General features: G+C 65.7%; 54 protein-coding genes and 2 pseudogenes (2 of these 56 only partly in view). 38 read left to right on the forward strand and 18 right to left on the reverse strand.

Annotated features, from left to right (window positions below; genetic code table 11):
- Window positions 1-14: the 5' end (the start) of a branched-chain amino acid ABC transporter permease gene (locus CXY80_RS08435; RefSeq protein WP_092449551.1), read on the reverse strand. Its footprint begins 1252 nt before the window's first position; the window shows 14 of its 1266 coding nt (coding positions 1-14); its start codon is at window positions 12-14; the stop codon falls past the left edge of the window.
- Between the two features lie 298 nt (window positions 15-312).
- Between CXY80_RS08435 and guaB the strand changes: the two genes are divergently transcribed.
- The 8 genes from guaB to guaA all read left to right on the forward strand — a co-directional run bounded on the left by guaB (window position 313) and on the right by guaA (window position 9933).
- On the forward strand, window positions 313-1815 hold the full coding sequence (gene guaB / locus CXY80_RS08440; protein ID WP_092449553.1) for an IMP dehydrogenase: 1503 nt from the start codon (window positions 313-315) through the stop codon (window positions 1813-1815).
- A 117-nt stretch (window positions 1816-1932) separates the two neighbouring features.
- Window positions 1933-3051 (forward strand): GuaB3 family IMP dehydrogenase-related protein, encoded by a 1119-nt coding sequence (locus CXY80_RS08445; protein WP_104132231.1) that lies wholly within the window; start codon window positions 1933-1935, stop codon window positions 3049-3051.
- Between the two features lie 228 nt (window positions 3052-3279).
- Window positions 3280-4992 (forward strand): glycerol-3-phosphate dehydrogenase/oxidase, encoded by a 1713-nt coding sequence (locus tag CXY80_RS08450; RefSeq protein ID WP_092449555.1) that lies wholly within the window; start codon window positions 3280-3282, stop codon window positions 4990-4992.
- Window positions 4993-5116: 124 nt separating this feature from the next.
- Window positions 5117-5650 carry a cation:proton antiporter regulatory subunit gene (locus CXY80_RS08455; protein ID WP_233193339.1) on the forward strand — a complete coding sequence of 178 codons (534 nt, stop codon included), beginning with the start codon at window positions 5117-5119 and terminating at the stop codon, window positions 5648-5650.
- Between the two features lie 3 nt (window positions 5651-5653).
- Entirely contained in the window at window positions 5654-7108 is a 1455-nt protein-coding gene (locus CXY80_RS08460) for a cation:proton antiporter (protein WP_104132232.1), read from the forward strand.
- 5 nt (window positions 7109-7113) lie between these two features.
- Window positions 7114-7872, forward strand: coding sequence for an SURF1 family protein (locus tag CXY80_RS08465; RefSeq protein ID WP_233195190.1), 759 nt, complete (start codon window positions 7114-7116; stop codon window positions 7870-7872).
- Between the two features lie 10 nt (window positions 7873-7882).
- Window positions 7883-8332: a DUF3817 domain-containing protein gene (locus CXY80_RS08470; protein ID WP_104132234.1), complete on the forward strand. Its 450-nt coding sequence runs from the start codon at window positions 7883-7885 to the stop codon at window positions 8330-8332.
- Window positions 8329-9933: a glutamine-hydrolyzing GMP synthase gene (gene guaA / locus CXY80_RS08475; RefSeq protein ID WP_092449563.1), complete on the forward strand. Its 1605-nt coding sequence runs from the start codon at window positions 8329-8331 to the stop codon at window positions 9931-9933. Before CXY80_RS08470 ends, guaA begins: the two co-directional genes overlap by 4 nt.
- Before the next feature lie 177 nt (window positions 9934-10110).
- Here the strand turns inward: guaA and CXY80_RS20435 are convergent, their stop codons facing one another.
- Window positions 10111-10236, reverse strand: coding sequence for a hypothetical protein (locus CXY80_RS20435; RefSeq protein ID WP_255411839.1), 126 nt, complete (start codon window positions 10234-10236; stop codon window positions 10111-10113).
- Window positions 10237-10340: 104 nt separating this feature from the next.
- On the opposite strand from CXY80_RS20435, the gene CXY80_RS08485 reads away from it, so the two are divergent.
- The 3 genes from CXY80_RS08485 (at window position 10341) to CXY80_RS08495 (ending at window position 11618) form a co-directional block, all read left to right on the forward strand.
- The gene (locus CXY80_RS08485; protein WP_104132236.1) at window positions 10341-10598 is read left to right on the forward strand and encodes a hypothetical protein; all 258 of its coding nucleotides are present in this window, start codon (window positions 10341-10343) and stop codon (window positions 10596-10598) included.
- A gap of 134 nt (window positions 10599-10732) precedes the next feature.
- Entirely contained in the window at window positions 10733-11206 is a 474-nt protein-coding gene (locus CXY80_RS08490; protein WP_104132266.1) for a DUF1990 family protein, read from the forward strand.
- 175 nt (window positions 11207-11381) lie between these two features.
- Window positions 11382-11618, forward strand: coding sequence for an SRPBCC domain-containing protein (locus CXY80_RS08495; protein ID WP_092449565.1), 237 nt, complete (start codon window positions 11382-11384; stop codon window positions 11616-11618).
- Here CXY80_RS08495 and CXY80_RS08500 read toward each other — a convergent pair.
- Complete coding sequence (locus CXY80_RS08500; protein ID WP_092449567.1) at window positions 11615-12106, reverse strand: MarR family winged helix-turn-helix transcriptional regulator; 492 nt, start codon at window positions 12104-12106, stop codon at window positions 11615-11617. The two genes, CXY80_RS08495 and CXY80_RS08500, sit on opposite strands and share 4 nt — an antisense overlap.
- Before the next feature lie 44 nt (window positions 12107-12150).
- On the opposite strand from CXY80_RS08500, the gene CXY80_RS08505 reads away from it, so the two are divergent.
- Window positions 12151-13236 carry a DMT family transporter gene (locus tag CXY80_RS08505; protein WP_104132237.1) on the forward strand — a complete coding sequence of 362 codons (1086 nt, stop codon included), beginning with the start codon at window positions 12151-12153 and terminating at the stop codon, window positions 13234-13236.
- A gap of 24 nt (window positions 13237-13260) precedes the next feature.
- On the opposite strand, the pseudogene CXY80_RS20715 reads toward CXY80_RS08505, so the two are convergent.
- From CXY80_RS20715 to CXY80_RS08520, 5 genes and pseudogenes are all read right to left on the reverse strand, one after another.
- A pseudogene (locus CXY80_RS20715) lies at window positions 13261-13809 on the reverse strand (HipA domain-containing protein); the annotation flags it as partial.
- A complete protein-coding gene (locus CXY80_RS19705; protein WP_199182242.1) occupies window positions 13704-14090 on the reverse strand; it encodes a hypothetical protein in 387 nt (128 codons plus the stop codon). The gene CXY80_RS19705 and the pseudogene CXY80_RS20715, both read right to left, overlap by 106 nt.
- The gene (locus CXY80_RS08515) at window positions 14083-14334 is read right to left on the reverse strand and encodes a helix-turn-helix domain-containing protein (protein WP_104132239.1); all 252 of its coding nucleotides are present in this window, start codon (window positions 14332-14334) and stop codon (window positions 14083-14085) included. The genes CXY80_RS19705 and CXY80_RS08515 overlap by 8 nt, the downstream gene beginning before the upstream one ends.
- 128 nt (window positions 14335-14462) lie before the next feature.
- Complete coding sequence (locus tag CXY80_RS19445; RefSeq protein WP_158251615.1) at window positions 14463-14615, reverse strand: hypothetical protein; 153 nt, start codon at window positions 14613-14615, stop codon at window positions 14463-14465.
- A gap of 90 nt (window positions 14616-14705) precedes the next feature.
- Window positions 14706-15524 carry a Bax inhibitor-1/YccA family protein gene (locus tag CXY80_RS08520; RefSeq protein WP_104132240.1) on the reverse strand — a complete coding sequence of 273 codons (819 nt, stop codon included), beginning with the start codon at window positions 15522-15524 and terminating at the stop codon, window positions 14706-14708.
- A gap of 224 nt (window positions 15525-15748) precedes the next feature.
- Here CXY80_RS08520 and CXY80_RS08525 point away from each other — a divergent pair, with 224 nt between their 5' ends.
- The gene (locus CXY80_RS08525) at window positions 15749-16807 is read left to right on the forward strand and encodes a glycerophosphodiester phosphodiesterase family protein (RefSeq protein ID WP_104132241.1); all 1059 of its coding nucleotides are present in this window, start codon (window positions 15749-15751) and stop codon (window positions 16805-16807) included.
- A gap of 286 nt (window positions 16808-17093) precedes the next feature.
- Here the strand turns inward: CXY80_RS08525 and CXY80_RS08530 are convergent, their stop codons facing one another.
- Entirely contained in the window at window positions 17094-17396 is a 303-nt protein-coding gene (locus tag CXY80_RS08530) for a transcriptional regulator (protein ID WP_104132242.1), read from the reverse strand.
- A 5-nt stretch (window positions 17397-17401) separates the two neighbouring features.
- A complete protein-coding gene (locus CXY80_RS08535) occupies window positions 17402-18346 on the reverse strand; it encodes a sodium-dependent bicarbonate transport family permease (RefSeq protein WP_092449580.1) in 945 nt (314 codons plus the stop codon).
- A 140-nt stretch (window positions 18347-18486) separates the two neighbouring features.
- Between CXY80_RS08535 and CXY80_RS08540 the strand changes: the two genes are divergently transcribed.
- Window positions 18487-18771 (forward strand): helix-turn-helix domain-containing protein, encoded by a 285-nt coding sequence (locus tag CXY80_RS08540; protein WP_092449785.1) that lies wholly within the window; start codon window positions 18487-18489, stop codon window positions 18769-18771.
- A 182-nt stretch (window positions 18772-18953) separates the two neighbouring features.
- A complete protein-coding gene (locus tag CXY80_RS08545; RefSeq protein WP_233195156.1) occupies window positions 18954-19739 on the forward strand; it encodes a DUF6671 family protein in 786 nt (261 codons plus the stop codon).
- A gap of 78 nt (window positions 19740-19817) precedes the next feature.
- Here the strand turns inward: CXY80_RS08545 and CXY80_RS08550 are convergent, their stop codons facing one another.
- On the reverse strand, window positions 19818-20102 hold the full coding sequence (locus tag CXY80_RS08550; protein WP_104132244.1) for a hypothetical protein: 285 nt from the start codon (window positions 20100-20102) through the stop codon (window positions 19818-19820).
- Between CXY80_RS08550 and CXY80_RS08555 the strand changes: the two genes are divergently transcribed.
- The 7 genes and pseudogenes from CXY80_RS08555 (at window position 20101) to CXY80_RS08585 (ending at window position 26777) form a co-directional block, all read left to right on the forward strand.
- On the forward strand, window positions 20101-22635 hold the full coding sequence (locus CXY80_RS08555; RefSeq protein WP_104132245.1) for an ATP-dependent helicase: 2535 nt from the start codon (window positions 20101-20103) through the stop codon (window positions 22633-22635). The two genes, CXY80_RS08550 and CXY80_RS08555, sit on opposite strands and share 2 nt — an antisense overlap.
- Window positions 22636-22660: 25 nt before the next feature.
- Window positions 22661-22783 carry a hypothetical protein gene (locus CXY80_RS20440; RefSeq protein WP_255411840.1) on the forward strand — a complete coding sequence of 41 codons (123 nt, stop codon included), beginning with the start codon at window positions 22661-22663 and terminating at the stop codon, window positions 22781-22783.
- A gap of 119 nt (window positions 22784-22902) precedes the next feature.
- Window positions 22903-23348: pseudogene (locus CXY80_RS20720) on the forward strand (FUSC family protein).
- Between the two features lie 138 nt (window positions 23349-23486).
- Window positions 23487-24887: a ferric reductase-like transmembrane domain-containing protein gene (locus tag CXY80_RS08570; protein WP_233195157.1), complete on the forward strand. Its 1401-nt coding sequence runs from the start codon at window positions 23487-23489 to the stop codon at window positions 24885-24887.
- On the forward strand, window positions 24884-25513 hold the full coding sequence (locus tag CXY80_RS20120; protein ID WP_233195163.1) for an FMN-binding protein: 630 nt from the start codon (window positions 24884-24886) through the stop codon (window positions 25511-25513). Before CXY80_RS08570 ends, CXY80_RS20120 begins: the two co-directional genes overlap by 4 nt.
- Window positions 25514-25515: 2 nt before the next feature.
- A complete protein-coding gene (locus tag CXY80_RS08580) occupies window positions 25516-26493 on the forward strand; it encodes an FAD:protein FMN transferase (protein ID WP_233195164.1) in 978 nt (325 codons plus the stop codon).
- A gap of 98 nt (window positions 26494-26591) precedes the next feature.
- The gene (locus tag CXY80_RS08585) at window positions 26592-26777 is read left to right on the forward strand and encodes a hypothetical protein (RefSeq protein WP_134479509.1); all 186 of its coding nucleotides are present in this window, start codon (window positions 26592-26594) and stop codon (window positions 26775-26777) included.
- Window positions 26778-26968: 191 nt separating this feature from the next.
- On the opposite strand, the gene CXY80_RS08590 is transcribed toward CXY80_RS08585, so the two are convergent.
- The gene (locus CXY80_RS08590) at window positions 26969-27349 is read right to left on the reverse strand and encodes a DUF3054 domain-containing protein (protein WP_092449592.1); all 381 of its coding nucleotides are present in this window, start codon (window positions 27347-27349) and stop codon (window positions 26969-26971) included.
- Between the two features lie 18 nt (window positions 27350-27367).
- Window positions 27368-28078, reverse strand: a complete 711-nt coding sequence (locus CXY80_RS08595; RefSeq protein WP_092449594.1) for a VIT family protein — start codon at window positions 28076-28078, stop codon at window positions 27368-27370.
- Window positions 28079-28340: 262 nt separating this feature from the next.
- Here CXY80_RS08595 and sucC point away from each other — a divergent pair, with 262 nt between their 5' ends.
- The 6 genes from sucC to CXY80_RS08625 all read left to right on the forward strand — a co-directional run bounded on the left by sucC (window position 28341) and on the right by CXY80_RS08625 (window position 35282).
- Window positions 28341-29510: an ADP-forming succinate--CoA ligase subunit beta gene (sucC, locus tag CXY80_RS08600; protein ID WP_092449597.1), complete on the forward strand. Its 1170-nt coding sequence runs from the start codon at window positions 28341-28343 to the stop codon at window positions 29508-29510.
- Window positions 29511-29519: 9 nt separating this feature from the next.
- Entirely contained in the window at window positions 29520-30407 is an 888-nt protein-coding gene (sucD, locus tag CXY80_RS08605) for a succinate--CoA ligase subunit alpha (RefSeq protein ID WP_092449599.1), read from the forward strand.
- A gap of 97 nt (window positions 30408-30504) precedes the next feature.
- Window positions 30505-31767: a DUF6350 family protein gene (locus tag CXY80_RS08610; protein ID WP_092449601.1), complete on the forward strand. Its 1263-nt coding sequence runs from the start codon at window positions 30505-30507 to the stop codon at window positions 31765-31767.
- 9 nt (window positions 31768-31776) lie between these two features.
- Window positions 31777-32370, forward strand: coding sequence for a phosphoribosylglycinamide formyltransferase (purN, locus tag CXY80_RS08615; protein WP_092449603.1), 594 nt, complete (start codon window positions 31777-31779; stop codon window positions 32368-32370).
- On the forward strand, window positions 32367-34037 hold the full coding sequence (gene purH / locus CXY80_RS08620; RefSeq protein WP_092449606.1) for a bifunctional phosphoribosylaminoimidazolecarboxamide formyltransferase/IMP cyclohydrolase: 1671 nt from the start codon (window positions 32367-32369) through the stop codon (window positions 34035-34037). Before purN ends, purH begins: the two co-directional genes overlap by 4 nt.
- A 165-nt stretch (window positions 34038-34202) precedes the next feature.
- The gene (locus CXY80_RS08625; RefSeq protein ID WP_092449608.1) at window positions 34203-35282 is read left to right on the forward strand and encodes a Glu/Leu/Phe/Val dehydrogenase dimerization domain-containing protein; all 1080 of its coding nucleotides are present in this window, start codon (window positions 34203-34205) and stop codon (window positions 35280-35282) included.
- 159 nt (window positions 35283-35441) lie between these two features.
- Here the strand turns inward: CXY80_RS08625 and CXY80_RS08630 are convergent, their stop codons facing one another.
- Entirely contained in the window at window positions 35442-36131 is a 690-nt protein-coding gene (locus CXY80_RS08630) for a DedA family protein (protein ID WP_092449610.1), read from the reverse strand.
- 577 nt (window positions 36132-36708) lie between these two features.
- Between CXY80_RS08630 and CXY80_RS08635 the strand changes: the two genes are divergently transcribed.
- The 3 genes from CXY80_RS08635 (at window position 36709) to CXY80_RS08645 (ending at window position 41159) form a co-directional block, all read left to right on the forward strand.
- On the forward strand, window positions 36709-38571 hold the full coding sequence (locus tag CXY80_RS08635) for an ABC transporter ATP-binding protein (RefSeq protein WP_104132248.1): 1863 nt from the start codon (window positions 36709-36711) through the stop codon (window positions 38569-38571).
- Window positions 38568-40373, forward strand: a complete 1806-nt coding sequence (locus tag CXY80_RS08640; protein ID WP_104132249.1) for an ABC transporter ATP-binding protein — start codon at window positions 38568-38570, stop codon at window positions 40371-40373. The genes CXY80_RS08635 and CXY80_RS08640 overlap by 4 nt, the downstream gene beginning before the upstream one ends.
- A gap of 423 nt (window positions 40374-40796) precedes the next feature.
- Complete coding sequence (locus tag CXY80_RS08645; protein WP_104132250.1) at window positions 40797-41159, forward strand: hypothetical protein; 363 nt, start codon at window positions 40797-40799, stop codon at window positions 41157-41159.
- Window positions 41160-41395: 236 nt separating this feature from the next.
- On the opposite strand, the gene CXY80_RS08650 is transcribed toward CXY80_RS08645, so the two are convergent.
- Both CXY80_RS08650 and CXY80_RS08655 read right to left on the reverse strand, forming a co-directional pair.
- Window positions 41396-41731, reverse strand: coding sequence for an MGMT family protein (locus CXY80_RS08650; RefSeq protein ID WP_369828664.1), 336 nt, complete (start codon window positions 41729-41731; stop codon window positions 41396-41398).
- An 8-nt stretch (window positions 41732-41739) separates the two neighbouring features.
- Window positions 41740-42192, reverse strand: coding sequence for a GNAT family N-acetyltransferase (locus CXY80_RS08655; RefSeq protein ID WP_092449620.1), 453 nt, complete (start codon window positions 42190-42192; stop codon window positions 41740-41742).
- Between the two features lie 159 nt (window positions 42193-42351).
- Here CXY80_RS08655 and CXY80_RS08660 point away from each other — a divergent pair, with 159 nt between their 5' ends.
- The 5 genes from CXY80_RS08660 (at window position 42352) to CXY80_RS08680 (ending at window position 50851) form a co-directional block, all read left to right on the forward strand.
- Window positions 42352-43566, forward strand: a complete 1215-nt coding sequence (locus CXY80_RS08660; RefSeq protein ID WP_092449622.1) for an NADP-dependent isocitrate dehydrogenase — start codon at window positions 42352-42354, stop codon at window positions 43564-43566.
- 323 nt (window positions 43567-43889) lie between these two features.
- A complete protein-coding gene (locus CXY80_RS08665; protein ID WP_233195166.1) occupies window positions 43890-47582 on the forward strand; it encodes a S8 family serine peptidase in 3693 nt (1230 codons plus the stop codon).
- Window positions 47583-47700: 118 nt separating this feature from the next.
- On the forward strand, window positions 47701-48945 hold the full coding sequence (locus CXY80_RS08670; RefSeq protein WP_092449626.1) for an MFS transporter: 1245 nt from the start codon (window positions 47701-47703) through the stop codon (window positions 48943-48945).
- A gap of 218 nt (window positions 48946-49163) precedes the next feature.
- Window positions 49164-50201: a ring-cleaving dioxygenase gene (locus tag CXY80_RS08675; protein WP_104132253.1), complete on the forward strand. Its 1038-nt coding sequence runs from the start codon at window positions 49164-49166 to the stop codon at window positions 50199-50201.
- Window positions 50198-50851 carry an alpha/beta hydrolase gene (locus CXY80_RS08680; protein WP_092449630.1) on the forward strand — a complete coding sequence of 218 codons (654 nt, stop codon included), beginning with the start codon at window positions 50198-50200 and terminating at the stop codon, window positions 50849-50851. Before CXY80_RS08675 ends, CXY80_RS08680 begins: the two co-directional genes overlap by 4 nt.
- A 71-nt stretch (window positions 50852-50922) precedes the next feature.
- Here the strand turns inward: CXY80_RS08680 and CXY80_RS08685 are convergent, their stop codons facing one another.
- A complete protein-coding gene (locus CXY80_RS08685; RefSeq protein ID WP_233195169.1) occupies window positions 50923-51279 on the reverse strand; it encodes a YrdB family protein in 357 nt (118 codons plus the stop codon).
- A 157-nt stretch (window positions 51280-51436) separates the two neighbouring features.
- On the reverse strand, window positions 51437-52291 hold the full coding sequence (gene purU, locus CXY80_RS08690) for a formyltetrahydrofolate deformylase (RefSeq protein ID WP_092449632.1): 855 nt from the start codon (window positions 52289-52291) through the stop codon (window positions 51437-51439).
- A 250-nt stretch (window positions 52292-52541) separates the two neighbouring features.
- Between purU and CXY80_RS08695 the strand changes: the two genes are divergently transcribed.
- Both CXY80_RS08695 and CXY80_RS08700 read left to right on the forward strand, forming a co-directional pair.
- Window positions 52542-53789, forward strand: a complete 1248-nt coding sequence (locus CXY80_RS08695; RefSeq protein WP_104132254.1) for an MFS transporter — start codon at window positions 52542-52544, stop codon at window positions 53787-53789.
- Window positions 53790-53931: 142 nt separating this feature from the next.
- Window positions 53932-56871: the 5' portion of a Na+/H+ antiporter subunit A gene (locus CXY80_RS08700; protein ID WP_104132255.1), read on the forward strand. It continues 63 nt past the right edge of the window; the window shows 2940 of its 3003 coding nt (coding positions 1-2940); its start codon is at window positions 53932-53934; its stop codon lies off the right edge, out of view.

The raw sequence follows: 56871 nt of genomic DNA on the forward strand, positions 1-56871 counted from the left end.
AGGATCACGAGCATCCTGGGAACGTATCTCTGAGCCGTATGTGTGGGCTGCACGGGACCTCCATGTTGGTGCCGACCGATGGGTAACCGGGCGGGCGCCGGGTGACTAATGCCAACTTCTCTGTTGAGAGTATTTGCCGATTATGTCCTATATGTTTCGAAACTCCGCACCGGCTGGCCAATGGTGTGCGGAATGTGATGAGCCCAAACACGCTTAACATTGAAGGACCGGTCTATTCCCTTCACGTCCCGTGGGGTGGTATCGCGATTTTCCGGACAATTTTCAGTTTTTCAGCTACAGGTAAGGGGTTTCATGGATCAGCCAGATCCGTTCGGATTCACCGGACTCACCTACGACGACGTGCTGCTCCTGCCGGGGCACACCGACGTCATTCCGAGCGAGGCGGTCACCAAATCCCGGTTGACCCGGCGCATTGATGTGTCGCTACCGCTGCTCTCCAGCGCCATGGACACCGTGACCGAGACCCGCATGGCGATCGCCATGGCCCGTGAGGGTGGCCTCGGAATTCTGCACCGCAACCTGTCGATCGGGGATCAGGCCGAACAGGTCGACCTGGTCAAGCGCAGCGAATCCGGCATGATCACCAACCCGGTCACCACTTCGCCCGACGCCACCGTCGCCGAGGTTGATGCCCTGTGCGGCCAGTTCCGCGTGAGCGGGCTGCCGGTCGTCGACAGTGACGGCATCCTGGTGGGAATCATCACCAACCGCGACATGCGCTTCGTGCCGCATGCCAAGAAGGCCCTCACCCGGGTGCGCGAGGTCATGACGACCTCCCCGCTGATCACCGGCAAGGTCGGGATGGCTCCCGAAGACGCCCTCGCGATCTTTGCCAAGCACAAGATCGAAAAGCTGCCACTGATCGACGTCAACGGCAAGCTCACCGGCCTGATCACCGTGAAAGACTTCGACAAGAGCGAGGAATATCCCCTCGCCACCAAGGACGACGCCGGACGCCTGCGCGTCGGCGCGGCGATCGGCTTCTTCGGTGATGCCTGGCAGCGCGCGACCGCTCTGCTCGAATCCGGGGTGGACGTGCTCGTGGTCGACACCGCCAACGGCGACAGCGCCGGCGTGCTCGACATCATTCGTCGTCTGAAGTCGGACAAGGCCTTCGCTGACGTCGATGTGATCGGTGGAAACGTCGCCACCCGCTCGGGCGCCCAGGCGCTCATCGACGCGGGTGCCGACGCCATCAAGGTCGGCGTGGGCCCCGGCTCGATCTGCACCACCCGCATCGTGGCCGGTGTCGGCGTGCCCCAGATCACCGCCGTGTATCAGGCCTCGCTGGCCGCGCGCGAAACCGGTATTCCGGTCATCGCCGATGGTGGCCTGCAGTATTCCGGTGACATCGCCAAGGCCCTCGTGGCCGGCGCCGACACCGTCATGCTCGGTTCCCTGCTCGCCGGTTGCACGGAAAGTCCCGGTGAACTCGTGTTCGTCAACGGCAAGCAGTTCAAGACGTATCGCGGCATGGGCTCGCTCGGCGCGTTGCAGACTCGCGGGTCGAAGACGTCGTACTCGAAGGACCGCTACTTTCAGAGCGATGTTCCGAGCGACGAGAAGCTGATCCCCGAAGGTATTGAGGGGCAGGTGCCGTTCCGTGGCCCGCTCGCCGCGGTGGCCTACCAGCTCATCGGCGGCCTGCGCCAGTCCATGTTCTATGTGGGCGCGCGCACGATCACCGAGCTCAAGCAGAAGGGCAAGTTCGTGCGTATCACCCCGGCCGGGCTCAAGGAATCGCACCCGCACGACGTGCAGATCGTGGTCGAGGCTCCGAACTACCGTCGGTAGTTCCGGCCCGGGCCGCCGCTCGCGTTGTCTAGGCGGCCCGCGCTGGCGGCCTGCGGATGCCGGGTGACGGCATCCGCTGGAAAAGGGGATGCCGGTGGCTTCCTCTAAACTGGAATCATGGAAATCGAGATCGGCCGCTCCAAGCGCGCTCGCCGCGTGTACGCCTTTGACGACATCGCGGTGGTGCCCAGTCGGCGCACCCGCGATCCGGAGGACGTGTCGGTCGGCTGGACCATCGACGCTTACCAGTTCGCCATTCCGGTGCTGGCTGCGCCGATGGACTCCGTCGTCTCGCCCACCACGGCCATCATGATGGGCCAGCTCGGCGGCGTTGGCGTGCTCGACCTCGAGGGGCTGTGGACCCGGCATGAGAACCCCGAGCCGTTGCTCGCCGAAATTCGCAGCCTGCCCGCCGATAAGGCGACCGCGCGCATGCAGGAGATGTACTCCGCCCCGATCCAGCCGGAGCTTGTCACCGCGCGCCTGGCCGAGATTCGGGCCGGCGGAGTCACCGTGGCCGGGGCTCTCTCGCCCCAGCGCACCCAGGAACTCTACGAAACCGTCGTTGCCGCCGGCGTCGACCTGTTCGTCATCCGCGGCACCACGGTCTCGGCCGAGCACGTCTCGCAGAACCAGGAACCGCTCAACCTCAAGAAGTTCATCTACGAGCTCGACGTTCCCGTCATCGTCGGCGGCGCTGCCACCTACACGGCGGCCCTGCACCTCATGCGCACGGGAGCCGCGGGCGTTCTGGTCGGTTTCGGCGGGGGCGCTGCGTCGACCACCCGCGCGACCCTGGGCATCCACGCCCCGATGGCCACAGCCGTAGCGGATGTCGCAGGCGCGCGCCGCGACTACATGGACGAGTCCGGCGGGCGTTACGTGCACGTCATCGCCGACGGAGGGCTGGGCACCTCGGGCGACATCGTCAAGGCGATCGCCTGCGGCGCCGACGCCGTCATGCTCGGCACAGCGCTCGCCCGGGCAACGGATGCTCCCGGCGGCGGATTCCACTGGGGCGCCGAGGCGCACCATCCGCAGCTGCCGCGCGGCAAGCGCGTCGAGGTCGGCACCGTCGCGCCGCTCGAGGAGATCCTCTACGGTCCGGCTCCGGTCGCCGACGGCACCGCCAACCTGATCGGCGCGCTGCGTCGGTCGATGGCTACCACCGGTTACTCCGATCTCAAAGAATTTCAACGGGTTGAAGTGGTTGTCGCGCCGTACCGAGTGAACTAACGTCAGCTTAAATCAATATCGGTGAGAACTGGCGTCGGTTTAGATCAACACCGAAGTCAGCTCGTTCCGCCGGTACCCAGATTCACCCGCCACAATTCAGTACTGCAACAGCGTTGTTGCAACACGCCGCTTGAATTTGAACACGGAGTCTGAACAGGAGTAGTCATGGCCCCCCACAATTCGGTACCGCACATTTCAGCAGGGACTAATTCAGCAGTCACTAATTCAGTGACGCGATCCTCGAGATTAGGGCCGGAGGAGCGCGAGGCGGCCCTGGCCAAGCTCAAAGACAAAGAGCTCGACATTCTCGTGGTCGGCGGCGGAATCGTCGGTGCCGGGGCCGCTCTCGATGCCGTCACGCGCGGGTTGAGCGTCGGCATTCTGGAGGCGCGGGACTGGGCCTCAGGCACATCGAGCCGGTCGTCCAAGCTCGTGCACGGCGGCATCCGCTATCTGGAGCAGCTGGACTTTCGTCTGGTGCGGGAGGCGCTCACCGAGCGGGGCCTGCTGTTGCAGCGCATCGCGCCGCACCTCGTGAAGCCGGTGCGGTTCCTGTATCCCCTCAAGAAACGCTTCACCGAACGGTTCTACATCGGCGCCGGAATGCTGCTGTACGACATCTTCTCGTACACCGGGGGGCGCCCGCCCGGGGTGCCGCATCACCGCCACCTGTCGAAGAGTCAGGTGCAGAAGCTCATCCCGAGCCTGACCAACAACGCCCTGGTCGGCGGCATTACCTACTACGACGCCCAGGTCGACGACGCTCGCTACGTGTCCTCGCTTGTACGCACCGCCTCGTTCTACGGCGCGCACGCCGCCAGCCGCGTGCGGGTCGAGGGATTCATCAAGGTGGGGGAGCGCGTCGTCGGCGTGCACGCCCACGACCTGCAGACCGGCGAACGCTTCGATGTGCGGGCCAAACAGGTCGTGAATGCGACCGGCGTCTGGACCGACGACACCCAGCGCATGGTCGGCGAACGCGGCACCTTCAAGGTGCGGGCGTCGAAGGGCGTGCACCTCGTGGTGCCGCGCGACCGGTTCCAGAGCGCGATGGGTCTGCTGCTGCGCACCGAGAAGAGCGTACTGTTTGTGATTCCGTGGGGCCGACACTGGCTCATCGGCACGACCGACACCGACTGGTACCTCGACAAGGCGCACCCGGCCGCGACGGCCGCCGATATCGACTATATCCTCGAGCACATCAACTCCGTGCTGAGCGTTCCGCTCACCCGGGAAGATGTCGAGGGCGTCTACGCCGGGCTGCGTCCGCTGCTGGCCGGCGAGAGTGACGAGACCTCCAAGCTCTCCCGCGAACACCTCGTCGGGCATTCCGTTCCCGGCCTCGTCGTCATCGCCGGCGGCAAGTGGACCACCTACCGCATCATGGCCAAAGATGCAGTGGATGCTGCGGTGTCCGCTCTCGACGGGCGCATTCCCGCGTCGGCGACCCACGACATCCCCTTGCTGGGGGCCGAGGGATACCAAGCCGCCTGGAACAAGCGCGGCAAGATCGCCAGGGCGTTCGGCCTGCACACCGTGCGCGTCGAACACCTGCTCAACCGGTACGGCACCCTCACCGACGAGCTGCTCGACCTCATTCGCGCCACCCCGGCGCTCGCCGAACCGTTGCCCGGCGCCGACGACTACATCGGCGCCGAAGTGGTCTACGCGGCCTCGCACGAGGGGGCGCTGCACCTCGAAGACGTACTGGCTCGGCGTACCCGCATCTCGATCGAGGCGTGGGATCGCGGGGTGTCGGCTGCGCCGGTCGCCGCAGCGCTCATGGCCGGCGTGCTCGGCTGGGACCAGGAGCGCATCGACCGTGAGGTCGGCTTCTACCTCACCCGGGTCGCCGCCGAGCGTGCTTCGCAGGAGCAACCGGACGACGAGTCCGCCGACCGGGTACGCCTGGAAGCCCCCGACATCGTCGTGACCACCTAGCGCGCGGCTGCGGCGCTCCGCGCCTGGCACCCGGCTCGGGCGCAGTCGTGCGGGTGGTGCCGAGCGCGCTGGAGCAAAAGCGGCTCCGGTAGAATGGGGGAACTGCCCTTATAGCTCAGGAGTCATGACAATGGTTGATGTTCGGCGGGTCAAACTTCCCGGCGTGGGTGTATTGCACACCTTTATCACAGATGACGGTGGCAAGGTCGGCGTCATCGCCCACCGATCCGGCCACAGCGATCTCATCACCTTTGCCGATGATGAAGGCGGCCCCGACGCGAGCAAGGTCTCGCTGAGGCTCAACGAAGACGAGGCGCACACCCTCGCCGAGTTGCTCGGCGGCACCCAGATCACCGAGTCGCTCAGCGCCCTCGACCAGATCCCTGGCCTCAGCATCGATTGGTTCACCGTCGACTACGAAGACCACATCGCCGGCCAGGCCCTCGGCAATCCGGCCGACCGCGGCATTGCGGGTCTCACTGTTGTCGCCGTCGTGCGCGGTGAATCCGCCAACCCGGCCCCCGCCGCCGACTTCAAGGTCTTCCCCGGTGACACCCTCGTCGTCGCCGGCTCGCCGGAAAAGGTCGTCAAGGCCTTCGCGTTCTTTCGTACCGGTGAAGTGAAGGCGAAGACCGTCGACGCTCCACCCGGGGGGTAAGCGATGCACGTGGGAGAAGACCTCCTCGTTCTCGGCATCCTGCTCGTCGTCGCCTACGTTCTTGGCCGCCTGGGCAAGGTGATCGGGCTCCCCACCATCCCGATCTACATGATCGTGGGCGTGCTCGCCAGTCCCAACACCGACTTCTTCCCCCTCGACTTCCAATCCGGCGATATCGAACTCATCGCCGTGTTCGGCCTGATCCTGCTGCTCTTCAGCCTCGGCCTCGAATTCGACCAGGAAGAATTCTTCGGCAACGCCAAGACGCTGATCATCTCCGGCGGTTCCTGGGTGCTCATCAACATGGGCGCGGGTTTCATCTTCGGCATGCTCGTGGGCTGGGGCCCTCGCGAAGCCCTCGTCATCGCCGGTATGACCGGCACGTCGTCGAGCGCGATCATCACCAAACTGCTCATCGAACTGCGCCGCCTGGCCAACAAAGAGACACCGATGATCCTCGGCGTGACCGTCGTGGGTGACATCTTCATCGCGATCTACCTCTCCATCGTCTCCGTCGTGCTCAGCGGCAAAACCGAGATCTGGCCGATCGTGTTGCAGCTGTCCATCGCGTTCCTCTTTCTCGTCGCGATGTTCTCTCTCGCCCGCTGGGGCGGCCGGGTGGTGTCGCGTCTCATGCGCACCAAGGACGACGAACTGTTTACCATTTTGTTCTTCGGCCTGGTCGTGCTGTTCGCCGGCATCGGCGAGATCATCGGCGTGACGGATGCCATCGGCGCGTTCCTGATCGGCGTCGTGCTCGGCGCGAGCAGCTACCGCGCCAAGATCGAACGTGTCGCCGTGCCCCTCCGCGATATCTTCGCGGCGTTCTTCTTTCTCAACTTCGGCCTCGCCCTCGATATCGCCCAGTTCGGTTCGGTGATCGGTGTGGTGTTCATCGCCATCGGGATGACCTTTGTGCTCAGTCTGCTCTCGGGCGCGCTGCTGGCCTGGCTGCACAAAATGGGGCCACGCGAAGCCCTCAATACGGCCGCGATCTTCGTCAACCGCGGCGAGTTCACCTTGATTCTGGCGACCCTGTCGGTGTCGGCCGGGCTCGACCCGCGCCTGCAACCGTTCGCCGGCCTGTACGTGCTCTCCATGGCCATCCTCGGCCCGCTGTTCGCGGCGAATTCGGAGAAGATCGGGTCGGCACTGCGCCGGCGCGTGCCGGCATCCGTTTCGCCACAGGCATCGCGCAATCCGATGCGTGACGAGGAGATCGCCCTCGTCGAGGCGGCGACGGCGGCCCAGGCCACGGACGCCGACGAGCACACCCGGCGGGCAGCCAAACGTGACTCGGTCAATTCCCAAGCGACGGAAGCTACGGTTACCCAAGCGAAACGCTTAGATTCAATGGCCGATTTCGCGCTCGGCCAGCACTCCCCAGATCCCGATGATGACGCCGACAGACCGGCACGCAAACCCGGGCGAGAAACCCACACAGGTGACTATTCGTGATCAAAATGATGCTGCGCCCCCGCTGGGTGCTCGCGCTGCTGCTGGCCCTCGGCGTCGCAGCAGGCTTCGCCCTGCTCGGACACTGGCAGCTGGAGCGCGCCATTGAATCCGGCGTGGTCGTGGAGCGCAGCACTGAGCAGGTCAAACCGCTCGCCGAGGTCGTGCAGCCCGACGGTACGGTGACGCAGATCGCGACCGGCCAAATGGTCACGACGACGGGCTCCTGGGTGCCCGGCGATGAGCAGCTCATCACCACGCGCCTCAACGGCGGCATCGATGGTTTCTGGGTGGTCAGCCATTTTCAAACGGATGCTGCCGCCAGCGTCGCCGTCGCGCGCGGCTGGGCTCCCGACCGGGCCACCGCCCAGTCGGTCATCGAGGTATTGGCGACGGAACCGTCGAACGCTCCCGTCACGCTGACCGGACGCTTTCTCACCGGGGAGGCCCCGGAGTTGCCCGACCCGGAGGGCGACTCGATGGAAATGACTAAGGTCGCGCCATCCGCTCTGATCAATCTGTGGGCCGATTTCAGCGACGAGTCGGCCTATTCCGGCTACATCGTCGATGCCGAAGCAGCGCCCGGCCTTGATGTGATCGATTCCCCGGTGCCGGAAGTCGACCAGTCGCTGAACTGGCTGAACATCTTCTATGCCATCGAGTGGGTCGTCTTCGCCGGCTTCGCCGTTTTCCTCTGGTACCGCCTGGTGCGCGACGCCCTTGAGCGCGAAATTGAAGACGCCGAAGCCCTCACTGCGCTCACGTAGAATTAGGCACATGCCTCGTCTACCCAAGCCCGCCGATATCTCCAGAATTCCCGGTGCGCTGCGGCTGTACCAGGTGTCATCGACCATCACCGGCGTCTTCCTGCTGCTGCTCTGCATCGAAATGGTCATCAAGTACGGCTTCGGCCACGAGATCGAGATGGGCGGTTCGCAGGGGTTTCTCGCGCTCGTTCCGACCGACACTGTCGCCGCGGTCAACCTCAGCACCGGCATTCTAATCGCGCACGGCTGGTTCTACGTGCTCTACCTGTTCGCCGACTTTCGCCTCTGGAGCCTCATGCGCTGGCCGTTCTGGCGCTTCGTGCTCATCGCCCTCGGTGGCGTCGTTCCCACCCTGTCCTTCATCGTCGAGGTTCCCGTTGCTCGCACGGTGAAGCGTTTCCTCGCCGAGAATACCGAAAAGACCGCGGCACTTGCCGAGAAGGCGAAGGCCCAAGCATGACCATTCCAGCGGATGCCCCCATCACCGACTCCGGGCTGGATCGCCCCGTTCTCGTGGTCGACTTCGGCGCGCAGTATGCGCAGCTGATCGCAAGGCGCGTGCGGGAGGCATCCGTTTATTCGGAGATCGTGCCGCACACCATCACCGCCGCCGAAGTGCTCGCCAAGAACCCACGCGGAATCGTTTTGAGCGGTGGACCGTCCAGCGTCTACGCCGAGGGCGCACCAGCTTTCGACGCTGCGATCTTCGAGCTCGGCGTGCCCGTGCTCGGCATTTGCTACGGCTTCCAGGTGATGGCGACCGCCCTCGGTGGCACCGTCGCCCACACCGGGGCCCGCGAATACGGCTCGACCCCGGTCACCGTGAGCAACGCAGGCAACGTGCTGCTGGCCAACCAGCCCGACAGCCAGACGGTGTGGATGAGCCACGGCGACTCGGTCGCCACCGCACCGGCGGGCTTCACCGTGCTCGCCTCGTCGGTGTCGACTCCCGTCGCCGCGTTCGCCAATGACGAGAAGCGGCTCTACGGCGTGCAGTGGCACCCGGAGGTCAAGCACTCCGAAAATGGCCAGCACGTGCTTGAAAACTTTCTGCACCGCGCCGCCGGTATCAACGCCGACTGGAACAGCGGCAACGTCATCGCCGAGCAGGTCGCGAAGATTCGCGCCCAGGTCGGAACCGGCAAGGTTATCTGTGGCCTGTCCGGCGGAGTCGACTCCGCCGTGGCCGCGGCCCTCGTGCACAAGGCCATCGGCGACCAGCTGGTCTGCGTCTTTGTCGACCACGGTCTGCTGCGCCAGGACGAACGCCGCCAGGTTGAAGAGGATTACGTCAAGGCCACCGGAATCCGTCTGGTCACGGTCGACGTACGCGAGCAGTTCCTGACCGCCCTCGAGGGCGTGAGCGATCCGGAGACCAAGCGCAAAATCATCGGCCGCGAGTTCATTCGCACCTTCGAGCAGGCCCAGGCCGAGCTGATCAAGGAAGCCGCCGAAACAGACGGCGATCCGATCGCCTTCCTCGTGCAGGGCACCCTGTACCCCGACGTCGTCGAATCCGGCGGCGGCAGCGGCACCGCGAACATCAAGAGCCACCACAACGTGGGCGGCCTGCCCGAAGACCTGCAGTTCGAACTGGTCGAACCGCTGCGCACCCTGTTCAAGGACGAAGTGCGCGCGATCGGCGCCGAACTCGGCCTGCCGGCCGAAATCGTGCAGCGCCAGCCGTTCCCCGGCCCCGGCCTCGGAATTCGCATCGTCGGCTCGATCACCCAGGAACGCCTCGACCTGCTCCGTCAAGCGGATGCCATTGTGCGCGCCGAGCTGACCGCAGCCGGCCTCGACCGCGAGATCTGGCAGTGCCCGGTCGTGCTGCTCGCCGACGTGCGTTCGGTGGGCGTGCAGGGCGACGGCCGCACCTACGGCCACCCGATCGTGCTGCGCCCGGTGTCGAGCGAGGACGCCATGACCGCCGACTGGACCCGGCTGCCCTACGACCTGCTGGCCAAGATCTCGAACCGCATCACCAACGAGGTCGACGGGGTTAACCGCGTGGTGCTGGACGTCACCTCGAAGCCGCCGGGAACGATTGAGTGGGAGTGATCCCCAAGTAAAGAAGGGCCGGCTCTCGTGAGCCGGCCCTTTTTGTGTGCCCGGCACCCGCATCCGCTCGTAGCCGCGCCCGAAACGGCCACCCGTTTTGGGCGCGCTCATGCGTTTCTGGGGCGCTGGCCTACCGGGCGGCGGGCGGAACCGGCGGCCGACCCGACCGCGCGGCGCTCAGCGGGCGGGCCGCGCGAGCAGCGCGCGGGCCACGTCGCGGGCGACTTCGACCGGATGCGCGAAGGTCTCCGTGCCGACGGTGACGAGCGCGCACTCGTGGAGCAGCATCATCCGCTTCGCCATGCACCAAAGCGGATGCCGCCACCCCCTCCTCGGCGCCCGAGGGGATCCCGGCCCACTGAGCAAATCATATGCAAAGTGCATCATAGTTGAGCTAATACGCCTCCATGAGCTCTCTCTTGCAGATTAGAAATGTGCCCGATCATGCTCGTCGTGCGCTGAAAGCGCGGGCCGCTGATCGCGGTGAGTCGCTGAACTCCTACCTGCTCGACCTCCTCGACCGAGAGGTGGCGCGGCCGACCGTTGGTGAGGTGCTCGATCGTGCGGCCCGACGGGCTGAGCGGGCAGAGATATCTGCACTGGAGACGCTCGCGAGCGCCCGAACCGAGCGTTTGGGTCAGCTACAGGAGCGGACTGGCGCGTGATCGTGGTGGATTGTGCTGCGGTGGTTGACGTATTGACCGCCGTCGCCGGCACCGATGCGCTTGACTGGGCAGATGACGCGCACACTCAGTCCTGCCCACGAGATGGGGGAGCGGCCCGTGGCAGAACGCCGATCATGACCAGCCCTGACCTTCGCGACTGGCCGGCCAGCGACCCACGATTCCGCCGATCGGAAGTGTCGGCGGTCGTGGGGAGGGGTGACGCGGTCTGGGAGCGCGCCGCCCGGGATGTGCTTCGGTGGCGGGTGAAGACCGCGAGCGGGTTTGCGGTCGACTCACCCGGTGCGGTGTCGCCCGGCGACCGTGTAATCGTCACTGCAGGCCTGTTCAACCTGACCGTTGTCGAGCCGGTGGAGGTCGTGGCCGTCGTCGATGAGCCGGACCGGGTCGGGTTTGCCTATCGAACCCTGCCCGGGCATCCGGTCAGCGGTGAGGAGGCGTTCATCGTGCACCGCCGTGGTGACGAAGTGCATCTCACCGTGCGCTCGCTCACGAGAGCGGCGCCGCAGCAACCGTGGCGAGCTCTCTACCCACTGCTCCGCGTCGCGCAACTGGTCGCGCGCAGGCGGTACCTGCGTTCGCTCCGCTGATCGAACGGGGCATCATGTCCAGGTCGTGCTTCGCTGTCGCCGAATCAGATACCCGTGAAACTTCGGTGCGGTGTATTCGTAGAGACCTTTTTGTAGCCGGTAGACCACACCCTGATCCGCCAGCCTGCCCATCAAGACGTTGACATTGCCCTGCTTGCGAGAGGTGACCTGGTGTATGTTGGCCGTCCGTAGCGGCGGATACTCGCACGCGCCGGTCAGCAGGAGAAAGTCCTGGGGCGAGCCGCGCGGCGAACCGGATGACAGTCCAATCGTCACGATCACCATCGAGCCCGTTGACAACGGCACAAGCATGACCTTCGATCTGCGCGGTGGCGACGGGTCCAAGGGCGATGGATTCTTCTACGACGGATGGCAGGACGTGCTCGATTCGCTCGGGCGATACCTGAGCTAATCGCGCGTTGCCGCAGCGTTGATCCTCTGCAACAGCCCCACGAGGATCGACTGTTCCTCGATGGTGAGAATCGCGGTGATGGCTCGCTCGGTCTCGACGTGCGGGGCCAGGGCGGTATCGATGAGCCGCTTACCGGCATCCGTCAGCGCGACCAGAGTGCCGCGGCCATCGTCGGGGTTCGCCTCGCGGCTGACCAAACCTCGCGTCTGCAGTTTGTTCAGCCGCTGGGCCACCGCGCTCGTCGAGATCATCGCATCGCGGGCCAGCGCCGCCGGGGCGATCCGGTACGGCGCACCACTCCGCAGCAGCGTGGCGAGCACGTCGAAAGAGGATGCGTCCAGGCCGTACCGCGTAAAGGTCGCGGCCAGGCGGGTCTCGATCGCCAGAGCGGTGCGGCTCAAGCGGCCGATGACGGCCATCGGGGAGACATCGAGGTCGGGCTTCTCGGTGCTCCACTGCTCAAGGATTCGATCAACCTGGTCTACCATGGTTCCAGCCTAGCAATTGCTAAGCACTTAGCTATAATAGCTAAGTGCTTAGCAATCGATCCCTGCTGTTGGCGACCACAGCCCTTGCCCCCATTCTCTGGGGCACCACCTATCTGACGACGACGATGTTCCTGCCCGCCGATCGGCCCCTGCTCGCAGCATTCCTGCGCGCGTTCCCCGCAGGGCTGCTGCTGCTGATTCTCTGCCGCCGGTTACCGCACGGCGACTGGTGGTGGAAATCCTGGGTGCTCGGCGTGCTCAATATCGGGGCGTTCTTCGCCCTGCTCTTCATTGCGGCCTACCGGCTGCCCGGCGGAGTGGCCGCCATCGTCGGAGGTCTGCAACCGCTCGTGGTCGCAGTGCTCGCCAGTCGAGTAATGCACGAGCGCCTGACCGGGCGCGTGCTGGCGGGCGGTGCGGCCGGAGCCTTCGGAGTGAGTCTCATCGTGCTCCAAGCGCAGGCGAGGCTTGACGCTATCGGAATTCTGGCCGCGGTCGGCGGCACGCTGTGCATGGCATCCGGGATCGTACTCTCCAAGAAGTGGGGGCAGCCCGCGCCGCTGCTCGCGACAACTTCGTGGCAACTCATCGCCGGCGGACTCAGCCTCCTGCCCGTCCTGCTCCTGCTCGAGGGCCTCCCGACCACGCCGTTGACCGCGCCCAACCTCCTCGGCTACGCGTATCTCTCCGTGGTCGGCACCGCATTCGCCTACGTCGCCTGGTTCCACGGCATTGCGCGTCTGGCGGCGAGCACCATTGCCTTCCTCGGCCTGCTGAGCCCGGTCGTTGCGATCCTGCTCGGCTGGGCGATCGCCGGAGAGCACCTTGCCCCGATTCAGATAGCGGGAATCGTCATCGTTCTGGGCTCGATCTCGGCCGCCATCGTTGCCAGGGCGCCAAAGCCTGCCGGTCTTCCACGCAACCTCAGAGGGAGGGGGGTCAAGCGTGGCTCATCGTTCCTTCGGCCGGCTGATCTCGGTGCCGGCCGCGAGTCTGGCGGCATTCCACGAGAGCCCGTCGACAACGCCGGGATCGATGCCGGCGGGGGCGGTGAGCGCAGATTGCGCTTCTTGGAACCTGTGAATGGTGCTGTAGATGGTGGACTCGATGACGTCTCTACGCAGCACTGACCACGATTGAGCCTCATTGACCAGCCGCTCGACCGTGATCTTGCGGTGATCGAACACGTTGTCGATTGCCATCGCCAGATCCCAGTTGATCCGGCCACGCTGGAAGAGGTTCGGAACGGCGTCGTAAATTTGCGAGATGCTGGTGCCATCACTGTCGTGGATAAGCCCGACGTTCTTGGCGTGGGCATCTTTGTTTCCAATGAGAACGTGAAAAACCAGTTGCCGCAACCATTGCGTCGTGGCAGTCGCTGATTCCCGGAAGGTTCCCGTCAACTCGGCGATGCGCAGTGCGCTCGGCCTGTTCTGGTTCATGGGCGACCGGGCCTCCTGAAACTTTACGTCGGAGTCGCGCCAGTCCAGGCCCAGGGCTTGGGTGACATCCTCCTGATGTACGAGGGTAACGTTTCGGCCAGAGACCAGACGGTCGAATCGTTCGATAGCCAAGAACGTGGTCTGGCCCAGGGTTATTACCTCGCTGCTGAATTGAGAGAGCCCCATGTGCCGGGCGAGTTCATGGCTATAGAACTCGTTGTAGATTCCCCCGGGCCGGGATTGCAGTTGCGGTTTGAGGATGTGCGTCGAGTGGGCTCGACCGTGAGGCTCGTGCCAATCGGAATCAAATCGCGCTGGTTGCCGTCCGGCGCATAGCCGCCGAAAAAGTTGGAGACCAAGGTGGCGTCTGGGCGAGTACTCGGAAGAGACGCGAACGATTCGGTCAGGGTGATCGAGCCAGGCCAGTAGTCGCTGTCCCAAGTGAAAATGATGCGGTGCATGTCGTGCTGCCGGCTGCTCCGATAGGTTTCCACCACGCCGTGATAGTCCTCGTGGAGGAAGACGGACAGTGCGTCAGACATGATCGTCGGTCTTGTCACTGAGAGTGTATGAAATGGTGATGGTGATGGTGATGCCGAGCGTGTTCAGGGCGCGAAAGAGCCGGGTGATATAGAGATTGGGTCGCTCCTTCTCCAACTCCTGCAAATATTGGCGGGAGATGGCGAGGTCCTGAGCGAGGTCGTCTTGGCGGATGCCTCGGGACTCGCGAACGGCCTTGATCACGGCGCCGAGGTCGCGGAATTTCGTCACCGCCACGGTATTCATTTCAGGCCTCTCGTTCGCGGGGCCGGGGGTAGCCCCTAGCTATGTAGGCATACTCTTGCAGACATGCATGGAAGAATAAGCTTGCATGCAGGTATGTACGGATATTCTTGCACCGGGCATCCGCTTGTTTAGCCTTTGGGGGCCTTGATGTATTTGCGGATAGCGCGGATGACTACAAAGGCCAGCCCGAGGAGCACGATGGCGCTGCCGATGTAGCCGAACGTTGCGGTCATGCCGGTGGCTTCAAGCGGGAGCAACGCGTGCAGGTCTGTGAAACTCATTACTCAAGCCAACCACAGTGTGGCGTACGCGGGGTACGAAAAAGCGCCCCCGTTCCGAAAGAACGAGGGCGCCTGATCAAGCGGAAGCTACTACTCGCGGGTGAGCACGAAGATGCGCAGCATCTCGACATAGAGCCAGACGACGGTCATGATAATGCCGAACGCGCCGGTCCAGCCGTACTTACGCGGCAGGCGGTTGTTGACGCCCTTCTGGATGAAATCGAAGTCGAGCACGAGCGAGTACGCGGCCAGCAGCACCGCGAGCAGGCCGATGAGGATGCCGAGCTTGATGTCGAAGCCGAGAATGCTGATGCTCGCACTGCGCATGCCGAAGGCCTGATCGCCGCCGCCGAAAATCATCATTCCCACGTTGATCAGCGAGAACGCGGCGTAGCCGATCATGGCGATCAAGAAGATCTTGGTGGCCTTCTTCGAGGCGCGAATCTTGCCGCTCTTGAACAGTGCGAGCGTGACGCCGACCACGACGAGAGTGGCGAGAACCGCCTGCATCACGACGCCCCCGTAGATGTCTTCAAAGACGCGGGAGATGCCACCGACAAACAAGCCCTGGGCCCCGGCGAAGGCGAGGATCAGCGGAGCCGACGGCTCCTTCTTGAAGGTGTTGACCAGGCCGAGCACGAAGCCGGCGATGGCACCCAGAATGAACAGGAACGGCAGCACCGGGGTGGCGACCCAGGAGATCATGGCCGCCACGAGCAGCAGCGCGAAGCCGAGGCCGGTCTTGGTTATGGTGTCTTCGTAGGTCATGCGTTCGGTGTCCTGTGAACCGGCGGCGGGCCGGTTGTACATCGACTGCAGATCGTTGTCAGAGAGGGCCTGCGACGACGCCACTGCGCCACGAGCGCCGAACGCTTCGTTGCGGGAGAAAGCGGGGTTGGAGGATGCCATGGGTTGCTGTACTCACAATCAGCTGATGGGTCATTCGGTTGCGCGCGGGCGAACCGACACGCAGCGCCTGGTGCGGCACTGCGTTAAAGGTACCCGAGAGCGCATTCGAATGTGCTGGGGATCAGCCGATTTGCAGCAATTCAAGCCGTGATCTGGCACCCGTTTCGCTGCAAGCGGATGCCGGCCCCCAGCATCCGTTCTGCTGGCGCGGTTAGCCTGACACCATGCAACCGATCGTCATTGGCCACCGCGGGGCAAGCGGCCACCGGCCCGAACACACGCGCTCAGCTTTCAATTTGGCCTTCGCGCTCGGCGCCGACGCCGTCGAACCTGACCTGGTCGCCACCCGCGACGGCGTGCTCGTCATTCGCCACGAAAACGAAATCTCCGGCACAACGGATGTCGCCACTCGCGCCGAATTCGCCGCTCGCCGCGCCGAGAAAATCGTTGACGGCAAGGCGATCACCGGCTGGTTCACCGAGGATTTCACCTGGGAGGAACTGCGCACCCTGCGCGCCCGGGAACGGCTGCCAGCCCTGCGACAGAGCAATACGACCTTCGACGACCAGCACCCGATTCTGCGCCTGCGCGACCTGTTCGACCTCGTCGACGCCGCGGCCGAGCAGACCAATCGAACGCTCGGGATCGTCGCCGAGATCAAGCACGCCACCTATTTCGGCGGGCTCGACCTGCCGTTGCCCGAACTGTTCGCGGCCGAGGTCTCCGCGGCCGGCTGGAACACCGACCGGCTCACCGTGGAGAGCTTTGAACCGACCGTGCTCGCCCAGGTTCGGGCTCAGGGCGTGCGTGGCAAACGCGTCTTCCTGATCGAAGACGAGGGGTACCCCGTCGACCAGGTCGCGGAGTACGGCGCCGGCGCGCTCAGCTACGCCGACCACCTCACGGCCGACGGGCTCGCGAGCCTCGCCGCTGGCCGCTCGGCTGGCGGGTCCCGCAGCAGTATGGGCTCCAGTACCGCCACGAGTGATACCGGCGTCGATGGCATCAGCGTGCCCAAATCGCTCATCCTCGAAACGGATGCTGCGGGTGACGTGACCGGGGCATCCGCTCTGGTGGACGACGCCCACGCTGCCGGGCTCGAGATCTACTGCTGGACCCTGCGGCCGGAAAACAAATTCCTGGCAAAAACCTTTCGCAGCGATACCCGCAAGGGCGACTTCGGACACTGGCAGTCGGAGTTCCGCGTCATTCTCGGCTCCGGCATCGACGGGGTATTCGCCGACCACCCGGATCTGGCGGTGCACGTGCGCGACGCGTTCTGAGCGGCTGCCAGCGTCTCGTAATCCATGTGTTCCGACACGCGTAGGTTTCGAGACACCGCAAACACGAATCGAAGTGAAACGCGCGCGCTGCACGGTGTTTTCGGGCTCAGAGTGGCCCGGGAGCCGAATCCGTTACGGGACGGTCTCGCACAATTGTCGAGTGCCGGGCGACGCGCGTTGAGACGGGATGCGGGATCGCTCGGTGCCGCCCGAGATGGGTGCCCTGAGGAAAGATTGTGGAGACTCAACGGACAGTCACCGAAACCTGAGGAACCTGAGTGGGGTCTCAGAACTTCTCAGGTCGGAGTACCTCGACATCGCTCACGAAGAGGATCATGGCGTAGTTGTCGTAGTAATGCTCCTGAAAATGGGCGGCGATTCCTTCAGCCGTCGCTGCGTCGCATACCACCTCGATGCGGATGTTCCCATTTGTTTCCCAGCCGGCGTTGCGAGTACCACGACTCCCCTTGCCACGAGCGTCAGTGATGGTGTAGCCGTGGGCGTGAAGCCGATCGATATCCCGGACAAGAGTGCCTTCGAGGGCGGCTTCGGTGACAACGGTCAACAGCTTGCGGGTATGGCTTTGCATCGGGTTCAACCTTTCGCGAACGTATGAGCCCACACGGCCAGTGCGTGGTACAGCGGGATCCCGATCAGGACATTGAACGGAAATGTTATCCCGAGCGCACCGGCCAGGGAGAGGGTGGGGTTTGCGTCGGGTACAGAGATGCGCATGGCTGCCGGTACCGCGATGTAGGACGCACTGGCCGCCAGAGTTGCCAGGATGGTCGTTCCTCCGATGGAGAGGCCCAAAGACCACCCCAGCCACGTTCCCACCAGCGCTGAAAAAAGCGGCATTGCGATGGCAAAGACCACCAGAAAGGGGCCGTGTCGGCGCAGGCTTCCCATCTGTGTGGCCATAATCAAGCCCATCTCCAGCAGAAAAAGAGCGAGAATTCCTTTGAAGAGGTCCACGAATAACGGTTGGATGGACGACAGCCCGTCCGGGCCAGCTACCCAGCCGATGAGTAGTCCGCCCAGGAGCAGCACGATGCCTTTCCCCAGAAACACTTCATGGGCGATCGACTTCCACCGGGTCTCGCGCGAGATGCCTCGCGCGAGCACAATTCCCACCAGAATTGCTGGCACTTCCAGCAGCACCAGAAGCAGCGGCATGTGCTCTTCGAACGAGATCTGCTGGCTGCCGAGGTAGGCGACGGCGACGGCGTAGGTGCCCACGCTCACGGAACCGTAGTGGGCGGCGATAGAGGCCGCATCCGCTCGCTTGAAACGGCCCAGATAGCGCAGCACCGGGAACGCGACCAGGGTGAGGCCAAAACCCATGGCCACCACGGCGAGCATCTGCGGCAACAGGCTGGCGAAAGGCTGCCTGGCGAGTTCCACGCCGCCTTTGAGACCAATGGCCAGCAGCAGCACGATGCTGACGAACTCGTAAATCGCCGCCGGAAGACGCAATTCTGAACGCAGGAGGCCGGCCACGGCTCCGAGCAGGAAGAAGAGAATGATGGGATCGATCACATTGTGGCTCTCTTATTTACTCTGCTCGAAGTGTGAAGAAGCGGCGCGACTCCATGGTGACCAACCCCGTCAATGCACGCTGACCAATACGTGCTAAGTATAGCGTGCATTGTGGAGCGTGTGTCGGCTATGGTGAGATGATGGCCGACTGGACCTTTCTTACTAATCACGCACACGTTTTGCTCTGCGTTTCTCAAGACCCCGGCATGCGATTGCGCGATATCGCAGTAGAAGTGGGGATCACCGAACGCGCCGCCCAGCGAATAATCGCCGAACTCGTCGCAGATGGCTATCTCACGCGTCAACGCGACGGGCGGCGCAACAGTTATCAGCTCTACCCAGACTTACCGCTTCGACATCCCTTGGAACGCCACCACCAAATTGGTGAGCTTCTCAGAGCCCTTGGATCCGTCAACCGTGAGTAGCCACCGCGGTCGAAACCGCCAGCCGCGTGCGGTGTGGCCCGGTCGACGAACAGTCTGTGCCAACAGCTCGTGCTCAGCAGGGCAGGTGAGATGTGGTCTGCAATGATTCAGGGAATTCGGACTCGAGCTCCATCTACTCCGGTAAACGGGTCGCTCTGCTGACCCAACATGGTAAGGAGCGCGTGGTCGGTCCTGTGTTGGAGCGGGAGCTTGGTTGCCGGGTCGAACACATCGTGGGCTACGACACGGATCTACTCGGTACTTTCACCCGCGATATCCCCCGCTTCGGCACACAGCTTGAGGCAGCACGCAAGAAAGCGCGCGTGGGCATGGAATTGTCGGCATTACCCCTGGGCCTTGCCAGCGAGGGGTCGTTTGGTCAGGATCCGTTCATGGGGATGTTCCCCTGGAACGTTGAATTCCTGATCTGGATCGACCGTGAGCGCGACTTGGAGGTCGTCGGCGTGGCGCAAGGCAAAGCGAATTTCTCCCACCTGCTGACGGCGGACTGGGCAGCCGCCGAAACGTTCGCCCTCAAATCGAGGTTCCCCGAACACCACGTGGTCGTACGCCCGGAAAGCGAGCACGACCCCCGCATCCGCAAGGGAATCGCCGCCTGGGCGGAACTGGAAAACACCTTTGCGTGGGCGCTGGCGCAATCGGAAAACGGCCACGTGTTTCTCGAAACGGACGTGCGCGCCCACGCCAATCCGACGCGTATGGAAAACATCCGTCTCGCGGCCGAAGACCTCGCACAGAAACTACGTTCCCTGTGTCCAGCCTGCGGCACCCCAGGTTTCTGGAAGGTAGAGCGGGTGGCAGGACTGCCCTGCAGCGACTGCTCCGCGCCCACGAACGAGACCCGTGCTGAAACTCATGGATGCCTCATCTGCCCGCATCGCCACACTCGCGAGTTCACCGACCGAAGCTACGCCGACCCGCGTTTTTGCGACAACTGCAACCCGTGATGTTGCCCATGCCCTCGACACGCTGGTCGCGCACCTGATGTGCGGCAGGCCAGCCACGAGAGCCGCATGGGTTTTAGATCAATACCGTTCAGCTAAGCGTTTGAATGGTGATTTCTGGGGCGTGGAGGGGTTGCGGCCATTGGGCGTGGCGGAAGCGGCCAAGAGAAGAAGGAGATAGTCCTCCTCCGCGTTTATGTCGTCGACAAGCTCGACCTCGTCAACGTCTGCGCGGTGGGGTTCACGGTTGTCGGCCCTGCGATCATCCATCCAGTTGACTCGATCAGTAATCGTCGGGGCGTCGCTAAACTCCATAACCCGACCCGCCCGCGTGTCAGGGGCCTCGCCTACACTGGAAATCGACATGATCACACCTCTTCACGCGGAATCCGCGCCCGCCACCGCCGGCCGCTCGGCCACGCCGATCATTCTCGATTCCAATGGGTATGCGGGCACCGGCAGCGCCCAGCAGAGCCCGCTGCTCGACGGGCTCAACCCGCAGCAGAAAGAAGCCGTCGAATACCGCGGCCAGGCGCTGCTCATCATCGCCGGCGCCGGGTCGGGCAAGACCAGCGTGCTCACCCGTCGGGTGGCGAGCCTGCTCGAAACGCGGGATGCCTGGCCGAGCCAGATTCTCGCGATCACGTTCACCAACAAGGCGGCCGCTGAAATGCGCGAGCGGGTGCACGCCATCCTCGGCCAAGCGTCCGACGGAATGTGGATCAGCACCTTCCACTCCTCCTGCGTGCGCATTCTGCGCCGCGAAGCCGAGAAGATCGGTCTGTCGAGCACCTTCAGCATCTACGACTCGGCCGACAGCAAGGTCACGCTCAAGCGCATCATCAAGGGTCTCGACGCCGACACCTACGGCTTCACGCCCGGATCGGCGGGCGCCAAGATCTCCAAGCTCAAGAACGAACTCGCCGACGCCGATTCCTATGCCCGCAACGCGAACATGAGCGACCCGCAGGAGGTCATGTTCGTCGAGATTTTTCGGCAGTACTCCGCCCGGCTGCGTGCCGCGAGCGCGCTCGACTTCGACGACCTCATCGGTGAGACCGTCTACCTGTTTCGTGCGTTCCCCAAGGTCGCCGCGCTCTACCGGCGGCGGTTTCGGCACCTGCTGGTCGACGAATACCAGGACACCAACCACGCTCAGTACGCCCTCGTGCACGAGCTCACCCGGCCGGTCACGGCCGAACTCGCTCAGGAGATGGAAGACGACGGTGTGCACGTGCGCAATTTGCGCGACGGCAGTGGCGCCATTCCCGGCGCCTCGCTCACCGTGGTCGGTGACTCCGACCAGTCCATCTACGCCTTCCGTGGCGCCGACACCCGCAATATCAGCGGCTTCGAGCGGGACTACCCCGGAGCGAAGGTGATTCTGCTCGAGCAGAACTACCGGTCGACCCAGAACATCCTCTCAGCGGCGAACGCCGTGATCGGCCACAACTTCGACCGCACCGACAAAAAATTGTGGAGTGCGGGCGGCGACGGCGAGAAAATCGTCGGTTTCACGGCGTATTCCGGGCACGACGAAGCCCAGTTCGTCTCCGACGAGATCCAGGTGCTGCACGCGGCCGGCATGGCCTACCGCGACATGGCCGTGTTCTACCGCACCAACGCGCAGACCCGAGCGCTCGAAGAAATCCTGGTGCGCTCGGCCACACCGTACCGGGTGGTCGGCGGCACCAAATTCTATGAGCGGGCCGAAATCAAGGATGCCCTGGCCTACCTCATCGCCGTCGCCAACCCGGTCGACGAACTCGCCCTGCGCCGCATTCTGAACACCCCCAAGCGCGGTATCGGCCCGGCCACCGAGACCGCACTGTCGAGCTTTGCCGACGATAACGAGCTCACCTTTCGGCAGGCAATGCGCAATTGCGCCGCACTGGGTCTCGGCCCGAAGGTGACCGGCACCATCCTCAAACTGGCCGAACTGCTCGATGCCGCCGCGCTCCTGCTTGTGCCGACGTCGGTCACCGATGACGGCGTGCCGGTCGGCGGCTCCAACGTCTCCGACGTGCTCGAGTTTCTGTTGGGCGGCAGCGGACTGCTGGCCGTGCTGCGGGGCAGCCGTGACCCGCAAGACGAGGTGCGGGCCGAGAACATCGAGGAGCTCGTCGCCCAGACCAAGGACTTCAACAAGGAGAACCCCGACGGCGGTCTTGTCGACTTTCTCACCCAGGTGTCACTCGTGGCCGCCGCTGACGACCTCGACGACGCGTCGGGAACGGTGTCGTTGATGACGCTGCACACTGCGAAGGGCCTCGAATACGAGGCCGTGTTCCTCACCGGCGTTGAGGAGGGGCTGCTGCCGCATCAGATGTCGGCGAACGAGCCGGGCGGTCCGGCTGAAGAGCGCCGCCTGTTCTATGTGGGCATCACCCGCGCGCGCAAGCGGCTTTACCTCTCACTTGCCATGACCCGGGCCCAGTTCGGCGATATCAACGTGGCGATGCCGAGCCGCTACCTGCAGGAGATCCCGGCCGAGCTGATCGACTGGAAGCAGTCGCCGGGAATGGCCAACTCGCGCGGCGGCACCCAGCCGCGCGCTCTGAACGCGCGCCGCGATGGCGGCTTCGGTGGCTTTGGCAACTCTTTGACTAGTTCGAGCGACGGTTACGGCGGGCGCAAAGGTTACGGCACCAGCGCGAAGCCGGCCGGCCTGCCGCCGGGCAAGCCGAAGACGGAGTGGGCGAACAAGATCACCGGAACGGTGCGCGACAACGGCAGCCTCGAACTGGCGGCGGGCGACCGCATCCGCCACCACGACTTCGGCGAGGGCCGGGTCAACCAGGTCACCGGCGAAGGAACCAAGCGCATCGCGCACGTTCAGTTCGACACAGCGGGCGCCAAAAAGCTGTTGATCAAGATCGCTCCAATCGAAAAGATCTAGCGCCAAGCCCGCCAAGCCCGAAAGCTTGTGGCTGTGGGCGCGCTCCCTGCGCGGCTTCCAGTTCGAGGTCGCTACCCGGGCCGCGGTCGCCGCGGCGCTGCCGCTCAGCGTGCTCGTCCTCACCGGCCAGCTCGACTGGGCCGCCTAAGCGGCGTTCGACTCGCTGACGGCGCTGTTCGGCCGCAACGAGCCTTATCGGGTGCGGCTGCGCGCGTTCATCCCGGCGCGATCCGCGACGCTCAGGTGGGGGTCTCAATCGCCCAAAACGTGGCCGGCGCGCTCGCCGCCGGTTCGCTCGCGCTCGTGGCGGGCGTCGAGCATCCGTATTGGGCCGTGGTCAGTGTCGTTGCGGTCTTGCCGCCGCCCGGCGCGAAGCACTCCGTCTCGCGGGCATTTCACCGCATGATCGGCACGACCCTCGGCGTCGTTGTGACCGCGCTCGTGCTGTTGCCGGCCCGCCGGTCGCCGTGCTCATTCTGGTCGTTGCGCTCGGTCAGTTCGGTGCCGAGATTCTGATCGGCCGCCACTACGGCGCCGCCCTGCTGTTCGTGACCCCGCTCGCCCTCACCGTGGTGCACCTCACGAGCCCGGTGCCGGTGCCGGCGTTGCTCGTCGATCGCGTGTTGGAGACAATACTCGGCAGCGTCGTCGCCCTGGTCATTGTGCTGCTCGTGCGCGCGCAGGCCCGGAGACGACCGGAGCTGCCGGGGTAGTCGATAACGGGGCTGTCAGGATCCGCTCCAAGCTGCCGTCGCCCCCATTTACCCCGCGAAAATGAGGCATAGACGACACACAGGCCGTTCACAGGTCATCGATAGGCCATCGATGGGCAGTGGCTCGATGCTCTATTCATGAGCCTCGACACGCGCACCACCCGCACCGGCCCGGCGCTGCTGCATCCGGCCTACAAAAAGCGGATGCGACTGGCCGACACCCTGCAGATCCTCTGCGTGGCGTCGGTCGCCATCGTCATCGCCATCTTTCTCGCCGACGGGGGAGCCGCCCGCTTTTCGACCCCGGCCGACGTGTTCACCTCGCTCGGAATTGTCGCGGGCCTGGTCGGCACCGACCTGCTGCTCGTGATGCTCGTGCTGGCCGCGCGCCTGCCTCCGGTCGACCGCGCCTTCGGGCACGATCAGGCGATGGCCGTGCACCAGTCGCTCGGCAAGCCCGCCCTCTACCTCATCCTCGGCCATGCCGTGCTGCTCATCACCGGTTACGCGCTCGCTGAAAATGTGAATGTTTTCATCGAGGCCTGGAACATGTTCACAGGCCTGCCCGACATGCCGCTCGCCTTTCTCGGCCTCGCGCTCATGATCGGCGTCGTCGTGACCTCGCTCGTCGTGGTGCGCCGAAAGTTTCGCTACGAGGCCTGGCACGCTGTGCACCTGCTGGCCTACCTCTCGGTGCTCGTCGCCATTCCGCACCAGTTAAGCGTCGGTGGCCTGCTCAGCGAGGGTTCCATCGCCCGTTACTACTGGCTGGCCCTGTACGTTGCGGTCGCCGGAAGCATCGTCGTGTTTCGCTTCCTGCTGCCGGTAGTGCGCTCAGCGCGGCACCAGCTTCGGGTGGCTTCGATCGAGCAGGTCGCACCCGGTGCGGTCTCGATCACCCTGACCGGACGAAAGCTGGAGCAGCTGCGCGCGACATCAGGACAGTTCTTCATTTGGCGGTTCTGGGCGCACGGACTCTGGTGGCAGGCACACCCGTTTTCCCTGTCCTCCGCCCCGAGCGGGCGGGGCCTGCGCGTCACCGTGCGCGGTCTCGGGGACGCCTCCCGGCAGCTGCCCCAACTGGCGCGTGGCACCCGGGTGAGCTTCGAAGGCCCGTATGGCCTGTTCACCGAAAACGCCCGCACGTCGCCGCGGGTCGTGCTGATCGCGGCCGGCATCGGCGTGGCGCCCATCCGCTCCCTGCTGGAAACGGTCTCGTTCGCGCCGGGCCACGCCACCGTGCTGCTCCGCTCGCACTCGGTCGGCGACACCTACCTGGTCGACGAACTGACGGACCTCTGTCGGGTGCGCGGCGCGCAGCTGCGCGTCATCGCCGGCAAACGACCCAAGGGAGTCAGCACCTGGCTGCCAGCGGATGCCGCCAAAGCCGGGATCACCCTGAAGAAGATCGTGCCGGAACTGACCAGCAGCGACATCTATATCTGCGGCCCCCGGCCGTGGACCGACGCCGTCGTGCGCGATGCCCGTTCCGGCGGGGTTCCCAAGAAGCAGATCCACTACGAAAGGTTCGACTGGTGAGAGCACGTGCAGTAGCCCTGGCCACCCTGGCCTCCGTCTCGATCGTCGGCATAGGCTGGCAGCTGGGCTCCCAGGCGATCGACGTCTCGCAGAGCCTGACCGCCTTCACCGGCGGCACCGCGACGGCTGCGACAGTGACCGCCACAACGGATGCCGCGGCGCAGGCCGCCGCCACGGCCAAAGCGGCTGCTGATGCCGCAGCTGCGGCGAAGGCTCAGGCCGACGCCGCGAACACTGCAGCGTCAGCCCAGGCTGCAGCGGATGCCGCTGATGCCTCCACCGCCGCGGCGAACACTGCCGCCACAGCCCAGGCCGCCGCGACAGCCGCTGCCGCGTCAGCGGCCGCGCAGTCCGGAACCTTCACCGGCGCGGTGGTGCAGACCCAATTCGGCAACATGCAGGTGTCGGTGACCATCGCCAACGGCGCGATCACCGAGGTCACTCCGCTGCAGCTGACCAACCGCGGCGGCCGATCGGTCGCCATCAGCAACCAGGCCGCGCCGATTCTGCGATCCGAGGTGCTCGCCGCGCAGTCCGCGAACGTGCAAAGCGTCAGCGGCGCCACCTACACGACCCAGGGCTACCTGCGGTCCCTGCAATCAGCCCTCGACACGGCGGGCTTTTAAACGTGGCCGCCATCGGATCCGATCACGAACGCACACTCGCCGGCTCGCCGGTGCGTCCCGCGCCCGGGCTGCCGCACGCGGTGGAGTCCGCCCGTGTGGCAGCCCGCACGGCCGCCCGCGCATCGGTCGATCGCACCTGGCCAGCGCTGACTTTCGAGACGATGGGCACGATGGTGAGCCTGCGGCTGGCCGATTCCGATGCGCACACCGTGGGGGAGAGCGCTCGGGTCGAAGCCGCAGAACTCGCCAAGGCGATGTTTCGGCGCTGGGATGAGCGGTTCAGCCTATACCGGGACGACTCGGAGCTGAGCCGGATCGCGCGTGGGGACATCCGTTTGACGGATTCGAGTGCGAGTGTGCGGGACGCTTACGCGCTCGCGCTGACCTGGCGCGACCGCAGCAATGGCGTGTTCACACCGCATCGCGCCGATGGTGTGATCGACCTCTCCGGGGTGGTGAAGGCGCTTGCGATAGCTGAGGCCGGTGCGGCGTTGACCTCTCGGGGTCTGCTCAACTGGTCCATAAATGCGGGCGGCGATGTTCTGGTCAGCGGCGAGCCGGAAGGTCGGTTTGGAGCGTGGGAGTTCGGCGACGGCGCGATGTCGACCGGGCACGGGGTGGCCGTTCCGGCAGTGGTCACAGAGCATCCGGAGTGGGTCGTGGCGATAGTCAATCCGGCCGACCGAGGTGACGTGCTGGCCAGCGTGCCGCTGCGGCATCCGCTTCGCGCGGTAGCGACGTCGGGCAGCGCGGAACGCGGCGAACACATCTGGACGGCGCTGAACGGGGAGTTATCGCCGTTTCGCCAGGTGAGCGTGTTCGCCGCCGACATTGTCACGGCAGATGTGCTCGCGACGGCGATCGTGGCCGGCGGCGAAGCGACGCTGAACGAGATGACCGCGCGGTTCGCCATCGACGTGCTTGCCGTGCTGCGCGACGGCCAATTGCTCGCGACACCGGGGCTGCGCCGTGCCGAGTAGACCGGCCCGGACAGATAGCTCGCCCTGCTTGAAGCCCCCTGGGCGTGGGGTGCCGTGACTCGCGAAATATCCGCGCTCACGTCAAAGAGAGGCAGATCATGAGCGATGCCAATGAGTTCTGGAGCGACGAGAACCGGAAAATCGACGATCTCGACCGGGATTTGGACCGGGAGAACGACGACCAGGATTTGGCGGGGCCGGATGCGGATGACCGCAGTATCGACCTTGATCTTGACCCCGACCTGTACCCCGACATCGACTTCGACAACGACGACAGCTACTGACCGTCAGTCCGTATCGGCACCGGCAATCACGTCAAGCGGATGCTCCAGATCATCCTGCGGCAGGCGAAACAGGAGCGTCGCGGTCGGTCCTGGCTCCTGGCGCCGAGAATACTCCCGGCCGCCCATGCCGCCTCTCGCGCCGCCAAGTGAAGGAGCCAACGAGACCTCTGGGGTACGAGACGGCTGGGGTATCAGACCGGGGCGGGCATCCGCTTGCGAGAAGTGCGACGCACCAGCGCGGCGATGGCGCGCCAGCCGAGCAGGAAGATGCCGAGCACGATGGTCGTGACGATCGCGAAACTGAGCTGAACGCCCTGGCCGCCAGCCAGGCGCAGCAGGAGGCCGCCGGCCACCGTTGCGATCCAGATACCGAGGCCGGTCCAGACCACGCTGAGCGGGTGGCGCCAGGCGCGCAGCAACAGCCAGCCGATGATCAGCCCGCCGAGAAATGGCCAGGCAGTCACGCCCAGGCCGGCCAGGGTCTCGCCGTGGCTCAGTCGACCGATCGCGGCGAACAACAGCACGAGGGCGGCGTCGAGCACACCCGCGGTGACGATGGATTGTCGAGACATGGTTTCAGCCTAGATGCGCTAGACGTTGCCGCCGATCAGTGCACCGATGACATAGGTGACCGCGAGGGCGAGGATGCCGCCGATGACAATTCGGGCGATCGCGCGCGGTTTCGGGCTGTTGCCGAGGTGCGCGCTGAGCCAACCGGTGATAACGAGGGCGATCAGCACCGCGACGAAGGTGGCCGCGATGCGCCATTCGGCCGGGGGCAGCAGGACGGCGAGCAGGGGGAGCGCCGCGCCGACGGTGAAGGCGATAGCGGATGCGTATGCTGCGTGCCAGGGATTAGAGACGTCCTGCTCGGTGATGTGCAGTTCAACCTCGAGGTGCGCGCCGAGGGCATCATGCTCGGTCAGTTCGACCGCGACCTGCTGGGCAGTCTGGGGCGACAGGCCCTTGGCCTGGTAGAAGCCGGCGAGTTCGGCGAGTTCCTCGTCGGGCTCGTTTTCAAGTTCCCATGTTTCCTTCGCGATCAGGGCGCGTTCGGAGTCGCGCTGGCTGCTCACCGACACGTACTCCCCGAGCGCCATCGAGATCGCCCCGGCGAGCAGGCTCGCGACACCGGCGATGAGGATGACGTGGGAATCCGTGGTCGCGGCGGCGACACCGACGACGAGGGCGGCGACAGAGACGATGCCGTCATTCGCGCCGAGAACTCCGGCGCGCAGCCAGTTCAACCGTGAGGCAAGGCCGGCGGCGTGTGGTTCCACCACGTGAGACAAATTGGTCATGAGTAAGGATAGGCAGGGTGTCGAGGCCTGGTCCAGCAAGGTGTGGCTAGCCTTGCGCGGGCGGTTGGCGTGGGCGGACGCGGATTCAGGGTGCGACCCGACGCCTGATTCACGCGATAGAGTTTCAGATGGTCGGTATGTCTTGATGTCGAGCTATTTTGCGGCAACGACTGCTGTCACCAACAATCTCAATTACCCATCATCATGTAGCGATCTACCGGCACCGGCAGGTGATCGCCACGACGCGGATTGGAAGAGCAGCGTGGACCTTTACGAATACCAAGCGAGAGACCTCTTTGAGGAATATGGTGTACCGGTTCTGCCGGGCATTATCGCCGACACCCCCGCCGAAGTGCGTGCAGCGGCCGAGAAGCTCGGCGGCGTTGTCGTCGTCAAAGCGCAGGTCAAGGTCGGCGGCCGCGGCAAGGCCGGCGGTGTCAAGGTAGCCAAGACTCCGGATGACGCCGAGGCCGCAGGCCAGGGCATCCTGGGCCTGGACATCAAGGGCCACACCGTGCACCGCGTCATGGTGGCGGGAGGCGCCCGCATCAAGCAGGAGTTCTACTTCTCCGTGCTGCTGGACCGGTCCAACCGCTCCTACCTGTCGCTCGCCAGCTACGAGGGTGGCGTCGAGATCGAAATTCTCGCCGTCGAGAAGCCCGAAGCGCTCGCCTACACGGCCGTCGACCCCGCGGTCGGCATCGACCTCGCCGTCGCGAAGCAGATCGCGATCGACGCAAAGTTCCCGGCCGAGCTCGTCGACAAGGTCGCTCCGGTCTTCGTCAAGCTCTACGACGTATTCACGGGTGAAGACGCGACCCTGGTCGAGGTCAACCCGCTCGTCCTCACCGAAGAGGGCGACATCATCGCCCTCGATGGCAAGGTCACGATCGACGAGAACGCCGATTTCCGTCACCCCAAGCACGCCCTCCTCGAGGACGCTGCCGCGGCTGACCCGCTCGAAGCCAAGGCAAAGGCCGCCGGCCTCAACTACGTCAAGCTCGACGGTGAAGTCGGTATCATCGGCAACGGCGCTGGACTCGTCATGTCAACCCTTGACGTTGTCGCCTACGCCGGCGAGAACTTCGGCAGTGTCAAGCCGGCCAACTTCCTCGACATCGGGGGCGGAGCATCCGCTGAGGTCATGGCTGCCGGCCTCGACGTTATTCTCGGTGACCCGCAGGTCAAGAGCGTGTTCGTTAATGTCTTCGGCGGCATCACCGCCTGTGACGCTGTCGCCAAGGGTATCGTGGGCGCGCTCGCCGAGCTTGGAAGCGCCGCCAACAAGCCGCTCGTGGTGCGCCTCGATGGCAACAACGTCGAGGAGGGTCGTCGTATCCTCGCCGAGGCGAACCACCCGCTCGTAACACTGGCCGCCACTATGGACGAGGGCGCCGCCAAGGCCGCCGAACTCGCCCACGCAGCGAAGTAAGGGACAACAATGTCAATCTTCCTCAACAAGGATTCCAAGGTCATCGTTCAGGGCATCACCGGAGGTGAGGGCACCAAGCACACCGCCCTCATGCTCAAGGCCGGTACCCAGGTCGTCGGTGGCGTCAACGCCCGCAAGGCCGGCACCACCGTCGTGCACGGCAACGTCGAACTCCCCGTCTTCGGCACGGTCAAGGAAGCCGTCGAGAAGACCGGCGCCGACGTGTCGATCATCTTCGTACCGCCGGTGTTCACCAAGGACGCCGTTATCGAAGCGATCGACGCCGAGATTCCGCTGCTCGTCATCATCACCGAGGGTGTCCCGGTGCAGGACTCGGCCGAGTTCTGGGCCTACGCCATCAAAAAGGGCAACAAGACCCGCATTATCGGCCCGAACTGCCCCGGCATCATCACGCCCGGTGAAGCACTCGTCGGCATCACCCCGGCCAATATCACCGTCAAAGGCCCGGTCGGACTCGTCTCCAAGTCGGGCACCCTGACCTACCAGATGATGTACGAACTGCGCGACCTCGGCTTCTCCACCGCGATCGGTATCGGTGGCGACCCCATCATCGGCACCACGCACATCGATGCCCTCGAGGCCTTCGAGAACGACCCGGAGACGCTCGCCATCGTCATGATCGGCGAAATCGGCGGCGACGCTGAAGAAAAGGCCGCCGAGTACATCAAGGCGCACGTCACGAAGCCGGTCATCGGCTACGTGGCCGGTTTCACCGCCCCCGAGGGAAAGACCATGGGCCACGCCGGCGCCATCGTCTCCGACGGAGCCGGAACCGCCCAGGGCAAGAAGGAGGCCCTCGAGGCCGCCGGAGTCAAGGTCGGCAAGACGCCGAGCGAGGCTGCGACCCTGCTGCGCGAGGCACTTGCCGCACTGTAAGTAGAACGTTTGAGGGGCTCGCCGGGTGACCGGCGGGCCCCTTTCTACGTGCGGCCTTGGCAAGCATTGTCACCGGGGCGATATAGGCTCACAACGGATGAACCGCATAACGACCGCCCTGCTCGCCGCTCTTGAGGCATTACTTGTTGTCGCCATCGGCATCGGCATCGCCATGGTGCCGCTCACCATACTCTGGGCCGCCCACTTCGGCCTGTCCGTCGAATGGTTCGTGTTCTGGCGGGCCGCGGCCGATATCTGGCTGCTCGGCAACGGTGTCGACCTCACGGTGCAGCTCGGCCCGGACGTGGCGGCCGCGCTCGGCCTGGCGGGTGCCGACACCCCTTTTCTGGTCACCGTCGTGCCGCTCGGCTTCGCCATGCTCTCCGTACTCATGGGCATGCACACCGGCCGTCGCGCCGCCGAAACCCCGCACCGCTGGACCGGCGTCGGCGTCGCCGTGGGCACCTACGCCGTCCTCGCCGCGCTGGTGACCCTGTCCGCCGTCTCGGAGACGGTCACGCCCAACCAGCTGCAGGGGCTTCTGCTGCCGACGCTCATCTATGCGGTCGGCGTTGTGGTCGGGGCGGAACTGGGGCGGCGCCAGACCGTGGAAGTGGCGGAGCGTCTGGATCCGGTGAGCCGGCGCATCCGCTCGTGGTATCGAAAGCTGCCGCATACCACCCGCATCGTGATCGCCGGGTCCCTGCGCGGCGGAACCGCTGCCGCCGCGGGGGTGCTGATCGTGTCGGCCGCGACCGTGGCCGTGCTTATCGCTCTCAACTATGCGACCATCATCGGGCTGTACGAGGCGGTGCAGGCCGGGGTATTCGGCGGCGCCACGATCACCCTCGCGCAGCTCGCGCTCATTCCCAACCTCGTCATCTGGGCCGCAGCCTGGTTCATTGGCCCGGGAATCGCGATGGGAGTCGGCACCAGTGTCTCGCCGATCGGCACCGTGGTGGGCACCTTGCCCGGCCTGCCCATCTTCGGCGCGCTGCCGCAGGGCACGCCGGCCTACGGATTTATCGGGCTGCTCGTTCCGGTGCTGATCGGCTTCGCATTCGCGGTCGTGACCCGGCAACGGCTGGCTCTCCCCGATGTGCCCGAGCGACGTGTGGCCGAACGAAGTGCGATCGAACACATTCTCACCGGCCTCGGCATGGGGGTGGTCGCCGGAGCGCTGCTCGGGCTGCTCTCCTGGTGGTCGGCCGGCGCGATGGGCCCCGGCCGCCTCGTCGAGGTCGGCCCGAATCCGCTGCTGGTCGGCGCGCTCGCCGCAGCCGAAATCGGTGTCGCTGCGGCCCTCGGCATGCTTGCCGGCCGGGTGCGAGTCCCGTCGGGGCTCCCGGTCAAACGGTAAGCTCAAACGGTGCTGTCTATTGTCGTGCTGATCTCCGGCGGAGGATCCAACCTGCGAGCCCTGCTCGAGGTGTCCGAAGACGCCGAATTTCCGGCGCGAGTCATCGCGATCGGCGCCGACCGCGACGCCGACGGGCTGGAGCTCGGGATCGAATTCGGAATCCCGGCCTTCTCCGTTCCCTTCTCGTCGTTTAAAGACCGGGCGGCCTGGGGCGACGAACTGCTCGCCCAGATTCAGCAGTGGCAGCCCGACCTGGTCATACTCAGCGGCATGATGCGACTGCTGCCGCCGCGCGTCGTCGCCGCGCTGTCGCCGAACCTGATCAACACGCATCCGGCCTATCTGCCCGAATTTCCGGGAGCCCACGCCGTGCGTGACGCCCTCGCCGCCGGCGCCGTGCAGACCGGCGCGAGCATCATCGTCGTTGATAACGGCGTCGACGAGGGCCCCATTCTCGTCCAGGAACGCGTCGATATCGAGCCCGGCGACACCGAAACTTCCCTGCAGAATCGCATCAAGATCGTCGAACGACGCCTACTCATCCAGGCCGTGCTCGACATCGCAAACGGACATATGAACCTCAAGGAGAACTCCAAAGCATGAGTGGACACACCAACGCGCCCAGCACGTACCGTAACCGGGACCAGATCACCATCGAGCGCGCACTCATCTCCGTGAGCGACAAGACCGGCCTGCTCGACCTGGCCGCCGCTCTCAAAGCGGATGGCGTCGAAATCGTTTCCACCGGATCCACCGCGGCCACGATCCGCGCCGCCGGCTACGACGTCACCGACGTGTCGGCCGTCACCGGGTTTCCGGAATCACTCGACGGCCGGGTCAAGACCCTGCACCCGGGCGTGCACGCCGGCATCCTTGCCGACCTGCGCCTCGAAACCCATGAAGCGCAGCTGGCCGAGCTCGGCATCAAGGCCTTCCAGCTCGTTGTCGTCAACCTGTATCCGTTCGTGGAAACCGCCCTGAGCGGTGCCGAACCGGCCGACGTGATCGAGCAGATCGACATCGGCGGACCGGCGCTCGTGCGGGCATCCGCTAAAAACCACGCCAACGTGGCGATCGTCGTCGACCCGGCCAGCTACGGTGAGATCATCGAGGCCGTCGCTGCTGGCGGTTCGACCCTCAAGCTGCGCCAGAAGCTCGCCTCGCTCGCCTTTGAGCACACCGCCGATTACGACCTGAGCGTGTCGGCCTGGTTCACCGAAAACGTCTACGACCAGTGGCAGGACGACGTCGAGGCGCTCGATGAGGACGTCGAGTTTGCGGCGGCCGACGACGACGAGGACGAGGAAGAGGCGCCGTTCCCCGAGGGGCTCGGCATCGAGGTCACCCGCGAAGCAATTCTGCGCTACGGCGAGAACTCGCACCAGGCCGCCGCGCTGTACGTCGGCGAGGGGGGTCGCGGCATCGCCCAGGCCCGACAGCTGCACGGCAAGGAAATGTCGTACAACAACTACGTCGATGCGGATTCCGCGGTGCGGGCCGCCTTCGACTTCAGCGAGCCGGCCGTCGCGATCGTCAAGCACGCCAACCCGTGCGGAATCGCCATCGCCAAGCCCAACGCGCCGGACGGAATCGCTTCAGCCCACCTGCGTGCGCACGCCTGCGACCCGATCTCCGCGTTCGGCGGCGTGATCGCTGCGAACCGCGTCGTCACGCTCGCCATGGCTGAAACGGTCAACGGAATCTTCACCGAGGTGCTCGTCGCCCCGGGATTCGAGCCGGCTGCGGTCGAGCTGCTCACCCAGAAGAAGAACATTCGCCTGCTCGAGCTGCCGGCCGACTACGAGCGTTCCTCGCTCGAACTGCACCAGATCTCGGGCGGCCTGCTCGTGCAGCAGACCGACAGCTTTGAAGAATTCAGCTCGGCCGGCTGGACCCTCGTGGCCGGCCCCGAAGTGGATGCCGCTACTCGCACCGACCTGGAATTCGCGTGGAAGTCCTGCCGTTCCGTGAAGTCGAACGCCATTCTGCTCGCGCATGCCGGGGCATCCGTCGGGGTGGGAATGGGCCAGGTCAATCGGGTCGACTCCTGCCACCTCGCCGTGAGCCGCGCCGGCGAGCGGGCCGAGGGATCGGTCGCCGCCTCTGACGCATTCTTCCCCTTCGCTGACGGGCTCGAAGTTCTGCTCGTCGCCGGAATCAAGGCCGTCGTGCAGCCCGGCGGATCGGTGCGCGACCCCGAAGTCATCGCCGCAGCCACCGCGGCCGGCGTCTCGATGTACTTCACCGGAGAGCGCCACTTCTTCCACTAGAGCGCGCGCAGAGCACCCTGAATCTCGCAGTCAGGGTGCTTTTTGCGTACCCGGGCCGCGCAGGTGTTCCCCCCCCGCAGCGCGTGCCAGTTATCCTGTTCGAGGCGGTGCCACATAACGGCGCCACCGCACTCGGCTCACAAGGCCCGACACAACGGAGTTTCCATGACCCTCACGCACCCAGCCGCCGCCCTCGATTCCCTCGCACAGATTCCACTTTCCCACGAGAAAGTGCTGATCACAACGGGAGAACGCTCAGGGCTCCTGATCACGGTCGCCGTTCATTCCACCCGGCTCGGCCAGGCCCTCGGCGGTGCGCGCCTGTGGCAGTACGCCACCTGGACCGACGCCGTAGCCGACGCCCTGCGCCTTTCTGCCGCCATGACCCTCAAGAACGCGGCCGCGGGCCTCAATCTCGGCGGCGGCAAATCGGTCATCTACTTGCCGCTCGGCACCGTGCTGACCGATGCCGAGAAGCGCCTGGCGATGCTCGACCTCGGCGACGCGATCGAGAGCCTGAACGGCGCGTACATGACCGCCGAAGACGTCGGCACGAGCGCCGAACTCATGGCGATCGTCGCCGAACGCACGAACCATGTCTGCGGGCTGCCCGCCGCGAGCGGCGGCGTCGGCGAACCGGCCGATGCAACGGCGGCCGGCGTCTACGCGAGCATCGAATCCACCCTGGAGGCGCTCTTCGGCAGCCGGGAGGTACGCGGCCGCCACCTCGTCATCTCCGGACTCGGCCAGGTTGGCGGACGCCTGGCCCGAGCCCTCGCCGCGGCCGGGGCCACGCTCACCGTCACGGATATCAACCCCGACAAGCACGCCCTGGCCGAAGAGCTCGGAGCGAGCTGGGTGTCGGTCGCTGACGCGCACCGCGTGCACGCCGACCTGTTCGTGCCGTGCGGCCTCGGCGGCGTGCTGACGTCCGGCGTTATCGCGGAGTTGAACGTGCTGGGCGTGTGCGGCGCCGCCAACAACCAGCTCGCGGTGCCTGCCGGAGCGGACCAGCTGGGCGCGCGAGGCATCCTCTGGGCACCGGATTTCGTCGTCAACGCCGGGGGAGTCGTCTACCTCGCCATGGCGAGCGAGCCGAACGCCGACCTTGGCCAGATCACGGCCCGCGTCGCTGCTATCGGCACCGTGCTGACGCAGATCTTCACGGATGCCCGCGCGAGCGAGATCACGACGCTCGCGGCCGCCGAGATGCTCGCCGCTGCACGCCTGCACGCCGCCCGGTAGCCTCTTCAGTCCCTGGGCGTATTCAGGACTGCGCCCGAAACGGGTGGCCGCTACGCCGATTACCGGACCGCTGCCGATATCGGGCGCGGCCACGGGCACGGCCACGGGCGCGGCGCGGGTTCCGGCCACGAACGGGCCTGCGGCCGGCGCCGCCGGCGACTACTCGCGCAGGTCGGCTGGTATCGTCGGCAGCACCCGCGCGGCAGCCCGGCGCTCCTTGAGCGTCGTGCGGGCAGCCTTGGCCAGCTCCGTGAGAATAGGAATGCCGGAGAGCAGAATGATGCCGATGATGAAGAACTCGGAGTATTTGGCGACGAATGCGAACTGGCCGAGGAAGTAACCGACCAGGGTGAGGCCGACGCCCCAGGCGAAGGCCCCGATCGCGTTGTAGGTCACGAAGCTGCGGTAGCGCATCTTGCCGACGCCGGCAGCGACCGGCACGAAGGCCCGAAATATGGGCAGAAAACGGGCCAGAATGATCGACTTGCCGCCGTGCTTGGCGAAGAAGGCGTTGGTGCGCTCGACGTTCTTCGGGTTGAAGAATCGGTTCTTCTCCCGCGAAAAGACCGCTGGCCCCGCTTTTCGGCCGATGACATAGGCGAGCTGATCGCCGGCGAACGCTGCCACGAATACGACCAGACAGGTCACCCAGATCGGCAGCGGCACCACCCCGGTCGCGGTGAGCAACCCCACCGTGAACAGCAGCGAATCACCCGGCAGGAACGACAGTACGATGAAGCCGGTCTCGACGAACACAACCACGGCAACGCCCAGAAGCACGAACGATCCAAACGAATGGATCAGCCACTCAGAGTCGAGAAAATCGATTCCGAACAGGGTGGGCAGCATGAAGAATCCTTCCGGAACTCGCGATGGCACAGAAATTGGCATGCCCGCGATAGACGTTGCACCCAGACTACGGGACACCTACCTGTGAATTGCCGAGTGGGCGACGCGCGGCAAGCGGATGCTGCCGCACCAGAAAATCCTTGCCTTCCGCCCCCGGTTTCCCATATTCTGGAAGGCTGCCTGATCCGGGGGGCATGAGACACACATAACTTTCAGGCGCCCAGGAGGCAGACATGACAAAGACAGCACCGATCACGCTCGCACTGATTGCGAACGACGGCGCTCACTTTGGCGCCGGTGCCCCGGTCCCCGCCGCAACTGCGTCCCTCGTCGACTAGCCACCTTCTTGTCGCGCTCGGCCTGGTGCCGACGCCGGCATCGATCTTGTCCCGTCAGCATCCACTCATCACGGCCGCTGGGCACCCCGCTGACGCGTTTGTAGCGCCGATAAGTGTCGTCGTTTGCAATTTTCCTGTCGCCGGTACTGTTTGGTCTGGCGACCACAGTCATTCGCTGCACCGCCCACTCTGAAATTCGGGGGCGCGGGGCGCAGCCGCATCATCATCAGGACTGGACCATGACCACCACCGCTCCACTCGTACCGCCGTCCGAAGCAGACGTCCCCGCAGGCCGGGCCAACACGTTCCGCAGCCTGCAACGGCTCTACCCCTACGCCAAGCCGGCCCTGCCGCGCATCTACCTCGGCATGGTGGCTGCGCTGCTCGCCGGTCTCGTAGCCCTGGCCATCCCACAGGTTCTGGCCTGGCTGGTGGACGGCCCGCTGAGCCGGGTCGGCAACGGCGACAGCGCATCACAGATCTGGCCAGCCGTGTGGATCGTGCTCGCTCTCGGTGTGCTCGAGGCCATCATGATCGCCCTGCGCCGCTGGTTTGTGCTCACCCCCGGCACCCACATCGAGGCGCGCATGCGCAACCACCTCTATGCCCGGCTGCAGGACCTGCCGGTAAGTTTTCACGATCGCTGGCCGAGCGGCCAGCTGCTCTCGCGGGCCGTGAGCGACCTCAACCTCATTCGCCGCTGGGTGTCGTTCGGACTCGTGCTGCTCGTCGTCAACTTTCTCACCATCGTCGTCGGCGTCGCCATTCTGCTCTGGATGCACTGGCTGCTCGGCGTGATCTTCGTCGTCTGTTCCATTCCGATCTGGATCTACGGCTACGTCTTCGAGGAGAAGTACTCGGTGATCGCGCGCCGCAGCCAGGATCAGGCCGGCGACCTCGCGACCGCCGTCGAGGAGTCGGTGCACGGCATTCGCGTCCTGAAAGCGTTCGGGCGCGGCTCGTTTGCGCTGAAGAACTTCGCCTCGCAGGCGGAAAGCCTGCGCGGAACCGAGATCGAGAAGGCACGCGCCATCGCCGGAATTTGGCTCTGGTTGCTGCTCGTGCCCGACGTGGCGTTCGCGCTCTGCCTCGTGACCGGCGTCTGGCTCACCAGCCAGGGCGACCTCAGCGGCGGCGAACTGCTGGCGTTCTTCGCCACCGCAACCGTGCTGCGGTTTCCGGTGGAGTCGATCGGGTTTCTGCTGTCGATGACCTTCGACTCGCGCACCGCAACCGACCGATTCTTTGATATTCTCGACACCCCGAACGAGATCACCGACCCCGACAAGGCGTCCACCCTGGCCGCGCCGCTCGGCCGACTCGCCTTCGAGAACGTGCACTTTCGCTACCCGGATTCGCCGGAGCGCTTTCCCGACCTGCTCGACGGCATCGACCTCGTGCTCGAACCGGGGGAGACCATGGCGCTGGTCGGGCTCACCGGCTCCGGCAAGAGCACCCTGACCGCGCTCACGACCCGCCTGTACGACGTGACCGCAGGCGCTGTGACGCTCGACGGCGTCGACGTGAGGGCACTCAGTCGCGAGGAGTTGCGCAGCCACCTGGCCATGGCATTCGAGGATGCGACGTTGTTCTCGGCATCCGTCCGGGACAACGTTCTGCTCGGGCGTGCCGACCTGTCCGAAAACACTCCCGAAGCGGATGCCGCGCTCGCGCAGGCCCTGCAGATCGCGCAGGCCGGTTTCGTGCACGACCTGCCTCTCGGCGTGGACACCTTGGTCGGCGAGGAAGGCATGAGCCTGTCCGGCGGGCAACGGCAGCGCCTGGCGCTGGCGCGCGCGGTCGCGGCGCGGCCATCCGTTCTGATTTTGGATGACCCCCTGTCGGCGCTCGATGTGAACACCGAATCGCTCGTGGAGAACGCACTGCGCGAGGTTCTCGTCGACACCACGGCGCTCATCGTGGCGCACCGTCCGTCGACGGTCATGCTCGCCGACCGGGTGGCGCTGCTCGAGAACGGCCGTATCACTGCGGTCGGCACGCACTCGGAGCTGCTGCGCACCAGCCCGCACTACACCTTCGTCATCTCCAGCCTCGAAGACGAAGAACGCAGAGAATCGAACCGAGCGGGAGGATCGCTGTGAGTGTCAGCGGCGTCAAGGGCGAGGAACGCCACGACTTCACCAAGGCCGAAAGCAAACAGATTCGGGCTCGTTCGCTGCGGCTGCTTGGTTCGTTGCTGTTTCCGGTGCGCGCCAAGGTCGTGCTTGCCATGCTGGTCGTGGTCGTCTCGACCGCCGCGCAGGTGTCCGGCCCGGCGCTGATCGCCTTCGGCATCGACCGCGGCTTGCCCGCATTGCTCAAGCAAGACTGGATGCCGCTCGCCGCGACCGGCGCCATCTATCTCGTCGCCGGGGTGCTCGGCGCGCTGCTCATCGCCTGGTACACAGTGTTGAGCGCCCGCGTGAGCCAGGCCGTGCTGATCGACCTGCGCAAGCGGGTGTTCCTGCACACCCAGAAGCTCAGCCTGGAGTTTCACGAGTCGTACACCTCGGGCCGCATCATCTCGCGCCAGACCAGCGACCTCGACGCCATTCGGGAGCTGCTCGACTCGGGCATCAACCAGCTGGTACAGGGCATCCTCTATATGTCGTTCACCGCGATCGCACTCGTGCTGCTCGACGGCACCAGCGGACTCGTGCTGCTCGGCGCGCTGCTACCGCTGGTGATTCTCACCCGCTGGTTCCAGGTGCGCTCGCAGAGCCTGTTTCGACAGTCCCGGGTCGCCTCGGCGAGCCTGATCGTGACCTTCGTCGAGACCATGACCGGCATTCGCGCGGTGAAGGCGTTTCGCACCGAAAAGCACAACGAAAGGGTGTTCGGCAAACTCGTCGAAAGCTACCGCATGGTCAACGCGCGCGTGATTCAGCTGTTCGGAGTGTTTGATCCGGGGCTCGTGCTGATCGGTAACGTGACGGTCGCGGCCGTGCTGCTCGTCGGCGGATTTCGGGTGGCCGACGGCCAGCTGGCCATCGGCGCGCTGCTCGCAACGCTGCTCTACACCCGCCGGTTCTTCGATCCGATGGAGGAGATGGCGATGTTCTACAACTCCTATCAGTCGGCCGCGGCGGCGCTCGAGAAGATCTCGGGTGTGCTCGAGGAGCGCCCGGGCGTGCCCGATCCGGTTGCCCCGGTCGACCTCTGGGAGGCTCGCGGGCGGGTGCGATTCGACAATGTGCAGTTCGCGTATCAGGTTGATCGGGAGATTCTCCCGCACTTCGACCTCGACATTCCGGCCGGGCAGACCATCGCCCTGGTCGGATCGACCGGAGCTGGCAAATCCACCCTCGCCAAGTTGATGAGCCGCTTCTACGATCCAACGGATGGCCGGGTGCGGCTCGACGACGTCGACCTGCGCGACCTGCACCCCAAGGACCTGCGCCGGGCGATCGTCATGGTCACCCAGGAGGCCTACCTGTTCAGTGGTTCAGTCGCCGAGAATATCGCCATCGGCAAACCGGATGCTTCGGCGACAGAAATTCGCGCCGCCGCGGCCGCCGTCGGTGCTCACGACTTCATTGAGAGCCTGCCGAACGGGTACGACACCGACGTGAACAAACGCGGCGGGCGGGTGTCGGCCGGTCAGCGCCAGCTGATTTCGTTTGCGCGGGCTTTTCTGGCGAACCCGGCGGTGCTCATCCTCGATGAGGCCACGTCGTCGCTCGACATTCCCAGCGAACGGCTCGTGCAGGAGGCGCTGCAGACTCTTCTGGCCGATCGCACGGCCGTGATCATCGCGCACCGGCTGTCGACGGTCGCGATCGCCGACCGGGTACTCGTGATGGAACACGGCCGCATCGTGGAAGACGGCACCCCGAACGACCTCATCTCGGGGACCGGCCGCTTCGCGACGATGCACGCCGCCTGGCGCGACTCCCTGGTGTAAGGGCCTCCGGGGCGACGAGCCTCCTCGTCGCCCCGGCCAACGAGTTTGTGCCGCGCTACGGTTGCGCCATTGCGCGGGACTTGCGCCAGTGCACGGGAAATCGGGCAGTGGGCATCCGCTCGGCGATGGCGCGCTGCGACGCGCTGCCCTGGAGATGCGCCACTGTGCGGGACTTTCGAGACCACAGCGGTGGCGGTCGAGAACGCTGCGCGGCAGTTGAGCCAGTGCGCGGGACTTCGGGTCCGGCCAGGGCTCCCGCGCCTCGCGAAGCCGGGCAATTTGTGTAGTCGAGCAGGGCGGGACTCGTCGGGCAGGAGGCCGAGGTATTCATGGGGTTCGGAGATGCGTCTGGCGACATGACGATTATGTCCTGAAGTTTGTATTAGCTAGACACGACATAACTTCATACATAGACATACAGATATGAGCACTTTCTCGTTGATCGATTTAACCAATTTGACGACGTGCACACTGGTGGCGATCGCAATTGTTGCGGCGGCGGCGGCTGCTGCTGCGAGCGACGGAATGCTGGGCAAACTGGCGCACCGCATTTTGCGGCTCGTGGTTCACGTTCCCGACGCTCAGCTCGTTGCTGTCACTGTGGGGTGGTGGCAAAGAAGGCTGGCCGGAATGGCATGCGGTGTTCTTGTCGGAACGGCCGCCGCAAGCACATTTGTCTGGTGGGTCGGCGCGAACCGCAGCCACCCACTTGTTGATCTGATCGTCGCAGGTGAGATCGCCGGAGGCATCTTTGGCTCGACGCGCATCTGTCTGGCCCGTTTGTAGGCCTGCTCGGTATTCATCCCCGGCACCTCCATCAGAAGTACCCGCCAGGCGGCGGCGAGTTTCTCGGCGGTGATTGCCTGATCCAGGGTGCCCAGGCCGCGCAGCAGGGCGTCACCGACCAAGGCTGAAGGTTCAGCGCGAGATGCCGGTTCCGGGCCAGGATTGGGGCCCGGCACCGTTATGTGCGCGGCGACCGCTGTGATTGAGCCGAGCGCGCGGCGCGGCAATCGAGCGCGCTACGTGGGCGGTGACCAGCGCGCGGCGCGGTAATCGACGCGGTAGGCGGCATCCGCTTCGATGGTGCTGGCAGCGGCAGACCGCAGCAACGGCGTGTGCTCGGCCTCGTAGTGCGGCAGCGCCTGGGCCGCATAACCGATCGGCGGATGCCCGCTGGCGCGAATCACCCGCCACCAGGCCACGTCGGAGCCGTAGCGGGCCATTACCTGGCCGACGGCACGGGCGGCGCGGGAACCGAGCTGCGCGGCCACGCCGCCGTAGGTCATCACCCGACCCGGCGGGATCGAATCGACCACGCCGAGCACCCGGGAGACGAAGTCCTCGGGCCCACTCACTAAAGAAATTAGAGCTGCAGGGAGCCGATGACCTCGCCGAACTGGGTTTCGCCGACATCGACGAAACCGAGCCGGTGGAAGAAGGCCTCCGGGCCGTCGGTGCCCGGCTCCCAGATGACGTTGACGTGGTCGAATCCGCGTTCACGGGCTTCGGTGGCGAGGGCTTCCGCGGCGAACTTGCCGACGCCCTGGCCCTGGGTCTCCGCGTTGACGTTGATGCGCCAGATGCAGGCGCGAAATTCTTCGTGCTCGGAGTTCGGGTCGAAGTTGCCGTGGATGAAACCAGCGACGACGCCGTCGAGGAGCACCACGCGCTGCCACGAGGTGGCCGGGTTGATCACCGAGGCGGCGACCGAATACGAGACCGGTGCAATGAATTGTTCCTGGCCAGGCTTGAGGCTCAGATTGTTGGCCGCGACGATGTTTCGTGCAGATAATTCTTCCAGCTTCAGCTCACCCATGTGTTCAGGCTAACGTGCGTCCGGGGTAGCCGGTAGTCGAGAGGGCGTTTGACCCCCGCAATTCATCTCGCAAATTTATCTCGATGTCAAGATAGTTGCCGGCCTCTAGTAAGCTTGACGGTGGTCGTGACGGCCACACTGAATAAAGAGGAGATATTTTTGTCGAAGATTAAGGTTGAGGGAACAGTTGTCGAGCTCGATGGCGACGAGATGACCCGTATCATCTGGCACGCGATCAAGGAAACGCTCATTCATCCGTACCTCGATATCGACCTCGAGTACTACGATCTCTCCATTCAGAAGCGCGACGAAACCAACGACCAGATCACGATCGACGCGGCCCACGCCATTCAGAAGCACGGCGTCGGCGTGAAGTGCGCGACCATCACGCCCGACGAAGCGCGGGTTGAAGAATTCGGCCTCAAGAAGATGTGGCTCTCGCCGAACGGTACCATTCGCAACATCCTCGGCGGTACCATCTTCCGCGAGCCGATCGTCATCTCCAATATCCCGCGCCTCGTGCCGGGTTGGAACAAGCCGATCATCATCAGCCGTCACGCTTACGGTGACCAGTACAAGGCCACCAACTTTCGTTTCAAGGGCAAGGGCACGCTCAGCATGACCTTCACCCCGCAGGACGGCAGCGAGCCGTCGACCTTCGAGGTGTTCGAAGCTCCCGGCGACGGCGTCGCCATGGGCATGTACAACCTCGACTCGTCGATCACCGACTTCGCCCGGGCCACGCTCAGCTATGGCCTCGAGCGCAACGTGCCGGTGTTCCTCTCGACCAAGAACACCATCCTCAAGGCCTACGACGGCCGGTTCAAAGACATCTTCCAGGACATCTTCGACACCGAATTCAAGACGGCGTACGAAGCGGCCGGTCTCAGCTACGAGCACCGCCTCATCGACGACATGGTCGCCTCGGCCATGAAGTGGGAGGGCGGCTACCTCTGGGCCTGCAAGAACTACGACGGCGACGTTCAGTCCGACACCGTCGCACAGGGCTTCGGGTCGCTCGGCCTCATGACCAGCGTGCTCTCCACCCCCGACGGCAAGATCGTCGAGGCCGAGGCAGCCCACGGTACCGTGACCCGTCACTACCGCCAGCACCAGCTCGGCAAGCCCACCTCGACCAACCCGATCGCGTCGATCTACGCCTGGACCCGCGGCTTGTCCCACCGGGCGAAGCTCGACAATAACGCAGCCCTGGCTGAGTTCGCCCTGACCCTCGAAGACGTCGTCATCAAGACCGTCGAAAGCGGCAAGATGACCAAGGACCTCGCACTCCTGGTCGGCCCGGACCAGACGTACCAGACCACCGAAGAATTCCTCGCCTCGCTCGCTGAGAACCTGCAGACCCGCCTGGCGTAACCTGAACCAGCCCAAAGGACCTCGACCGTTTTCGGTCGGGGTCCTTTTTGCGTACACGAGTGGATGCCGACCCGCTGCGGTACCCGAATCTGCGCGCTGGTGGTGAGCCGGCGGTGCGTCAGCCGGCGAGTGCGCCGGCCGTTGCGGAAACGTCGGAGGTCGTGCAGAGCTGACCCAGACTCCCCGCCTGCGGGACCTGGGGACTGCCCCTATCCGGGGGTGGCCGAGCGCGCTACGGTCACGAGCGAACTGTGCATCGGAACAGTTTTTGTTTCTGTTGTGGAACGAGACCACCTCACACCCTTATCGGATTGGACACCCACGTGAGTTCTTTCTTCAGGCGCACGATGTCGTCGCCGGATGCTGCGCTGAAGCCAGCGTTCACATCGCGCACACGGCGCCGCGCCACAATCGCCGCCGCCGTCACCATTGCCCTGGTGGGCGCATCAACACTCGTCGGCGGGGCGCCGCCCGCGCTGGCAGCGCCAGCCGCAACCGGCCTCGCCGGAAGCATCGGCTCGCCCAGCGGGCAGCGGATGGACTTCACCGCGGGCCGTTACATTGTGACCCTGAGCGACGATGCTGTCGCCCTGTATCGCGGCGGAGTCAACGGGTTCTCGGCGACGATGCCCGGCCTGGGCGCCAAACTCGACGCGCAGAGTCGCTCGGCCGAAACTTACCGGGACTACCTGACTCGCCTGCAGAGTGAACTGGCGGCATCCGTTGACGCCACGGTGGGGGCGTCGTACACGCTCGGGCTCAACGGATTCTCGGCAGAGCTCAGCGGTAAGCAGGCGGCGGCGCTCGCCGCGAAGAAGAACGTGGTGTCGGTGGTTCCCGACACCCTCCTGCACATGACCGCCGAGTCGTCGACCGACTATCTGCAGTTGAGCGGCCCGACCGGGGTCTGGTCCAAGCTGGGTGGCCCGAGCAAAGCCGGCAGGGGCGTGGTGATCGGGGTGCTCGACTCGGGAATCGCGCCGGAAAACCCGTCATTCGCCGGCGACGCGCTCGGCACAACGCCCGGCGACGAGCCATGGCTCGACGGTGACACGATCACCATGAACAAGGCCGACGGCAGCACCTTCACCGGCACCTGCCAGACCGGCGAGCAGTTCGCTGCGAGCGACTGCAGCACCAAGATCGTCAGTGCGCGGTACTACCTCGACGGGTTCGGCGCCGACCAGATCGGCACGGCCGCGACCGGCGAGTACGTCTCCCCGCGCGACGGCGACGGGCACGGTTCGCACACGGCGAGCACCGCCGGCGGCAACTTCGAGGTCGCCGCCAACGTCAACGACGTCGACTTCGGTCCCATCTCGGGTGTCGCTCCGGCCGCCAAAATCGCGGCCTACAAGGTGTGCTGGTCCGGCCCCGATGCCACGACAGCGGATGATGACGGCTGCGCCGGCTCCGACATTCTGGCAGCCCTCGACCAGGCGATCGCCGATGGTGTCGACGTGATCAACTTCTCAATCGGCGGCAGCCCGGCTCAAACCACGTTTTCACCGTTTGACCAAGCATTTCTGGGAGCTGCGGCGGCGGGAATCTTTGTGGCGGCATCCGCTGGAAACGCCGGCCCTGGCCCGTCGACCGTCGACAACGTCGCCCCGTGGATCACCACGGTCGCGGCGAGCACCATTCCGGCCTTCGAAGCCACGGCCACCCTTGGCAACGGTTCGGCCTACGCCGGAGCGTCGATCACCGTGGACCGTAAGCCGGGAGCGACGCCGCTGTCGGGTTCCCTGGTGCGGGCCGATCTCGTGTCGGTCGACGGTTTCGAGCCGGCCGACGCGCTGCTCTGCGCGCCGAACTCGCTCGATACTGCGAAGGTGGCCGGCGCGATCGTGTTCTGTGAGCGCGGCGTCTACGACCGGGTCGCCAAAGCGGACGAGGTTCTGCGGGCCGGCGGCAGCGGAATGGTGCTGGTCAACCGCACCCCGCTCGACGTCGACCCGGACGAGCACTCGGTGCCGAGCATCCACCTGGATGCGCCAGCCTTCGACCCGATCTTCGCCTACGCGGCGACCGGCGGTGCGACGGTCACGTTCACTCCGGACAACACGACGGCCGAGCAGACTCCGGTGCCGCAGGTTGCCGGATTCTCCTCGCGTGGACCGTTGCTGGCCGACGGCGGTGACCTGCTCAAGCCCGATATCGCGGCCCCCGGCGTGGGAATTCTCGCCGACGGTGCCAACGCGGCCGGGGAAAACCCGACGTTCCAGTTCCTCTCGGGCACCTCGATGGCCAGCCCGCACATCGCCGGCCTGGCCGCGCTCTATCTCGGGGTGCGGCCGCTCGCGACGCCCGCCGAGATCAAGTCGGTCATGATGACGACCGCGCTGGACACCGTCGATTCCGCCGGTGTGCGCGTGACCGACCCGTTCGCGCAGGGTGCCGGAGAAGTCACCCCGTCGGCAATGGACTTTCCGGGGTTGATCTACCAGAGTGGTCCGGCCGATTGGCTGGCCTACCTGCAGGGGATCGGGTTCGATGCCGGCGTTGCACCGATAGACGCGAGCAACCTGAACCTGGCGTCGATCCAGATCGGTGCTCTCACGGCGCCGGAGACGATCACCCGCACGGTGACGGCCGTCCAGGTCGGCACCTACACCGCCACTCCGATCGAGATTGGCGGCATCGATGCGGTCGTTTCTCCAACCGAGATGACGTTCACGAGTGTCGGTGAGACGCAGAGCTACACGGTGACGTTCACCAGAACGGATGCCCCGCTCGACGTCTTCGCCACCGGCTCGCTGGACTGGGGTTACGGCGATGGCGGCTCGGGTGACCCTGGCGACTTCTTCTCCATCGTGCACAGCCCGATCGCGGTTCGTCCGGTCACCGTCATTGCCCCGACCGAGGTGGCTGGCGCCGGCGTGGACGGCACGGTCGATGTGACCGTCGCCCCCGGCGGGTCGGAACCGGTGGCGCTGAACCTCAGCGGCCTGGCCAAGGGGGTGCACCAGAACAACGCCGACGACCCGTCCAGCCCGCACACCGATGCGGGCACGACCGGCGACCAGTTCGCCTACGAGGTAGAGATTCAGGGCGACCGGCTGGCACGGTTCGACCTGAACGCCGTGGATGATGCTTCCGACCTCGACCTGTTCGTGCTGCTGCTCGACGGCCCGGGTGGCAACCCGATCGCCGGCTGGCAGTCGGCCACCGGGTCCGCCGATGAGCATGTCGACCTGAGCGACCCGGAGGCTGGCTTCTATCAGGTCATCGTGGACGTCTTCTCGGGCACGACCACGTTTGACGTGAACACGTTCGCGGTTTCGTCTGGCGAGCCCACGAACGGGTTCGCGGCGACGCCGCCGACGATTCAGGGGCCGCAGGGTGTGCCAATCACGTACGCGCTGAGCTGGGCCGGTCTGGTGCCGAACACGCCGTATCTGGGCGTGGTCGACTATGGCGACAGCTCGGCGTCAACGGTTCTCGCCATCGCGGCGAGCGAAGGCAGCGAACCGGTACTGAACACGGTGGCGCCGAGCATTTCGGGCACGCCCGAGATCGGTTCGGTGCTGACGGCTGACCCCGGCCAGTGGACCACCGCGGGTTTGACCTTCGGCTTCCAATGGCAGAGCGACGGAGTCGACATCGCCGGCGCGACCTCGGCGACGTTCAAGCCTACGGCGGCGCTCGCCGGAACGACACTGACCGTGCTGGTCACTGCGTCGGTGCCGGACGGGCCCAGCGTAGCGGCGACCTCGGCCGGGGTCGTGCTGAAGTACGCCGCGAAGGTTGCGGTGAGCCTCAACCACCGAGCCGTGTTCTTCTCCAGTCGCGTCACCGCGTCGATCACGGTCACCAGCAAGGGTGAAGTGGGCGACACTGCCACCATCACGGTCGACACGCGCCGCTTCACGGTGGCGCTCGATGAGAACGGTCGCGGCAGCGTGACGCTGCCGAAGCTCAGCCGTGGCCTCTACAAGGTCGCCGGGCAGTATGCCGGCAACGACCTGGTCGCGGCCGCGAAGAGCGCGTCGCGCTCGCTACTGATCGTGCGGTAGCCCCCGCGGCAGTGGTGCCCGGTCCCTGACCGCACTCTGGACGGGGCCCGGGCCCGGTTTCATAAGGTGGGCCCGGGCCGGGAACGGGTTGCGAGGCTGGGCAGTTTAGGCTGTAGGGATGCGACTGGCGGGATGGGTGCGGGGGCGACTCCGGGCATCCGCTGTACCCGAACCGGGCGTCAGCCCGAAACCGCGGCTGAACCGCGACGTGATCGTGCTCGGCGTCATCGCCTTCTTCGTGATGGTGGGCTTCGGCGTCGTCGTACCGGTGCTGCCGGTCTACGTGCAGAGCTTCGGTGTCGGCAACCTCGAGGTCGGCGCGGTCGTCTCGGCCTTCGCTCTCATGCGGTTCGTGTTCAGCCCCGCCTGTGGTCGCCTGATCGACTGGGCCGGGGAACGAACCGTGCTCGCCGTCGGAATCGGCATTGTCGCACTCTCGAGCGGACTGGTCGGGGCGGCCGACAGCTACCTGCAACTGTTGCTGCTGCGCGGGGCCGGCGGCATCGGCTCCGCCATGTTCTCCGTGTCGGCCATGACGCTGTTGCTGCGCACGGCCGAACCGGGCCGCCGGGCCCGCGCGATCGGCTTCTACCAGGGCGGATTCCTCATCGGCGGCATGGCCGGCCCGGCGATCGGAAGTCTGCTCGCGACCATCTCGCTGACCGCACCCTTCTTCTTCTACGCCGGAACCCTCACCGTGGCCGGCCTGGTCGGGCTGTTCCTGTTGCGCTCGGGCGGCCGGGGCAGCGCGCTGGCCAGCGCCGACGCATCCGCTGTGCGCACGCCGTTTCGCACCGTGCTGCGGGACGAGCGCTTTCGCGCGGCCTGCCTCGCGAATTTCGCGCAGGGCTGGACCTCGCTCGGGGTGCGCACCACCCTCATTCCACTGTTCGTGGTCGTCGTGCTCGGGGGGACGAGTTCGTGGACCGGGATCGCGTTGGCTGCCGCAGCCGTCGCCCAGGCGCTCGCTCTTGCGCCGGCTGCCCGGTTTGTCGACACCGTCGGCCGCAAACCTGCCATTATTGGGGCATTCACTGTGGCCGGGCTCGCGATCGTTGCCATCTCGTTTGCACCGAACATCTGGGTGCTCGGCGGTCTGCTCTGCGTCTACGGGGTCGCCGCCGCCTTCATGGGCACCGCTCCCGCCGCGGCGGTCGGCGATGCGGCCGGGGCGCGCGGGGGCCGCCCGGTGTCGGTGTTCTCCATGTGCGCGGATGCCGGTGCGATCGTCGGTCCGCTGGTTGCCGGCCTGCTCGTCGACGCTTTTTCGTTCTCGGCCGGATTTGCCGTCGGCGCCGTGTTCCTGCTGATCGCCGCCGCCTATGCGCTGCGGATGCCGTCCGAGCGTCGCGTCGCCGCCTGAGTCCGATGGGGCGGCGTCAGGTCGGTCGCGCGCGCGTGGCTTATTCAGGACAGGCCAATGCCGTACGCCGAACTTCCGCATGATTGCGGGGCGCCCGCAGGGCGGCGGTGGCCGATGTCCCGAAATAGCCACAGGAAAGCGCGCGTGAGTGGTCGGGTTGGGAATACCGCGGCAAGTTCATGCGTTTGCATGAATATCAAACTCGCTAGGAGGACCTCATGACCGTACAGACCACCGGACTGCACCACGTCACCGCGATTGCCGGTGCCCCACAACGCAACATCGACTTCTACGTGACCGGGCTGGGACTTCGTCTCGTCAAGAAAACCGTCAACTTCGACGACCCGGGCACCTACCACCTGTACTACGGCGACGATTCCGGCCGGCCCGGCTCGCTGCTCACCTTCTTTCCCTGGACCGGCATTCGCAGCGGCCACACCGGCGCCGGCCAGTCGACCACGACCGCGTTCTCCGTTCCGGCCGGCAGCATCGGCTGGTGGAAGGACCATTTCGCCAAGCTCGGTGTGGAATCCGCCGTGACCGGGCGCTCGTCCCACGAGGAGCGGCTCTCTCTGCGAGACCCCGACGGGCTTCAGCTCGACCTGGTGGCATCCTCAACGGTGGATCCGCGCAATCCCTGGGATTCCGCATCCGTTCCCGCTGAATTCGCGGTGCGCGGGCAGCACTCGTCGGTGCTCACCGTCGCCGACCCGGCGAAGACCGTCCAGGTGCTCACGGACGACCTCGGCATGCACGTCATCTCTGAAACGGATGGCCGCACTCGCGTTGGTGCCGGCGATGGCGCGCCCGGAAACCTCGTCGACGTGCTCGCCGACCCCTCCGGAACCCCCGGCCTGACCGCCGGCGGCAGCGTGCACCACGTGGCCTTCCGGGTGCCGGACCGCGCCACCCAGGCCGAATGGCGTGAACAGCTCGCCGACCGCGGTTACGGCGTGACCGCTATCCTGGACCGCCAGTACTTCACCTCGATCTACTTTCGCGAACCCGGCGGCGTGTTGTTCGAACTCGCCACCGACACCCCCGGCTTCGACATCGACGAGCCGCTGCTCGAACTTGGTCGCTCGCTCAAGCTGCCGCCGTGGCTCGAGCCGAGCCGCGAGGCCATCGAGAACGCGGTGGCGCCGATCGTGCTGCCGCCCGAGAACAACCCGGGGGTAGTGGATGCTCCAGCGCCGGTCGCCGCGCCGGTCGCCGCGCCGGTCGCCGCCTCGGTCGCCGCCTCGGTCACCGAATGAGCGACGCGATGCCGCAGGCCGAGTGGCCGCACCTGTTTCGCCCGGGATCGGACGACGCCCGCGTGCTGCTGATGTTGCACGGGACCGGGGGCAACGAGCAGGAGATCGCCGGGCTCGCCAGCGCGCTCGATCCCACCGCTGCGATACTCGCCCCGCGCGGTCGGGTGCAGGAGAACGGCATGAATCGTTGGTTCCGGCGACTGTCCGAGGGTGTGTTCGACACCGCGGACGTGGCCCGACGCGCTGACGACCTCGCCGCGTTTCTGACCTGGGCGCGCGCCACCTACGCGCTCGGCGACCGGCCGATTGTTGCCGTCGGCTTTTCCAACGGCGCCAATATTGCCCTGGCGACGGCGCTTCTGCACCCGGCGGTGCTGCCTCGCGTGATTGCGTTCTCCGGCATGCATCCGCTCGCCCCCTCGCTCGACGCCGACCGTGGGATCGACGCGCGGGTCGCTGCCGGAGATCTGAGCGCATCCGCTGTGTTGCTACTGAACGGTCGAACCGACCCGATGGCTCCGCTCGGCAGTGTGCAGAAGCTCGCGACCATGCTCGAGGAGCGCGGTGCAAAGGTGCAGTCGGAGCTGCGCCCCGGTGGCCACGGCATCACCGAAACGGATGTCGCCGCCGCGGTGGCTTGGTTGGCCTAGCCCCGCGAGAGCGCAAAAAGTGCCCGTTTGACACGTTCAATCGGGCACTTTTTGCGCTCTCGCGCAACGGGTTAGCGGAGTTCTGTGCGACCGGAGATGACGCCGCTGACCGTCGCGACGACGGCGAAGATCACCGTGATGATGGGGAATCCGAGGTCCCACCAGGCGATCGCGGCCGCGCCGAAGATGGCGATTTCGATGAAGGCCTTGCCGAACGGGTCGAGGCGGAACACCGCCTTGGGGGAGCGGAACAGTGCCCAAACCAAAATGGCGAAGGCGGGGGCGGCGAGTCCGACCAGCACCCCGGGCCAGGGGAGCGGCCAGGCCAGGAAGCCCCAGATGCCGAGGCTGATGAAGGCGAAGAGTTCGAGCACGAACCGGAGCATGTCGTTGGGGCCGATTTTCGGCAGGGCGCGCGTGTCTGTCACTCGTCAATCTTACCGATCCGTCGTGCCGTCGCTTTCCGGGCCCGGGCCCGGAAAGCGGACCCACGATAGATCATGGGCCCCGGACCGTAAGGTGGGCCCGGGCCGCGCGAGGGTGCTGGGTGGTTCAGGCCGGGCCGGGCCTGGGCCCCGTCCCCGGCTACTTGAAGATGATCGTGCGGGCACCGTCGAGCAGCACCCGGTTCTCGGCGAACCACTTCACCGCCTGGGTCAGCGTGCGGCTCTCCTCGTCCTGCCCGATCGACACCAGCTCGGCCGGAGTGCGAGAGTGGTCGACGCGCACGACGTTTTGCTCGATGATCGGTCCTTCGTCGAGGTCGCCGGTCACGAAGTGTGCGGTCGCGCCGATGAGCTTGACGCCGCGGGCATGCGCCTGGCGGTACGGGTTGGCACCCTTGAAACCGGGCAGAAATGAGTGGTGAATGTTGATGGCGCGCCCGCCCAGCCGTGCGCACAGCTCCGGCGAGAGGATCTGCATGTAGCGGGCGAGCACGACGAGTTCGATATCGAGTTCGTCGACCGCCTCGATGACGCGAGTTTCAAAGTCGGCCTTGCTGGCCGCATCCGTTATGGGCAGTGATTCGAACGGCACGCCATAGAACCCGACCAGGTCGCGCAGGGTGCCGTGATTGCTCAGCACGAGCGGAATCTCCACCGGAAGCTGGCCGCCGCGCTGGCGAAACAGCAGATCATTGACGCAGTGCCCGGCCGAGGACGCGAGCACGAGCGTGCGCAGCGGGCGCCCCACGACATCGACGATCGACGCCATCGCATAGCGCTCGATCACCGGGGCGAGCGCCGCCTCGAGTTCGGGTCGGGTCACCGGGGACTGCACCTGCAGGCGGATGAAAAATCGTCCGGTGTCGGCGTTGGAGAATTGCTGGCTCTCCGAGATATTGCCGTGCGCCTGCACGATCGCGCCGGTGACGGCGTGCACGATTCCGGGCTGATCGGCACAGACCAGCGTGATTACCCAGTGATGCGGAGAAGTCATCCGACCAGAATACCGGGCCGGCGAGCGGATGCTGCTGACCTGCAGCCCCGGCCCGAGCGATCGAGTGTGCCCGAGCCATGCTCGATCCCGACGCACTGGCCGCCTTCCCGCCCAGTTGACCCGCCGGCACCGTCCGGTACACTCGACGTGGTCGCGCTGAACAAGCCGGCCCCGGGCGCGCACGTCGGCGCGCAGCCGGCTCCGGTGCGAACGACCGGACGCCCGCCGAGCCACCAGTATGAGTGCATCCATGACCAATACCGCCAACATCTTTCTGCCCACCGTGCCGCGCACCCCTGCCGCGAAGGCCACGCAGCCGTTCCCCTGGGTTGGCCTGATCACCCTCGCCGCCGCCGTTTTTCTGTCGGTCACCTCCGAGATGCTGCCGACCGGCCTGCTGCCGGAGATGAGCGAGAGCCTGAACGTCACCGAGAGCCAGATTGGCCTGCTCGTGTCGTGGTTTGCGTTCACCGTCGTCGTCACGAGCGCGCCCGTCGCGATCCTGACCCGCCGGTTTCCGCGGCACGGACTCATCATCATCGTGCTCGTCATCTTCGCGCTCAGTAGCGTGCTCACCGCCATCGCGCCGACCTACGAGCTGGTCGTCGCGGCGCGGGTGCTCGGCGGCGTCGCCCACGGCCTGTTCTGGTCGGTGGTCGGTGCCTACGCCGCCCACCTCGTGCCCAAGGCGCAAATCGGCCGCGCCGTGTCGATCACCGTCGCTGGCGGAACGCTCGCCTTCGTGTTCGGTGTGCCGCTCGGTACCGCGGCCGGCCACCTGCTCGGTTGGCGCCTCTCCTTCGTCGCCCTCGGCGTGCTCATGCTGATCGGCGCCGCCCTGGTCTGGAAGTTCCTGCCCCCGGTCGCCCGGCATTCCACAAGCACGTCCACAACGGATGCCGCCGCATCCGCTCCCCAGGGCGGTCGCCGCGACGCAACCATTCCCGCTGTCGTGCTGATCTGCTTCATCACCGGCATCACCATGGTCGGCCACTACAGCTTCTACACCTACATCGCGCCGTTTCTGCTCGACGGTCTCGGCGTCGCCGCGAGCCAGCTGGCACCGCTGCTCTTCGCCTACGGTGTCGCCGGGGCGATCGGGCTGCTGCTCGTCGGCACCGTCTTTGGTCCGCGTCCGACGCTCGGCCTCGTGCTCGGTCTGGCGGCCAGCGCTGTGAGCGTCACCCTGCTCGCCCTGTTCAGTGCCACTCTGCCGGTCGCACTCGCCGCTTTCGTGCTCTGGGGAATGGCCTTCGGAACCTTGCCACCGTTGATGCAGACCCGAATGCTGCACGCTGCGTCCCCGGAGATTCGCGACACCGCCTCCGCCTTCTATACCACCGCATTCAACGCTGGAATCGGTGGCGGCGCGCTGCTCGGCGCGGTGCTGATCGAGACCGTCGGGCTCGAATTCGTGCCGCTGGTCTACGTGGGTTTGCTCGTCATCGCGCTCACGCTCGTGGTCGTCACCGACCTGGTCGGCAGCCGCCGCTCCTGACGTTTTCATCACTCTGACTTCGTGCAGGACGGGGACCGCACCGGAGGCGACCGCTGCACGTTTGCGGCGCCGACGGCAGACCGTCCCTTGTCGGCGGGTAGACTAGACCTTCACACCCCGACCTGACAAGCCTGGAGGCCGCATGGTTCAATTCCTCCTCGCGTTTGTCGTTCTCTCGGTGCTCACGCCGTGGCTCACCCGGCGCGTCGGCACCCGCGTCTTCTACCTGATCGCCCTGCTGCCGGCCGGAGCGTTTGCGTACACGCTCACCCAGACCGCCACGGTCACCGCGGGTGGGGCCGTGACCCAGTCCATTCCGTGGATTCCGCAGCTCGGCATCAGCCTCTCCTTACGGGTCGATACCCTGGCCTGGCTGCTCGCCCTCGTGGTCACCGGCGTCGGTGCCCTCGTACTGATCTATTGCGCGCGTTACTTTACCGACGACGAACCGAGTCTCGGCCGGTTCGCGGCGCTGCTGCTGGCCTTCGCCGGCACCATGTACGGCCTGGTCACCGCAGACGACCTGGTGATCATGTTCATGTTCTGGGAGATCACCAGCGTGCTCTCCTACCTGCTGATCGGGCATTACACCCATAAACGGGAGAGTCGCGGCGCTGCCCTGCAAGCCCTGATCGTGACGACCTTCGGCGGCCTGGTCATGCTCGTGGGCGTCGTGATGATCTCGGTCGCCTCCGGCACCACGAGCCTGGCCTATATCGTCGCCAACCCGGTGACCAGCACGATGGGTACCTGGGCGATTCTGCTCATCCTGGTCGGGGCGCTCTCCAAGAGTGCGCTCGTGCCGTTCCACTTCTGGCTGCCCGCCGCGATGGCCGCACCCACCCCGGTCAGCGCCTATCTGCACGCCGCCGCGATGGTCAAGGCCGGCATCTACATCGTCGCCCGGCTCGCTCCCGGCTACGCCGACAGCGCTGGCTGGCTGCCGGTGCTGGTCACGCTTGGCGTCTGGACCATGGTCGTCGGGGCCTGGCGTGCGCTGCGCCAGTACGACCTCAAGCTGCTGCTCGCCTATGGCACGGTCAGCCAGCTCGGCTTTCTCATGATCGCGATCGGATTCAATACCCGCGACACCGCGCTCGCCGGGGCCGCCCTGCTGCTCGCGCACGCCCTCTACAAGGCCACCCTCTTTCTCGTCGTCGGCGTGATCGACCACCGCGCCGGCACCCGGGACTGGCGCAAACTGAGCGGCGTCGGCCGCAGCGCCCCGGCGCTCGCGCTGATCGCGCTCGTTGCCGTCGCGTCGATGGCCGGGCTGCCCCCGTTGTTCGGTTTCGTCGCCAAGGAAGCCGTCTTCACCTCGCTGTTCGATGCCGGCGTCGGGGGATCCGGCTGGGGCTACGCGGCCCTCATCGGCACGGCCGTTGGATCCGTGCTGACGGTGGCCTACAGCATCCGTTTCTTCTGGGGTGCGTTTGGAACGCGCAGGGAACAGCCGGACACCGTGCTGCACGCGAGCCCGTGGGACACCCTGCTCGCCCCCGGCGTGCTCACCGTCGCGACGATTGGACTCGGCCTGTTCGCCGCGCTGCTCGACCCGCTGCTCGCGCCCTACGCCGACACCGTGCCGGGCGCTGGCAGCATCACCGAGCCGCCTTACCATCTCGCGCTCTGGCACGGGTTCGAGCCGGCGCTGTATCTCAGCGCCGTCGTTCTACTGCTCGGTGCGCTGCTGTTCCGGGCGCGCCGAGGAGTGTCGAAATTGCAGGCGAAGGTGCCCGACGTTATCGACGCCAGCCGCGGCTATGGTAAGGCCATCCGCAGTGTCGACCGGGTCGCCGCCCGGGTCACCCACTTCGCCCAGCAGGGCGGGCTGCCGCAGTACCTCGGCACGATTCTCAGCGTGTTCGTGGTCGCCCTCGGCTTCGCAGCGTTCGTCAACCGTACCTGGCCCGGAACGATCGTGCTCTGGGACTATCCAGGCCAGGTATTGATTGCCCTGATCATGGCCATTTGCGCGGTGATGGCGGCTCGGGTCGGGCAGCGGATGACCGCGGTCATCCTCGCCGGCGTCACCGGCTACGGCCTCGTCGCCCTGTTCGCCTTTCATGGTGCGCCCGACCTCGCCCTGACCCAGGCCCTGGTCGAATCGATCACCCTGGTGATCTTCGTGCTCGTGCTGCGCCGCCTGCCGGCGAACATCGCCCAGCACAACAAACCGGTGCGCCGCAAACGCCGCCTGCTGATCGGCAGCCTGGTCGGCCTGGTCATGGGCACGATCGGTTTCATCGCCCTCGGCGCCCGCGACTTTGCGAGCATCGCCGGAGCCCTGCCGCGCCTCTCGGTCGACGACGGGCACGGCGACAATATCGTCAACGTGATGCTCGTCGACATTCGCGCCTGGGACACCATGGGCGAGGTGTCCGTGCTCATCGTCGTCGCGACCGGTGTCGCGAGCCTGCTGTTCGTCTCCGGCCGCTACTCGGTCCTGCCGCGCCTGAAGGAATCCCGCAGCCTGCGCGCGGGCGCCAACCGGCGCCGCATCGTGGCCGACCCGGAGCTGTCCAGCGAGGGGCACGCCGTCACCCGGCAGGCGTTCCTGCTCGCCGGGCGCAAGAACGACCCGCGCAACCGGTCGATCCTGATCGAAGTGCTCGTGCGATTGCTGTTCCACCCGGCCATGATCGTGTCGATCTACCTGCTCTTCGCCGGCCACAACCTGCCCGGCGGCGGTTTCGCTGGCGGGCTGCTCGCCGGCCTCGCCCTGGTGGCTCGCTACCTTGCCGGGGGGCGTTACGAACTCAGCGAAGCCGCACCGATCGACCCGGGCAAGATCCTCGGCCTCGGCGTCATCCTCGCCGTGGGCATGGCTGTCGTCTCGCTGTTCTTCGACGGGATCCCCCTCGAATCGGCCTACTTCACCGCCACAGTGCCCGTACTCGGTGACCTGTCCTTTGGCACCTCGACCATCTTCGATATCGGCGTCTACCTCGTCGTGATCGGCCTGACCTACGACATTCTGCGCAGCCTCGGCAGCGAGATCGATCGGCAGAGCGAGAACGACGAAATCGGCCCGCGGCCCGCGCCCGATGACACAGCTGCCCCGGCCGAGCCCTCGACCGAC

Source organism: Cryobacterium sp. M91, from assembly GCF_002929615.1.
GTDB lineage: Bacteria > Actinomycetota > Actinomycetes > Actinomycetales > Microbacteriaceae > Cryobacterium > Cryobacterium levicorallinum.

Coding starts and splice junctions, on each gene's coding strand:
- guaB (WP_092449553.1), top strand. CDS start 313: ATGGATCAGCCAGATCCGTTCGGATTCACCGGACTCACCTACGACGAC.
- CXY80_RS08445 (WP_104132231.1), top strand. CDS start 1,933: ATGGAAATCGAGATCGGCCGCTCCAAGCGCGCTCGCCGCGTGTACGCC.
- CXY80_RS08455 (WP_233193339.1), top strand. CDS start 5,117: ATGACAATGGTTGATGTTCGGCGGGTCAAACTTCCCGGCGTGGGTGTA.
- CXY80_RS08460 (WP_104132232.1), top strand. CDS start 5,654: ATGCACGTGGGAGAAGACCTCCTCGTTCTCGGCATCCTGCTCGTCGTC.
- CXY80_RS08465 (WP_233195190.1), top strand. CDS start 7,114: ATGATGCTGCGCCCCCGCTGGGTGCTCGCGCTGCTGCTGGCCCTCGGC.
- CXY80_RS08470 (WP_104132234.1), top strand. CDS start 7,883: ATGCCTCGTCTACCCAAGCCCGCCGATATCTCCAGAATTCCCGGTGCG.
- guaA (WP_092449563.1), top strand. CDS start 8,329: ATGACCATTCCAGCGGATGCCCCCATCACCGACTCCGGGCTGGATCGC.
- CXY80_RS20435 (WP_255411839.1), bottom strand. CDS start 10,236: ATGGCGAAGCGGATGATGCTGCTCCACGAGTGCGCGCTCGTCACCGTC.
- CXY80_RS08485 (WP_104132236.1), top strand. CDS start 10,341: ATGAGCTCTCTCTTGCAGATTAGAAATGTGCCCGATCATGCTCGTCGT.
- CXY80_RS08490 (WP_104132266.1), top strand. CDS start 10,733: ATGACCAGCCCTGACCTTCGCGACTGGCCGGCCAGCGACCCACGATTC.
- CXY80_RS08495 (WP_092449565.1), top strand. CDS start 11,382: ATGTTGGCCGTCCGTAGCGGCGGATACTCGCACGCGCCGGTCAGCAGG.
- CXY80_RS08500 (WP_092449567.1), bottom strand. CDS start 12,106: ATGGTAGACCAGGTTGATCGAATCCTTGAGCAGTGGAGCACCGAGAAG.
- CXY80_RS19705 (WP_199182242.1), bottom strand. CDS start 14,090: ATGTCTGACGCACTGTCCGTCTTCCTCCACGAGGACTATCACGGCGTG.
- CXY80_RS08515 (WP_104132239.1), bottom strand. CDS start 14,334: ATGAATACCGTGGCGGTGACGAAATTCCGCGACCTCGGCGCCGTGATC.
- CXY80_RS19445 (WP_158251615.1), bottom strand. CDS start 14,615: ATGAGTTTCACAGACCTGCACGCGTTGCTCCCGCTTGAAGCCACCGGC.
- CXY80_RS08520 (WP_104132240.1), bottom strand. CDS start 15,524: ATGGCATCCTCCAACCCCGCTTTCTCCCGCAACGAAGCGTTCGGCGCT.
- CXY80_RS08525 (WP_104132241.1), top strand. CDS start 15,749: ATGCAACCGATCGTCATTGGCCACCGCGGGGCAAGCGGCCACCGGCCC.
- CXY80_RS08530 (WP_104132242.1), bottom strand. CDS start 17,396: ATGCAAAGCCATACCCGCAAGCTGTTGACCGTTGTCACCGAAGCCGCC.
- CXY80_RS08540 (WP_092449785.1), top strand. CDS start 18,487: ATGGCCGACTGGACCTTTCTTACTAATCACGCACACGTTTTGCTCTGC.
- CXY80_RS08555 (WP_104132245.1), top strand. CDS start 20,101: ATGATCACACCTCTTCACGCGGAATCCGCGCCCGCCACCGCCGGCCGC.
- CXY80_RS08550 (WP_104132244.1), bottom strand. CDS start 20,102: ATGTCGATTTCCAGTGTAGGCGAGGCCCCTGACACGCGGGCGGGTCGG.
- CXY80_RS08570 (WP_233195157.1), top strand. CDS start 23,487: ATGAGCCTCGACACGCGCACCACCCGCACCGGCCCGGCGCTGCTGCAT.
- CXY80_RS08585 (WP_134479509.1), top strand. CDS start 26,592: ATGAGCGATGCCAATGAGTTCTGGAGCGACGAGAACCGGAAAATCGAC.
- CXY80_RS08590 (WP_092449592.1), bottom strand. CDS start 27,349: ATGTCTCGACAATCCATCGTCACCGCGGGTGTGCTCGACGCCGCCCTC.
- CXY80_RS08595 (WP_092449594.1), bottom strand. CDS start 28,078: ATGACCAATTTGTCTCACGTGGTGGAACCACACGCCGCCGGCCTTGCC.
- sucD (WP_092449599.1), top strand. CDS start 29,520: ATGTCAATCTTCCTCAACAAGGATTCCAAGGTCATCGTTCAGGGCATC.
- CXY80_RS08610 (WP_092449601.1), top strand. CDS start 30,505: ATGAACCGCATAACGACCGCCCTGCTCGCCGCTCTTGAGGCATTACTT.
- purH (WP_092449606.1), top strand. CDS start 32,367: ATGAGTGGACACACCAACGCGCCCAGCACGTACCGTAACCGGGACCAG.
- CXY80_RS08625 (WP_092449608.1), top strand. CDS start 34,203: ATGACCCTCACGCACCCAGCCGCCGCCCTCGATTCCCTCGCACAGATT.
- CXY80_RS08630 (WP_092449610.1), bottom strand. CDS start 36,131: ATGCTGCCCACCCTGTTCGGAATCGATTTTCTCGACTCTGAGTGGCTG.
- CXY80_RS08635 (WP_104132248.1), top strand. CDS start 36,709: ATGACCACCACCGCTCCACTCGTACCGCCGTCCGAAGCAGACGTCCCC.
- CXY80_RS08645 (WP_104132250.1), top strand. CDS start 40,797: ATGAGCACTTTCTCGTTGATCGATTTAACCAATTTGACGACGTGCACA.
- CXY80_RS08655 (WP_092449620.1), bottom strand. CDS start 42,192: ATGGGTGAGCTGAAGCTGGAAGAATTATCTGCACGAAACATCGTCGCG.
- CXY80_RS08670 (WP_092449626.1), top strand. CDS start 47,701: ATGCGACTGGCGGGATGGGTGCGGGGGCGACTCCGGGCATCCGCTGTA.
- CXY80_RS08675 (WP_104132253.1), top strand. CDS start 49,164: ATGACCGTACAGACCACCGGACTGCACCACGTCACCGCGATTGCCGGT.
- CXY80_RS08680 (WP_092449630.1), top strand. CDS start 50,198: ATGAGCGACGCGATGCCGCAGGCCGAGTGGCCGCACCTGTTTCGCCCG.
- purU (WP_092449632.1), bottom strand. CDS start 52,291: ATGACTTCTCCGCATCACTGGGTAATCACGCTGGTCTGTGCCGATCAG.
- CXY80_RS08695 (WP_104132254.1), top strand. CDS start 52,542: ATGACCAATACCGCCAACATCTTTCTGCCCACCGTGCCGCGCACCCCT.